50 protein-coding genes (2 of these 50 cut by a window edge) are annotated in these 57,226 nt (G+C 63.7%); 19 read left to right on the forward strand and 31 right to left on the reverse strand.

The genetic code is table 11. From position 1 onward, the window contains the following. Window positions 1-1,597, forward strand: the 3' portion of a protein-coding gene (pnp, locus tag MST27_RS11035) for a polyribonucleotide nucleotidyltransferase (protein WP_243605987.1). The gene continues 509 nt to the left of window position 1, outside the view; 1,597 of the gene's 2,106 nt are visible here — the last part of the coding sequence; its start codon lies off the left edge, out of view; its stop codon occupies window positions 1,595-1,597. Between the two features lie 301 nt (window positions 1,598-1,898). After that, window positions 1,899-2,273 (forward strand): BON domain-containing protein, encoded by a 375-nt coding sequence (locus MST27_RS11040; protein ID WP_243605988.1) that lies wholly within the window; start codon window positions 1,899-1,901, stop codon window positions 2,271-2,273. A gap of 53 nt (window positions 2,274-2,326) precedes the next feature. Here MST27_RS11040 and MST27_RS11045 read toward each other — a convergent pair whose 3' ends face one another. The 15 genes from MST27_RS11045 to dksA form a co-directional block, all read right to left on the reverse strand. After that, window positions 2,327-2,635: a DUF2845 domain-containing protein gene (locus MST27_RS11045; protein WP_243605989.1), complete on the reverse strand. Its 309-nt coding sequence runs from the start codon at window positions 2,633-2,635 to the stop codon at window positions 2,327-2,329. An 11-nt stretch (window positions 2,636-2,646) separates the two neighbouring features. Beyond that, window positions 2,647-2,946, reverse strand: coding sequence for a DUF2845 domain-containing protein (locus tag MST27_RS11050; RefSeq protein WP_243605990.1), 300 nt, complete (start codon window positions 2,944-2,946; stop codon window positions 2,647-2,649). 1 nt (window position 2,947) lies between these two features. Further along, on the reverse strand, window positions 2,948-5,842 hold the full coding sequence (locus MST27_RS11055) for a DUF748 domain-containing protein (protein ID WP_243605991.1): 2,895 nt from the start codon (window positions 5,840-5,842) through the stop codon (window positions 2,948-2,950). 273 nt (window positions 5,843-6,115) lie between these two features. Beyond that, window positions 6,116-6,991, reverse strand: a complete 876-nt coding sequence (locus MST27_RS11060; protein ID WP_243605992.1) for an oxygenase MpaB family protein — start codon at window positions 6,989-6,991, stop codon at window positions 6,116-6,118. Window positions 6,992-7,123: 132 nt separating this feature from the next. Then, window positions 7,124-8,788, reverse strand: a complete 1,665-nt coding sequence (gene pgi, locus MST27_RS11065) for a glucose-6-phosphate isomerase (RefSeq protein WP_243605993.1) — start codon at window positions 8,786-8,788, stop codon at window positions 7,124-7,126. 327 nt (window positions 8,789-9,115) lie between these two features. After that, complete coding sequence (gene panD, locus MST27_RS11070) at window positions 9,116-9,496, reverse strand: aspartate 1-decarboxylase (RefSeq protein ID WP_243605994.1); 381 nt, start codon at window positions 9,494-9,496, stop codon at window positions 9,116-9,118. Window positions 9,497-9,596: 100 nt separating this feature from the next. Then, window positions 9,597-10,460, reverse strand: coding sequence for a pantoate--beta-alanine ligase (gene panC, locus MST27_RS11075; protein ID WP_243605995.1), 864 nt, complete (start codon window positions 10,458-10,460; stop codon window positions 9,597-9,599). Next, window positions 10,457-11,257, reverse strand: a complete 801-nt coding sequence (gene panB, locus MST27_RS11080; RefSeq protein WP_243605996.1) for a 3-methyl-2-oxobutanoate hydroxymethyltransferase — start codon at window positions 11,255-11,257, stop codon at window positions 10,457-10,459. Before panB ends, panC begins: the two co-directional genes overlap by 4 nt. A gap of 165 nt (window positions 11,258-11,422) precedes the next feature. Continuing rightward, a complete protein-coding gene (gene folK / locus MST27_RS11085; RefSeq protein ID WP_243605997.1) occupies window positions 11,423-11,917 on the reverse strand; it encodes a 2-amino-4-hydroxy-6-hydroxymethyldihydropteridine diphosphokinase in 495 nt (164 codons plus the stop codon). Window position 11,918: 1 nt separating this feature from the next. Then, window positions 11,919-13,310, reverse strand: coding sequence for a polynucleotide adenylyltransferase PcnB (locus tag MST27_RS11090; RefSeq protein WP_243605998.1), 1,392 nt, complete (start codon window positions 13,308-13,310; stop codon window positions 11,919-11,921). Between the two features lie 643 nt (window positions 13,311-13,953). Continuing rightward, window positions 13,954-15,372 (reverse strand): sigma-54-dependent transcriptional regulator, encoded by a 1,419-nt coding sequence (locus MST27_RS11095; RefSeq protein WP_243605999.1) that lies wholly within the window; start codon window positions 15,370-15,372, stop codon window positions 13,954-13,956. 172 nt (window positions 15,373-15,544) lie between these two features. Next, window positions 15,545-18,499: a sensor histidine kinase gene (locus MST27_RS11100; RefSeq protein WP_243606000.1), complete on the reverse strand. Its 2,955-nt coding sequence runs from the start codon at window positions 18,497-18,499 to the stop codon at window positions 15,545-15,547. After that, window positions 18,483-18,659: a hypothetical protein gene (locus tag MST27_RS11105; RefSeq protein WP_003095129.1), complete on the reverse strand. Its 177-nt coding sequence runs from the start codon at window positions 18,657-18,659 to the stop codon at window positions 18,483-18,485. The genes MST27_RS11100 and MST27_RS11105 overlap by 17 nt, the downstream gene beginning before the upstream one ends. A gap of 175 nt (window positions 18,660-18,834) precedes the next feature. Then, window positions 18,835-19,722, reverse strand: coding sequence for a tRNA glutamyl-Q(34) synthetase GluQRS (gene gluQRS / locus MST27_RS11110; protein ID WP_243606001.1), 888 nt, complete (start codon window positions 19,720-19,722; stop codon window positions 18,835-18,837). A 92-nt stretch (window positions 19,723-19,814) separates the two neighbouring features. Next, on the reverse strand, window positions 19,815-20,258 hold the full coding sequence (dksA, locus tag MST27_RS11115; protein WP_243606002.1) for an RNA polymerase-binding protein DksA: 444 nt from the start codon (window positions 20,256-20,258) through the stop codon (window positions 19,815-19,817). A gap of 192 nt (window positions 20,259-20,450) precedes the next feature. On the opposite strand from dksA, the gene MST27_RS11120 reads away from it, so the two are divergent. Together MST27_RS11120 and sfsA are read left to right on the forward strand one after the other, a co-directional pair. Continuing rightward, window positions 20,451-21,623 carry a pyridoxal phosphate-dependent aminotransferase gene (locus tag MST27_RS11120; RefSeq protein WP_243606003.1) on the forward strand — a complete coding sequence of 391 codons (1,173 nt, stop codon included), beginning with the start codon at window positions 20,451-20,453 and terminating at the stop codon, window positions 21,621-21,623. Beyond that, a complete protein-coding gene (gene sfsA, locus MST27_RS11125; RefSeq protein WP_243606004.1) occupies window positions 21,623-22,330 on the forward strand; it encodes a DNA/RNA nuclease SfsA in 708 nt (235 codons plus the stop codon). The genes MST27_RS11120 and sfsA overlap by 1 nt, the downstream gene beginning before the upstream one ends. Window positions 22,331-22,400: 70 nt before the next feature. Here sfsA and MST27_RS11130 read toward each other — a convergent pair whose 3' ends face one another. From MST27_RS11130 to MST27_RS11155, 6 genes are all read right to left on the reverse strand, one after another. Further along, the gene (locus MST27_RS11130; protein ID WP_243606005.1) at window positions 22,401-23,729 is read right to left on the reverse strand and encodes a PQQ-dependent sugar dehydrogenase; all 1,329 of its coding nucleotides are present in this window, start codon (window positions 23,727-23,729) and stop codon (window positions 22,401-22,403) included. Window positions 23,730-23,746: 17 nt separating this feature from the next. After that, window positions 23,747-24,259 carry an MgtC/SapB family protein gene (locus tag MST27_RS11135; protein ID WP_243606006.1) on the reverse strand — a complete coding sequence of 171 codons (513 nt, stop codon included), beginning with the start codon at window positions 24,257-24,259 and terminating at the stop codon, window positions 23,747-23,749. Between the two features lie 62 nt (window positions 24,260-24,321). Next, a complete protein-coding gene (locus MST27_RS11140) occupies window positions 24,322-25,344 on the reverse strand; it encodes a DUF5924 family protein (RefSeq protein WP_243606007.1) in 1,023 nt (340 codons plus the stop codon). 213 nt (window positions 25,345-25,557) lie between these two features. After that, window positions 25,558-26,037 carry an SgcJ/EcaC family oxidoreductase gene (locus MST27_RS11145; protein ID WP_243606008.1) on the reverse strand — a complete coding sequence of 160 codons (480 nt, stop codon included), beginning with the start codon at window positions 26,035-26,037 and terminating at the stop codon, window positions 25,558-25,560. A 93-nt stretch (window positions 26,038-26,130) separates the two neighbouring features. After that, window positions 26,131-26,643: a DUF2726 domain-containing protein gene (locus MST27_RS11150; RefSeq protein WP_243606009.1), complete on the reverse strand. Its 513-nt coding sequence runs from the start codon at window positions 26,641-26,643 to the stop codon at window positions 26,131-26,133. Between the two features lie 442 nt (window positions 26,644-27,085). Beyond that, a complete protein-coding gene (locus MST27_RS11155) occupies window positions 27,086-27,673 on the reverse strand; it encodes an LOG family protein (protein WP_243606010.1) in 588 nt (195 codons plus the stop codon). Between the two features lie 674 nt (window positions 27,674-28,347). Between MST27_RS11155 and MST27_RS11160 the strand changes: the two genes are divergently transcribed. Then, a complete protein-coding gene (locus MST27_RS11160) occupies window positions 28,348-29,259 on the forward strand; it encodes an SDR family oxidoreductase (protein ID WP_243606011.1) in 912 nt (303 codons plus the stop codon). Window positions 29,260-29,267: 8 nt separating this feature from the next. Here MST27_RS11160 and dauA read toward each other — a convergent pair whose 3' ends face one another. Continuing rightward, window positions 29,268-31,001, reverse strand: a complete 1,734-nt coding sequence (gene dauA / locus MST27_RS11165; RefSeq protein WP_243606012.1) for a C4-dicarboxylic acid transporter DauA — start codon at window positions 30,999-31,001, stop codon at window positions 29,268-29,270. 192 nt (window positions 31,002-31,193) lie between these two features. On the opposite strand from dauA, the gene MST27_RS11170 reads away from it, so the two are divergent. The 3 genes from MST27_RS11170 (at window position 31,194) to MST27_RS11185 (ending at window position 34,269) form a co-directional block, all read left to right on the forward strand. Beyond that, complete coding sequence (locus tag MST27_RS11170; protein ID WP_243606013.1) at window positions 31,194-31,481, forward strand: PA4642 family protein; 288 nt, start codon at window positions 31,194-31,196, stop codon at window positions 31,479-31,481. 300 nt (window positions 31,482-31,781) lie between these two features. Further along, window positions 31,782-33,293, forward strand: coding sequence for a malate dehydrogenase (quinone) (gene mqo / locus MST27_RS11175; RefSeq protein ID WP_476756132.1), 1,512 nt, complete (start codon window positions 31,782-31,784; stop codon window positions 33,291-33,293). 391 nt (window positions 33,294-33,684) lie between these two features. Then, window positions 33,685-34,269: a YajG family lipoprotein gene (locus MST27_RS11185; protein WP_243606016.1), complete on the forward strand. Its 585-nt coding sequence runs from the start codon at window positions 33,685-33,687 to the stop codon at window positions 34,267-34,269. A gap of 94 nt (window positions 34,270-34,363) precedes the next feature. Here the strand turns inward: MST27_RS11185 and MST27_RS11190 are convergent, their stop codons facing one another. Further along, window positions 34,364-35,740 carry a DUF1329 domain-containing protein gene (locus tag MST27_RS11190; RefSeq protein ID WP_243606017.1) on the reverse strand — a complete coding sequence of 459 codons (1,377 nt, stop codon included), beginning with the start codon at window positions 35,738-35,740 and terminating at the stop codon, window positions 34,364-34,366. Window positions 35,741-36,125: 385 nt separating this feature from the next. Between MST27_RS11190 and MST27_RS11195 the strand changes: the two genes are divergently transcribed. Further along, window positions 36,126-36,404 (forward strand): hypothetical protein, encoded by a 279-nt coding sequence (locus MST27_RS11195; RefSeq protein ID WP_243606018.1) that lies wholly within the window; start codon window positions 36,126-36,128, stop codon window positions 36,402-36,404. A 22-nt stretch (window positions 36,405-36,426) separates the two neighbouring features. On the opposite strand, the gene MST27_RS11200 is transcribed toward MST27_RS11195, so the two are convergent. Continuing rightward, window positions 36,427-37,593 (reverse strand): 1-acyl-sn-glycerol-3-phosphate acyltransferase, encoded by a 1,167-nt coding sequence (locus MST27_RS11200; RefSeq protein WP_243606019.1) that lies wholly within the window; start codon window positions 37,591-37,593, stop codon window positions 36,427-36,429. A gap of 85 nt (window positions 37,594-37,678) precedes the next feature. Between MST27_RS11200 and MST27_RS11205 the strand changes: the two genes are divergently transcribed. From MST27_RS11205 to MST27_RS11220, 4 genes are all read left to right on the forward strand, one after another. Then, window positions 37,679-37,861: a CPXCG motif-containing cysteine-rich protein gene (locus MST27_RS11205; protein ID WP_243606020.1), complete on the forward strand. Its 183-nt coding sequence runs from the start codon at window positions 37,679-37,681 to the stop codon at window positions 37,859-37,861. Continuing rightward, a complete protein-coding gene (locus MST27_RS11210; protein ID WP_243606021.1) occupies window positions 37,861-38,121 on the forward strand; it encodes a putative signal transducing protein in 261 nt (86 codons plus the stop codon). The genes MST27_RS11205 and MST27_RS11210 overlap by 1 nt, the downstream gene beginning before the upstream one ends. A 48-nt stretch (window positions 38,122-38,169) precedes the next feature. Beyond that, window positions 38,170-38,790, forward strand: coding sequence for an SOS response-associated peptidase (locus MST27_RS11215; RefSeq protein WP_243606022.1), 621 nt, complete (start codon window positions 38,170-38,172; stop codon window positions 38,788-38,790). A gap of 96 nt (window positions 38,791-38,886) precedes the next feature. Further along, window positions 38,887-39,699, forward strand: coding sequence for a M48 family metallopeptidase (locus MST27_RS11220; RefSeq protein ID WP_243606023.1), 813 nt, complete (start codon window positions 38,887-38,889; stop codon window positions 39,697-39,699). 18 nt (window positions 39,700-39,717) lie between these two features. Here MST27_RS11220 and MST27_RS11225 read toward each other — a convergent pair whose 3' ends face one another. From MST27_RS11225 to MST27_RS11240, 4 genes are all read right to left on the reverse strand, one after another. Continuing rightward, complete coding sequence (locus MST27_RS11225) at window positions 39,718-40,161, reverse strand: ester cyclase (RefSeq protein ID WP_243606024.1); 444 nt, start codon at window positions 40,159-40,161, stop codon at window positions 39,718-39,720. 83 nt (window positions 40,162-40,244) lie between these two features. Beyond that, entirely contained in the window at window positions 40,245-40,832 is a 588-nt protein-coding gene (locus MST27_RS11230) for a TMEM165/GDT1 family protein (RefSeq protein ID WP_243606025.1), read from the reverse strand. Between the two features lie 258 nt (window positions 40,833-41,090). Beyond that, the gene (locus MST27_RS11235) at window positions 41,091-42,092 is read right to left on the reverse strand and encodes a class I SAM-dependent methyltransferase (protein ID WP_243606026.1); all 1,002 of its coding nucleotides are present in this window, start codon (window positions 42,090-42,092) and stop codon (window positions 41,091-41,093) included. Between the two features lie 60 nt (window positions 42,093-42,152). Then, complete coding sequence (locus tag MST27_RS11240) at window positions 42,153-43,115, reverse strand: 2-hydroxyacid dehydrogenase (protein WP_243606027.1); 963 nt, start codon at window positions 43,113-43,115, stop codon at window positions 42,153-42,155. 62 nt (window positions 43,116-43,177) lie between these two features. Between MST27_RS11240 and MST27_RS11245 the strand changes: the two genes are divergently transcribed. The 5 genes from MST27_RS11245 (at window position 43,178) to MST27_RS11265 (ending at window position 52,535) form a co-directional block, all read left to right on the forward strand. Then, window positions 43,178-43,810: a LysE family translocator gene (locus MST27_RS11245; protein ID WP_243606028.1), complete on the forward strand. Its 633-nt coding sequence runs from the start codon at window positions 43,178-43,180 to the stop codon at window positions 43,808-43,810. A 131-nt stretch (window positions 43,811-43,941) separates the two neighbouring features. Further along, window positions 43,942-45,624: a fatty acid--CoA ligase gene (locus tag MST27_RS11250; protein ID WP_243606029.1), complete on the forward strand. Its 1,683-nt coding sequence runs from the start codon at window positions 43,942-43,944 to the stop codon at window positions 45,622-45,624. Window positions 45,625-45,813: 189 nt separating this feature from the next. After that, window positions 45,814-46,470: a YiaD family glycine zipper/OmpA-like lipoprotein gene (locus MST27_RS11255; protein ID WP_243606030.1), complete on the forward strand. Its 657-nt coding sequence runs from the start codon at window positions 45,814-45,816 to the stop codon at window positions 46,468-46,470. 155 nt (window positions 46,471-46,625) lie between these two features. Beyond that, entirely contained in the window at window positions 46,626-50,300 is a 3,675-nt protein-coding gene (locus tag MST27_RS11260; RefSeq protein ID WP_243606031.1) for a CHASE domain-containing protein, read from the forward strand. A gap of 96 nt (window positions 50,301-50,396) precedes the next feature. Next, window positions 50,397-52,535 carry a putative bifunctional diguanylate cyclase/phosphodiesterase gene (locus MST27_RS11265; RefSeq protein ID WP_243606032.1) on the forward strand — a complete coding sequence of 713 codons (2,139 nt, stop codon included), beginning with the start codon at window positions 50,397-50,399 and terminating at the stop codon, window positions 52,533-52,535. 5 nt (window positions 52,536-52,540) lie between these two features. Here MST27_RS11265 and MST27_RS11270 read toward each other — a convergent pair whose 3' ends face one another. From MST27_RS11270 to MST27_RS11280, 3 genes are all read right to left on the reverse strand, one after another. Then, window positions 52,541-53,446: an acyltransferase gene (locus tag MST27_RS11270; RefSeq protein WP_243606033.1), complete on the reverse strand. Its 906-nt coding sequence runs from the start codon at window positions 53,444-53,446 to the stop codon at window positions 52,541-52,543. A 126-nt stretch (window positions 53,447-53,572) separates the two neighbouring features. After that, window positions 53,573-55,669 carry a phosphate acetyltransferase gene (pta, locus tag MST27_RS11275; RefSeq protein WP_243606034.1) on the reverse strand — a complete coding sequence of 699 codons (2,097 nt, stop codon included), beginning with the start codon at window positions 55,667-55,669 and terminating at the stop codon, window positions 53,573-53,575. A gap of 97 nt (window positions 55,670-55,766) precedes the next feature. Beyond that, window positions 55,767-56,954, reverse strand: coding sequence for an acetate kinase (locus MST27_RS11280; RefSeq protein WP_243606035.1), 1,188 nt, complete (start codon window positions 56,952-56,954; stop codon window positions 55,767-55,769). Between the two features lie 243 nt (window positions 56,955-57,197). Between MST27_RS11280 and MST27_RS11285 the strand changes: the two genes are divergently transcribed. Continuing rightward, window positions 57,198-57,226, forward strand: the 5' end (the start) of a protein-coding gene (locus MST27_RS11285) for an FKBP-type peptidyl-prolyl cis-trans isomerase (RefSeq protein ID WP_243606036.1). 457 nt of this gene lie beyond the right edge of the window; only the first 29 of its 486 coding nucleotides appear in the window; it begins with the start codon at window positions 57,198-57,200; its stop codon lies off the right edge, out of view.

A 57,226-nucleotide genomic window follows, 5' to 3' on the forward strand; every position in this document is an offset into this window, starting at 1 on the left:
GCTCAAGGCCTCCAGCCTGGACATGGTTGTTGCCGGTACCAAGGACGCCGTCCTGATGGTCGAGTCCGAAGCCAAAGAGCTGACCGAAGACCAGATGCTTGGCGCCGTACTCTTTGCCCACGACGAATTCCAGGCGGTCATCCAGGCTGTCAACGAACTGGCCGCCGAAGCGGCGAAGCCGACCTGGGAGTGGGCGCCGAAGGCCGAGAATACCGAGCTGCTCACTGCCATCCGCAACGAGTTCGGCGAAGCCATTTCCCAGGCCTATACCATCATCGTCAAGCAGGATCGTTATGCCCGTCTCGGCGAGCTGCGCGATCAGGTCGTTGCCCGCTTTGCACGTGAAGAAGGCGAGCCCAGCGCCGGCCAAGTCAAGGACGCCTTTGGCGAGATCGAATACCGCACCGTTCGCGAAAACATCGTCAACGGCAAGCCGCGCATCGACGGCCGCGACAACCGCACCGTCCGTCCGCTGAACATCGAAGTTGGCGTACTGCCGAAGACCCACGGTTCGGCATTGTTCACCCGCGGTGAAACCCAGGCACTGGTCGTGGCGACCCTGGGTACTGCGCGCGACGCTCAGCTGCTCGACACCCTTGAAGGCGAGAAGAAGGATGCCTTCATGCTGCATTACAACTTCCCGCCCTATTCGGTCGGTGAGTGCGGGCGCATGGGCGCGACCGGCCGTCGCGAAATCGGCCATGGCCGTTTGGCGCGCCGTGGCGTTGCGGCGATGCTGCCGAATGCGGACGAATTCCCCTACACCATTCGCGTCGTGTCCGAGATTACCGAGTCCAACGGCTCGAGCTCCATGGCCTCGGTGTGCGGTGCATCGCTTGCCCTGATGGACGCGGGCGTGCCGATGAAGGCGCCGGTCGCGGGCATCGCCATGGGACTGGTAAAGGAGGGTGACAAGTTTGCCGTCCTGACCGACATCCTGGGTGACGAGGACCACCTCGGCGACATGGACTTCAAGGTCGCCGGTACCGCCAAGGGCGTCACGGCGCTGCAGATGGACATCAAGATCCAGGGCATCACCGAAGAGATCATGGAGATCGCGCTGGGCCAGGCCCTCGAAGCGCGCCAGAACATTCTCGGCCAGATGAATCAGGTCATCGCCCAGTCCCGTAGCGAGCTGTCGGCGAACGCGCCGACGATGATCGCGATGAAGATCGACCAGGACAAGATTCGCGACGTTATCGGCAAGGGTGGCGCCACCATCCGTAGCATCTGCGAGGAAACCAACGCGTCGATCGATATCGAGGACGATGGCTCGATCAAGATCTTCGGTGAGACCAAAGAAGCGGCCGAAGCAGCCAAGCAGCGCGTGTTGGGCATCACGGCCGAGGCAGAGGTTGGCAAGATCTACGTGGGCAGGGTCGAGCGTATCGTTGACTTCGGTGCCTTCGTGAACATCCTGCCGGGCAAGGACGGCCTTGTGCATATTTCCATGCTGAGCGATCAGCGTGTCGAAAAGGTCACCGATGTGCTCAAGGAAGGCCAGGAAGTGAAAGTACTGGTGCTGGACGTGGATAACCGCGGCCGCATCAAACTCTCCATCAAGGATGTGGCCGCCGCTGAAGCATCGGGTGCCTAAAGCTTCATATACGCTCCGCCGGTAGCGTTGGCGGAGAGAGGCGCTGAGAAAAGCCCGTGCCGTAAGGTGCGGGCTTTTTTTGCCCAGCCAACCACGCAGATATGACCGAGCCTTGCATTCTGCATGCTCAATTCGGGCAGAACATGCATGATGCTAGTGGCGAGGAGCTACTGCTGCTTGTTAACTGATTGAAAATAAAAGGCTTTATTAAGAGCGAAACGTGGCACGAGGGTTGCGATAGTGAGTGTGCATCTGCGGTCGGAGTGAAGCCGCAGCCCATACGAAAAACAGGAGTGCCACTATGAAAACGATCCAGAACCCGCTTACCGCTGCTGCTGTCGCTGCTGTCCTTAGCCTGCCGGTTGCCGGCGCTGCTTTTGCGGACGCTACCCCGGCGTGGGACACCTCTGACAACGTCATGCTGGCCGCTAACGACACCATGGATAAAGCCGCGGACGCCACTTCCGATACCTGGATCACTACCAAGGTGAAGTCGTCCCTGCTGGCCGAGGATGCCACCCCAGGCATGGACATCGAAGTTGAGACGAAGGATGGTGTCGTCTCGCTGTCTGGCACCGTTGCCACCGAAGCTGAGCGCGAGGCGGCCATCGGCAAGGCCAAAGCCATCGAGGGCGTGCGTGAAGTCGCTGCTGATGGCTTGAAAGCGGCCGACTAAGCACCGGCGCGCTGTCGATGAACCCCACCTAGCGTGGGGTTCTTCGTTTTAGCTCAGCGGCCGCGCTGGCTTTCGATGTCGCTCAAGCGATTCCCTTCGAATCGCAAATGGTGGTACATCCCGTTGGTCGGGCCGTAGGTCCATTCTTCGACCTGAACTTCCTGGCGGAAGCCGCGATCGTCGACTGTTTCCTTGAGTCCGGTGATGGCTGCATCGGCTGGCTCACCGCATTTGCTCCGCACCTCGCTGGTGGAGGCCCCCACGCTCACGAGTGAGCTGTTGCAGCGGTAGGTCGATGAGGCCTGGGCGTGCCCAATGAGAAGAAGCAGGCCCGATAGGGCTACTAGGTAGGCAGGTTTCATGTCGTTTCCTTTCAACGCGCTCGGCGCGATTCGATATCTGTCAGGCGATTGCCTTCGAACGTCAGGATCTTGAGTGCCCCGTTACGTGGCCCGTATACCCATTCTTCGATGATCAGCTCTTGCCTACCATAGTCGCCCAAGGTGTAGCCAAGCACATCACGCTGATCAGGCGGGCCACATTTGCGCTCCACCTCGAAAGCGCGGTCGCCGGTATTGACCAGCTGGCTACCGCATCGCAACGTCTCGGCCGAGGCCAGGGGCAGTGCGAGTATGAAGAACCCTGGCAAGGTGTAGCGAGCAGTCCATCTCATTTCATTCGGCTCCCAGATGCAATGCGGTGGGGACCTGCCCGTCTTCTCCGGGCTCGGTGATACCGGTGTCTAGCAGGTAAAGGCGTGCGTCGGCAAGCCCGCCCTGGTCGACCAGATAATCCTTGATCGCACTGGCACGCTCGCGGCTCAAGCGACGCAGCAGCGCCGGGCTGTCCGCGCGACTGGCCAGGATTGCGTCGCGCATACGCTCACTGCGAGCCTGTTCGTCGAGCTCGGCCCACTGTGCCGGAGGCTGCTGTTTCAGGCGGCTGCGATAGATTCCTTCAAGGAGAATCGGCTCGTCGTCTTCGCTCACAGTGAGTTCCGACGGATCGGCCGGAACGGTCTCGCCGCTCCGCTGCCGCATGTTGTATAGCGTTTGCTGATATTCGCGTCGCAGCCACTGTTCGGCCAGATGCGGCCCATCCGCTTGAGGCGAGCCTTGGCCCTCGATTTCCAGGCGCAACACGGGACGTTCCCTCAACGCCTGGGCCAGCGTGTCCAGATTCGCACGGGCCGCCTGGGTCAGCTCGCTACTGCCAGGGGCGAAGGGCACCTTGTCCAGGTCGGCCTGGCGACCTCCTACCAGGCCGCCGAGGAACCTGAAGGGTGCTTTGGCTGCCCGGGTGACCAGGTTCCGTAGTGTTTGCCAGACGATGGGCATGACGTCGAATTCGGGGTTGTTGAGGTTGCCCTGCACCGGCAATTCCAGGGAAATGACGCCTTTGCTGTCTTTCAACAAAGCCACCGCCAGCCGGATCGGCAGGTCTACCGCCTGAGGGCTGTCAACCTTCTCGCCGAGCTGGAGCTGCTGGAGCACAACCTTGTTCTGTGCGTTCAGCTGGCCCTGATTGATCCTGTAGTGCAAATCCAGATCCATGCGGCCTTTACGAATCCGGTAGCCGGCGAACTTGCCGGAATAGGGTGACAACGTGGTCAGCTCGACCTGCCGGAATCGGGTGGCCAGGTCGAGGCTTTGCAACGGGTCGAAGGGGGTCAGGCTGCCTTCGATACTGACCGGCGCATAACGGTCGACCTTGCCGGCCACATTGACTGTGGCCGGTTGCTGCGCACGGTTGTCCAGCGCGCCAATCGAGCCATTGAGCTCTTGCACGGCCGTAATGAACGGCGGTCGCAGGCTCAGGTCGGAAAAGTTGGCGGAGCCGTCGTCGATAGCGATGCCGCCGATACGGATTGCCATCGCCTCTTCGGGCTGGCCAGCGCCCTGTGCGGGCGAGGTTTCGGATGCGCTGCCTGACTTGTCGACCAGAAGGTCGTTGATGTTCGTGGTGAGGTCGGGGTTGATGATGAATCGCGCGTACGGCTGGGTCAGCTCCACTGCGCCGATATCCAGCAGCTTTGGATGCTCGTAGGTCAGCTTGTCGAGGTGCAGTCGCTGCCATTTGAGCAGGTCACGGTTGTTGATGGTGTCGAGCGTGTGCAGTTGGGTAACGTCAACGGCGCCATCGGCACGGAAGGTGAGCGGGTCAATGTCGGCAAGGGTCAGTTCCATCTGGCTCGACAGCAAGCCGCTGCGTAACTCCAGGTGAAGGAAGGGACTGAGGTAGGCCTGAGCGATTCTGAGATCGATGTCCTTGGTCTCGATGGTCAGCTGACCGCTGGCGGGTGACAGGTGCAGTTGTCCTACGGCGCTCAGTGACCCCCGGTTGCCGACGCCGGTGTCCAGGCGGAGATCGAAGGGCTCGTTGCCCTGGCTGTCGAAGTTGGCGACGTCGAGGTCCAGCGGCCCCAGCTCAAGGGTCACCGGTTGCGCCGGCACCTGATCCGTCAGGTGCGCCCGGTAACCACGCAGCTGCGCCGTGCCGACCATGACCTGCCATGGCTGCTCGGGCGCTCCGTCACTCGCAGGTTCGCTGGGCGAGGCATCCTCGCCGGTCTGCTTGGCGAACATCGCGAGCCAGTCGATCTCTCCGTTCTCATGCCGACTGGCCCAGGCTTCCAGCTTGCGGCTGCGCAGGGTGCCGATGGTGACCTTTCGTTCGGCCAGGCTCAGGGTGCTGTCATCGATTTCGAGTGTTTCGAGCCGGATCAGCGGGGCGTCATCCAGCGTGTCGAGTTCGAGAGGGGCCAGTCGCGCCTCCAGTCCGTTCAGTTGCAGCTCGGTCCCCTGCGCCAGGTCGAGCTGGTAATCGGTCGCGGCGCTTAGCCGCCCTTGCTTGAGCTTCAGCGGAACGGCATCCTGCGCATAAGCCCAGACGTCTCTCAACGCCAAATCGCTGATCGACAGGTGCCCGGACGAGCTGATCGGTGCTGAACTGAAACGGCCTTTCCACTCGAGACGTGCCCCGCTGGGGCCGGCGGCGACCAGTGTGGCGTCAGCAGCGGCGTCACTGCGTGTGGCAAAGTTCAGCAGTTCGAAGTCCAGCGAGTCGAGCCGGATGTCCACCTGTTCGTCCGGCCGGGCATCGGCGAAGTGGACGCGGCCTTCCTTGAGGCGAAGCCGGTCGATCACCAGGGCAAAGGGCTCGTCGTCCTCGTCGGTTGGGCTGTCGGACGGTGGGATGTCGAACAGCTGGCTGAGGTTCAGCGTACCGTTCTTGTCGAAGGTCACTTCGGTCTGCAGGCCGCTCAATTCCATATCGGCGATCTGCAGCGTACGGCGCCAGAGGCTGTTCCACATGAGGTCCAGGTAGAGCTGCTCGAAGCCGATCTGCTCCTCGCCCTGGTCGCCAATGCGCAGGTCGAACAGCCGCACTTCGAGGCTAAAGGGGTTGAACTCGATGCGTTGCAGGCGCGCAGGGACCGTCGCGTACTGCACCAGTTGCTGGTTGACGAGGCGCTGCGCAGCGCCTGGCAGAATGAGAAAGCCGAGCAGGCAATAGCAGACTAGTGCTGTCATCGCGCCGACGAGGGCGCGCTTCAGTCCTTTGGGCATGAAGCGGATTTCCAGGCAGTTGACTGGCCTTGGAGTATGTCACGACTGCCGGGTTCCTCCCGCATCGCAGCCCGCAAATACCGAACGCCGACTTGCTGTCCGAGCCGATATAGAAGCGTCACGAAGCGAATCAGTAGGTGCGACAGCGGCCGGATGCGGCTGCTCGAGTCAATCAGGTCGAACGGGCGACGTCCCGTATGCCATGCCGAATGGCGGTGATGCCGTGTGCAGTCGGCCATTTCGGCGCTGGACTGCTGAACCCTGTCGGGCAGGCTAGCGGATAGGCAGACCCATTCGCCGTCTGGCTCGGTGGGCCGAGCCGCTTCGTACGGCCCAACGCAGGACCGGTGCCGTGCGCCTGACACCAAGGCGGATCAGTTGGCGAGTCGCGGCTGACTGGCGCAGGTTCAACATCTCGCTGGCCCAGTCCGGCAGCAGGTCGACACCGGCGCGCAACATGAGCGCTCCAAATGGGCGCATCCACGCGCTAGGTGCGGGCGCGGTGAACAGGACATGCACGATCTCTCGTGAGCGCTCGTCACTGGTCAGCTGCGGGCGGATGTCCTGAAGATAGTCGGCGACGGCCTGGCGTGAGCCGGGTACGTCGCGTGCGCCCAGCGCTTCGGCGATCCGCGCCACCTCGGCGTAGTAGCGATCCTGTTCGGTACCCGGCAGATCCGGGTCGAGATAGCGCAGGTGCGCTTCGAGGAAGCGGCTGACCTCGGCGACATGGACCCAGGTCAGCAGGTCGGGATCATAGGCGGCATATGGGCGGCCATCCTTTGCCTGACCCGTGACCTTCAGATGAATGCTGCGGACGCGCTCGATCAGCCGCTGCGCGTCGGCCTGGCTGCCGAAGGTCGTGCCCGAGATGAACTGCCCGGTCCGACGCAGGCGGCCAAGCAGATCCTCGCGAAAGTTCGAATGATCCCAAACGCCAGCCAGCGCCAGCGGATGGAGTGCCTGCAGCAACAACGCAGAGATGCCACCGACCATCATCGAGGTGAAATCGCCATGCACCCGCCAGCAGACCGCCTCCGGGCCGAACAGGCCGGGGTCGCCCGGCGGGTGCTCGTAATCGACCCCGCCGATGGCCAGGCCCGTCAGGCTCAACACCTGAGACTCGATGTGGCGGCGCAGTGATTCCATGAGCCTGGCTTTGTTGAAAAAAACCGATGGTAACCGATGCGCGGCAGAAGCCGGCACCGACCGGGGCCGGTGCTCGACCTGATAGATGCAGGAAGGGAAGCCGGAGCGCAAGGGCGCATCCGGCCTGTAGGGTCAGCCGCGGTGGCGACCGCGGAAGAAGTCGATCAGGCCCTGGGTCGAGGCGTCTTCGGCCGGCGCCGCATCGAAGCGGGTCATCTGATTGTAGACGGCCTTGCCCAGCTCCTTGCCCAGCTCTACCCCCCACTGGTCGAAGGAGTTGATGCCCCATATCACGCCCTGTACGAACACCTTGTGCTCGTACAGAGCAATCAGCGCACCGAGACGGCCGGGGCTGATGGTCTCCATGACCACGGTATTGCTTGGTCGATTGCCTGGAATCACCTTGTGCGGTGCCAGGCGCTGGACTTCGGCTTCGCTCACGCCTTTTGCGCGCAGCTCGGCCTCGGCTTCCTCACGCGTCTTGCCGAGCATCAGTGCCTGGCTCTGCGACAGGCAATTGGCATAGAGCCATTCATGGTGGTCGGCTACTGGATTGTGGCTGACCACCGGCACGATGAAGTCGGCCGGAATCAGTGGCGTACCCTGGTGCAGCAACTGATGGTAGGCATGCTGGCCGTTGGCACCGACACCGCCCCAGATCACCGGTCCGGTGCTGCAGGACACCGGTGTGCCGTCCTGACGCACGCTCTTGCCGTTGGACTCCATGTCCATCTGCTGCAGGTGCTTGACGAAGTTGCGCAGGTAATGGTCGTACGGCAGGAAGGCGTAGCTCTGTGCGCCCCAGAAGTTGTGGTACCAGATGCCGAGCATCGCCAGCAGCACCGGCATGTTGCTTTCGAACGGCTCGCTGAGGAAGTGCTGGTCCATGCTGTAGGCGCCGGAGAGCAGATCCTTGAAGTTGGACATGCCGATGGCCAGGGCGATGGGCAGGCCGATCGCCGACCACAGCGAGTAGCGCCCGCCGACCCAGTCCCACATGGGAAAGATGTTCTTCTCGCGGATGCCGAAGTCGACGGCCGCCTGCTTGTTGCTGGTCACGGCGATGAAGTGGCGGTAGAGCTTCTCTTCGGTGCCGCCCTTGCCCAGGTACCAGTTGCGGGCCGCCTGGGCGTTCTTCAGCGTCTCGAGGGTGCCGAAGGTCTTGCTGGAGATAATGAATAGCGTGGTTTCGACATTCAGCTTGGCCGTCACCTCGCGGAACTCGCTGCCGTCGATATTGGCGAGGTAGTGCGTGCGCACGCCATGCTGGGTGAAGGGCAGTAGCGCCTCGGAGACCAGTTGTGGGCCAAGGAAGGAGCCGCCGATACCAATGTTCACGACGTCGGTGATGGTCTTGTCGCTGAAGCCGCGCCACAGATTGTTGTGGATGCGGGTGACGATGTCGGTCATCTGGGCCAGGGCCGCATGCACGTCGCGCATCACGTTCTGGCCGTCGACGACCACTGAATCGCCCATGGGCCGGCGTAGCGCGGTATGCAATACCGGACGGTTCTCCGACGCATTGATGCGCTCGCCTTCGAACATTGCGCGTGCCGCCTGCTCGACACCCGCCTCGCGAGCCAGATTGACGAGCAGAGTGCGCGTTTCCGGTGTGATCAGATTCTTGGAGTAGTCGAGAAACAGGCCGCAGCAGGACACCGACAGGTCATCGAAGCGTGTCGGATCGGCCTTGAAGGCTTCGCGCATGCTGAAGTTCTGCATGTTCAGGCGATGTTCTTCCAGGGCTTTCCAGGACGGCAGGCCGGTAGCATCGAGAGGGGTCTGGTAGTAACTCATGGTAGTGCGGCTTCCTTTGCTTGGCGGACTGACTATGGCGCGCATGCGCACAGGCGGCATGGCAACTGGATGCAGTCACCGACAATCGATCGATCTTGCTGGACGCTGGGCGCGTTTTCAGGCAGCAGGCACAAGCCCGCGCGACCAACCGGAACGGCAGTGATGCCACCGAGACTGGTCAGACTGGAAAAACGGCACGGTGTTCCACGGCAGCAGCGTCTGCAGGCACAACGTAGGACCATTGCAGATTTGCCCGGGCGCGGGAAGCCCGTGGGCATAAAAAAGCCCACGATGATTGCATCGTGGGCTTCGTCTTCAACGTGGGGATCAGGCCACCTGCACCGGAATGGCGTTGCTGGTGTGGCTGAGGCTGCCATCAGCGCCCATGTACAGAACATGGGGCTTGAAGTTGGCCAGTTCCGCTTCGCTGTAATGGGCATAGGCACAGATGATCAGGCGATGCCCGACGCCAGCCTTGTGGGCCGCCGCGCCGTTGACGGAAATGATCCTGGAGCCCTCTTCGCCGCGAATAGCGTAAGTGGTGAAGCGCTCGCCGTTGTCAACGTTGTAGATCTGGATCTGCTCGTACTCGCGAATGCCGGCGAGGTCGAGCCAATCACCGTCGATGGCGCAGGAGCCTTCGTAATCCAGCACCGAGTGGGTCACCTGGGCGCGGTGCAGTTTGGCCTTGAGCATGATGGCGTGCATGGCGGGGTCCTCCGGGTGCGCAAGCGGCGCAGAGTGTGCCCGAACCCCGGGGTGCGATCAATACCGGGGCGGGCAGTTGGGTGCCGACAGCTGGCGTGTGTCACCTGGCGCTTGCGGGCAGGTCGACCAGCAGGTTGTCGATCAGTCGGGTCTTGCCGAGAAAGGCGGCCGCCAGGATCACCAGCTCGTGGTGATCGTCACGGGCTGGTTGAAGATCTTGCGCATTGCGGATTTCCAGATAATCCGGGCGCATGCCAGCCGCCATCAGGGCCTCCCTGCCAGCGGCGAGCAGCGCCGGATAGTCGCGTTCGCCCTGGCGAATGGCGTCGGCCAGCTTCACCAACGTGCGGTGCAGGGTCGGGGCGATGGCGCGTTCCTCACTGCTGAGGTAGCCATTGCGTGAAGAGAGCGCCAGGCCATCCTCAGCTCGTACGATCGGTTCGCCGATGATCTGGATCGGCATGTTCAGGTCCCGCACCATGGTGCGGATCACCGCCAGCTGCTGGAAGTCCTTTTCGCCGAACACCGCCAGGTCAGGCAGCACCATGTTGAGCAGCTTCGTGACGACCGTGGATACCCCATCGAAATGCCCCGGCCGGCTCCCGCCGCACAGCCCTTCGGACACACCCGGTACGCGCACGATGGTCTGCAGGTCCTGCCCGTGGGGGTACATCTCCTCGACGCTCGGTGCGAAAAGGAGGTGGCAACCGGCCTCGAAGAGCTTCTCCTGATCGGCGGCCAGGGTGCGTGGGTAGCTGTCCAGGTCCTCGTTGGGGCCGAACTGCAGTGGATTGACGAAGATGCTCGCGACCACGTAGTCGGCGCGCTGGCCAGCCTTCTTCACCAGCGCGACGTGGCCGGCGTGCAGGTTGCCCATGGTGGGTACGAAGCCGATGCGCTTGCCTTCACTACGAGCGCGAGACACGGCAGCGCGTAGATCGGCGACCGTTCTGACCAGGTTCATGCGGAAAATCCATGTTCGGTTGCGGGGAATTCGACGGCCTTTACTGCCTTGACGTAAGCCGCGATGGCCGAGGGGATGTCGCCATGCTCGCGCATGAAGTTCTTCACGAACTTGGGTGCGCGGCCGGTGAGCGAGAGGCCGAGCATGTCATGCAGGACAAGCACTTGTCCGTCGGTGTCGCTGCCGGCACCGATGCCGATCACCGGTACGTTCACAGCTCTTGTAAGCCGTGCAGCCAGTTCGCTGGGCACGCACTCGAGCAACAACATCGCGGCGCCGGCGGCCTCCAGCGCCTTCGCATCCTCGATCATCCGCTGCGCCTCCGCCTCCTGGCGGCCTTGCACCTTGTAGCCGCCGAACAGATTTACCGCCTGCGGAGTGAGGCCCATGTGCGCGCACACCGGAATGCCGCGTTCAGTCAGCAACCGGATCGATTCCGCCAGCCAGGCCGCGCCTTCGACTTTGATCATGTGCGCGCCGGCCTTCATCAGGCGCGCCGAGTTGTCGAGCGTCTGCTCGACCGTGGCGTTGGCCATGAATGGCAGGTCTGCAACGATCATCGCACCGCGGTTGCCGCGTTTGACGCAGGCGGTGTGGTACGCCATGTCCTCGACGGAAACCGGAAGGGTACTGTCGTGCCCCTGCAGCACCATGCCGAGGGAATCACCAATCAGCAGCATTTCGACGCCGGCCTCGCTGGCGGTCTTGGCGAAGGTGGCGTCATAGCAGGTCAGCATGACGATCTTCTCGCCCTTGTGCTTGAGGCCTTGCAGGGTTGTCAGGGTTACGTCTGGCATCAATGCCGTCCTCCTAAAGCCTCTCGGGATCACGGTACAGGCGGTGCAACGGTGAGGCAGGTTGCCCCATTTCGATGCGTGCCGGCAGCGGGCGCTATAGTCCCGGTGGCGACAGGCTAAGTCAATCGGCAGTGTTACCCGCAGGTTACACCTGTTACCAGGCGGTTACAGCGGTGCGTCGAGGCGCTCGAGCCCTGCGAAGGGGCAGCGGGCAAGCAGGTCTGAGAGACGCCGGCCATCGGGGAGGTGCAGGTCGCGCGGTGCGACCTCTGCCAGCGGATAAAGGACGAAGGCCCTGGCGTGCAGATGGTAGTGCGGCACCTTCAGGCGGGGCTCGTCGATCAGCCGATCGCCAAAGAGGAGGATGTCCAGATCCAGGGTGCGCGGGCCCCAGCGCTCGGCCTTGCGCTGGCGGCCCTGGGCGAGCTCTATGGCTTGCAGTGCGTCGAGAAGGGCGAGCGGTGTCAGCGAAGTGTCCAGCGCTGCGACCGCATTGTTGTAACGGGGCTGGTCCTGCGGCCCCATGGGGTCGCTCAGGTAAAGCGATGAAACGCCGACGATGCGGGAGTCGGGCAGTCCGTCAATGGCGTCAAGCGCGCTTCGCAGCTGTTGACGCGGTTCGGCCAGATTACTGCCCAACCCTATATAGACGCGCTCCATCTCAATCCGAGGCCGGTGCGCTGTCGTTCGAGCCGGACTTGCGCCTATTGCTGCGGCGGCGCTTGCGTGGTGCATTGCCGCCGTCCTTGCTGCTCAGGCTGCGGATCATGGCGCGCCGCTCGCTCTCGTTGGCTTCCTGATAATCGGTCCACCAGGCGCCCAGGCCATCGGTTTGTTCGCCTGCGCTCTCGCGCAGCAGCAGGAAATCGTAGCCGGCGCGGAACCGTGGGTTGTCCAGCAGTTGGTCGGCGCGGCGCCCCTGGCGACGCGGCAGGCGCTCCTGCATATCCCAGATTTCACGCATCGGCATGCTGAAGCGCTTGGGGATCGCGGTGCGCTGGCATTGTTCCCAGATGATGTCGTGGGCCGCCTCCTGCATGGCGGGGATAGGCGGCAAGCCGCGGGCCTGGATCTCGGCAGTGCGTGCCGGAAGGGCGGGCCACAGCAGCGCGGCGAAGAGAAAGGCCGGTGTGACCGGCTTGCCCTGGGCGATGCGCTGGTCGGTGTTGGCCAGTGCGTTGCGAATCAGCGTCCCGGCGTAGTCGGGGTCGTCTTCCAGCGCCGCCGCGCTGGCGGGGAAGAGTGGGGCGAAGAGGTCGAACTCCTGCAGGAGGTCGAAGGTGCGTTCGGCCTTGCCGGACAGGAACAGCTTGATGACTTCGTCGAACAGCCTGGCGGCAGGGACGTCTTCGAGCAGGTCCGCCAGGTCAGTGATTGGCTCGGCGCTGTGTCGCTCGATTTCGAAGTCGAGCTTGGCCGCGAAACGCACAGCTCTCAGCATCCGCACCGGATCCTCGAGGTAGCGCTGCTCGGGATCGCCGATTAGGCGTATCAGGCGGTTGCGGATGTCATGCACACCGTGAGTGTGGTCGAGGATGCGCTCGGTCGATGGATCGTAATACAGCGCATTGATGGTGAAGTCGCGACGCTGGGCGTCGTCTTCGAGCGTGCCATAAACGTTGTCGCGCAGGATGCGTCCGCTTTCGTTACGTGCGGCCAGAGGACTGGCCTCATCATCTTCGCTTTCCGGATGGTTGGCCCGGAAGGTCGCGACTTCGATGATCTCTCGGCCGAAATGCACATGGACCAGCTTGAAGCGGCGGCCGATCACCCGCGCGTTGCGAAACTCGGCTCGGACCTGTTCGGGCGTCGCGCTGGTCGCGACATCGTAATCCTTGGGTTCAAGGTCCAGCAGCAGATCGCGAACGCAGCCACCCACGACATAAGCCTGGTAGCCGGCCTGCTGCAGCCGCTCGACGACGCTGACGGCGTGCCGGCTGAGATCGTTGCGATGCAGCGAGTGCTGCCGGCTGGACAGTATTTCGGGTGTGCGGCGAGGATGCGGGATACGGCGCAGGGGCAAACGAAAAGACTGGAACAGCTTTTTCAGCATGAGAGGCACTGTGTGGCAAAAGGTGGGGTGATGCAGCGAAAAGCCACGAAACGAGCGTGGATTCTAGCACTGGGTGCCGGGATGGTGAACGAAGCGCGGGGAGGTGTCAAAACGACAGGGCCAGATAGCACTAGGGGGAGCCGAAGCTCCCCCTTTAAATGATGTCGCGTGCTTTGTTGTTATTAGTATTTCGGGCGTGTTGTTCTTGTTTGATCACCCGTTCCCGTCGGCCATCGCCTTGGGGAATCGCTCCTACGTTGGGAGCAAAGAGCAAACGGATTTCTTTGGTCGCTGATCTGCCACATTCCAACCAGTTCAGGCACTGCTCTGGCAGCTTTTGTTGTTCTCGGCCTGGTGGTGGGGCCAAAACCCCGTGGGCACATCCTCTCCAAAAGAATCAGTTAGCTACGCCTCCGCCTTCTTGTCGTTGTTCTGCTGGAGCCGGTACGTCTTGTTCTTATTGTGGGTCTGCTTGTTATTGTTGTTGTGCCAAATAGAAAGCACTTGCCGTGCCAGGTTTTGAAAGTCGTTTATTTTCAGTAACTTATATTTTTTAGGTGTTTGTGACGCCCACAAAAAACCGGGTTCCCGTTACCGATGAACCCGGTTTCTGTTACGGCCAGGTAGTGAAGGTAACAACTTACTACCCAGCGGCACTCGACTTGCGCCGAGGAATGCCAAGGCGCTGGCGGCGCTCCCAGAGGCACTTGCGGCTGATACCAAGTTTGCGGGCCAGCTCGGTCTCGGTCATGTGGTCCTGGTGCTCCAGCACGAAGTGCTGGAAATAGTCTTCCAGAGACAGGTCTTCGGTGGGCTCATTGCTGCTCGACGCGGCGCCCAACGGCGCACAGGCGCCTTCGAAATCGTCTTCCAGCTCGTCGAGCTCCACATCGATACCCAATAGGTCAGCGCTGATCTCCGGGCTTTCGCTGAGAATCGCGGCGCGCTCGATGGCGTTCTCCAGCTCGCGTACATTGCCCGGCCACGCATACAGGCGCACCGCCTGCTCGGCCTCTCGGGAAAAGTGCAGGGGTTCGCCGCCAATTCGCTCGCACTGGCGTGCAAGGAACGCGCGAGCAATCTCCAGGACATCGCTACCGCGCTCACGCAAGGGCGGCAATTTCAGCGCAATCACGTGCAGGCGGTAATAGAGGTCCTCGCGGAACTGGCCTGTCTTGGCCAGCGTCTTCAAATCCCGGTGGGTCGCGGCGATGAGTCGTACATCGACCTTCTGTGACTGCGTCGACCCCACCCGGCGAATTTCCCCTTCCTGCAGCACGCGGAGCAGGCGGGCCTGAGCTTCGAGTGGCAATTCGCCGATCTCGTCAAGGAACAGCGTGCCGCCGTCCGCCGCCTCGACGAGGCCGGCGCGTCCGGCGCTCGCGCCGGTGAAGGCACCCTTCTCGTGGCCAAACAGTTCGGATTCGATCAGGGTTTCCGGGATCGCCGCGCAGTTGACCGAAATCATCGGCGCCTTGGCGCGGCGCGACAGGTTGTGCAGGGCACGGGCGACCAGCTCTTTACCAGTGCCCGACTCGCCCTGGATGAGCACGTTGGAGTCGGTGGGCGCGACCTTGCGAATTTTGCCGAACAGCTCCTGCATGGGCCCGCAGTGGCCGATGATGCCGATCGCCGTATCACCGTTACCTGCCGGCGCGGCGGCTGTGTTACCGGCGGAGCGAGGGGCGGCAGCGTGGCTGGTCGTCGCCTGCTCGTGGTCGCTGATGATGCGGGCGACCGTCTGCAGCATCTCATCATGGTCGAAGGGCTTGGCGATGTAGTCCACGGCGCCGAGCTTCATCGAATCCACGGCCGAACGCAGGCTGGCGTAGCTGGTCATGATCAGCACCGGCGTGCCTTCGGCCAGCTTGATCAGCTCGGTACCCGGTGCGCCGGGCAGGCGCAAATCGCTGACGATGAGGTCGAACCCCGGAATGCTGAAACGGTCCTGGGCTTCCTGCACCGATCCGGCCTCGCTGACCTGATACTGGTTTCGTTCGAGGAGCCGGCGCAGGGCGGAGCGGATGATGGTTTCGTCTTCGACGATCAGAATGTGTGGCATCTGTACTCTCTCGACGGTTTGAGGCGGCGGCTGGCGGAGCGGGCCTCGTCGGCCGGTGCTCCGGGTGGCTGCAGTCACGCATTGGCGATTCCCGGCTGGGCGCTACATCGGGACCCCGTGGCAGGTGGCCAAGGGGGCCGGCCCACGGCGGGGCGCGTGAAGGGACGCCTCTTCAATCAATCGCATCGTTAGCCTCGACATGCCTGGGCAGGGTGATGCGGAAACGGGTGCCGCGTTGGGTTTCCGGGTTGGCCGGGCTGTCGATATCGATCCGGCCATAATGCTCTTCCACGATCGAATAGACCAGCGCAAGGCCGAGGCCTGTGCCTTCGCCAGGGTCCTTGGTGGTAAAGAAAGGCTCGAACAGCCGGTCCTGAATGGACTGCGGTATGCCACTGCCCTCGTCCTCGACGATGAGGTAGACGGTCTGTTCCGAGACTTCGCTGCGCACCCGGATGGGGTCGCCGGGCTGCGAGGCGTCACGCGCGTTGGTCAGCAGATTGATCAGCACCTGCGCGAGGCGCTGCGGATCGCCTTCAGCCAGATGCGCAGGGTCGCACAGGTTGAAGAAGCGCACCTCTGTGCCCTGGCGATTGAGCGAGAGCAGGGCGATCGCATCCTGCGTAACCTCGGCCAGGCTCACCGGGTACAGATCCTGCTGCCGCCCGCCAGCGTGGGCGAAGCTCATCAGTGACTGCACGATGCGCGAGACCCGTTTGGTCTGCTCGACAATCTGGTTGCTGATCTCGATGATTTCCGGGTCGGCTTCGCGCTCCTCGCGCAGATTCTGCGCCAGGCAGGCAATGCCGGTAATGGGGTTGCCGATCTCGTGGGCGACGCCGGCGGCCAGTCGGCCGATGCTCGCCAGGCGCTCGGAATGGACCAGGCGGTCCTCGAGTTGCTGGGTCTCGGTCAGGTCTTCGATCAGCAGCACCAGGCCGCTATTGGCCGGGGCCAGCGGCTCGGCGATCGCGGCCTTGTGCAGGTTGAGGCAGCGGCTGTGGCCGTCCAGTTGCAGTCGCTGTTTGTGTAAGTGCTCGTCGTTCTGCTCGATGAAGCCGGTGAGCAGGCTCCGCCACGGCTCGGCGATGGTCGACAGGCGCGAACCCACGACGTGCAATGCCGGGATTTCGGTCAGTTCCTCGAGCGCCCGGTTCCACATGAGGATTTCCTGATCCTTGGCCAGCGAACACACACCCATCGGCAACTCCTGCAGGGTCTGGCGATGGTAACGGCGCAGCGCGTCCAGCTCGGCGGCGAGCCCCGTCAGGCGCGAGTGGTACTCCTCCAGTCGGCTTTCGATGAAATGGATGTCCTCGGTGACATAACCATCGGCGCCGTTCTTGTAGGACAGGAAGTTCTCGACGATGTCCTGGGCGACGCTGGGGCCCATCAAGCCCGACAGGTTCGCCTCGATGCGGTCACGCAGGCGCCGCAAGGCGTAGGGGCGATGCTCGTCAAAAGGCAACTGCAGGTCGCGCAGGGCCTGTTCGACCTCCCGCTGCGCCGTCTTCGCCCCGAGCGGTTTGGCCAGCTGGGTGGCGAACTCCTGCGGGGAGGCGGCGACCAGTTCGCGGCGCTGCGGGCGACGTACGTTCTCCACTGCACAGGCTTCGGCTGCGGCCTGTTCCTCTGGGCTGGTCTCTGTGAACAGCGAGAACAGCGAAAAGGCCAGCACATTGACCGCCAGCGAGGCGATAGCGGCCAGGTGCCAACTGGTGTCGTCCAGCACGTACACCACGTTCAGCAGCGGGATGTAAAAGCCGTCCAGATTGCCGACTAGTGGCAGCAGCATAGTGACCACCCATACAGCGATCCCCGCCAGCAGGCCGACGATGTAACCGCGGCGGTTGGCCGTCGGCCAGTAGAGCACCGAGAGCACGCCAGGCAGGAACTGGAGGGTTGCGACGAAGGCGACGATGCCGAGGTTGGACAGGTCCTGTTCCGCGCCGAGCAGCAGGTAGAAACCGTAGCCGGCCATGATGATGGCGAGGATCAGGCTGCGACGTGTCCATTTCAGCCAGCGATAGATGTTGCCTTCGGTCGGGGGCTGATACAGCGGCAGGACTAGGTGATTCAGAGCCATGCCGGACAGTGCCAGGGTGCTGACGATGATCAGGCCGCTGGAGGCCGACAGACCACCGACGAACGCCAACAGGGTCAGGACCGTGCTGTCGGCGGTAATGCCCAGGCCGAGGGTGAAGTACTCGGGGTTGGTGCTGACGCCCAGCTTCAGGCCGGCCCAGAGGATCAGCGGTACGGCCAGGCTCATCAGCAGCAGATACAGCGGCAGCCCCCAGCTGGCACTGACCAGGGCGCGCGGGTTGAGGTTTTCGGTGAAGGTCATGTGATACATGTGCGGCATCACGATGGCCGAGGCGAAGAACACCAGCAGCAAGGTTCGCCAGGGGCCCTCCTGCAGGGGGGTGTGCAGGGCCTGCAGCGCCGACTGGTTCTGCAGCAGCCAGATTTCCAGCTGGTGCGGCCCGCCGAACACGACGTACAGGGCATACAGCCCGATGGCAGCGAACATCACGAGTTTGACCACCGATTCGAAGGCAATGGCAAAGACCAGGCCTTCATGCTTCTCGCGGGTGGCGATATGGCGTGCCCCGAAGAGGATGGTGAACAGCATGATCATCACGCAGTAACCCAGCGCGACGCGTTCCTGCAGCGGTTCGAGGGTGAGGATGCCAATGGCATCGGCCACTGCCTGAATCTGCAGAGCCAGCAATGGCAGCATGCCGATCAGCATCACCACGGTGGTGAGCGCACCGCTCCAGGTGCTGCGGAAGCGAAAGGCGAACAGGTCGGCCAGCGACGCCAGCTGGTAGGTACGGGTGATGCGCAGGATGGGATACAGCAGCACGGGCGCCAGCAGGAAGGCGCCGCAGACGCCCAGGTAGGTCGCGAGAAAGCCATAGCCGTACTGGTAGGCCAGTCCGACGGTGCCGTAGAACGCCCAGGCGCTGGCATAGACGCCGAGCGAGAGGGTATAGGTCAGCGGATGACGGATCAGCCAGCGCGGTATCAGGCCCCGCTCGCTGACCCAGGCGACGCCGAACAGCACCAGCAGGTACGCGACACTGATCAGAATCAGGTGGCTGAGGCTAAAGCTCGTCGGCATCGCGCTGGCTCTGAAGAATGAAGGTCACCACGATGAGGATCAGCCACAACAGATAGGGCCGGTACCAGGCGCCGTTGGGGTCGATCCACCAGTCCATGATCGCGGGGGAAAACAGATAGATCCCCACGACCAGGAGCAGCACCAGTCGGTAGATGTACATGCCGGAACTCGTATCGAATGTGCGGGGATGGTAAAGGATGGCGGGAGAAGCTTGAAGCGCGAAGGTAGCACCGGTCGAAGCCAGAGGCCCGGTGTGCGCCCCGCCCGGGCCCCGCGCCGAATCCGCCGCCCGACTCGTGCCGCCTCCAGCGGCCGCGCCGCTTGCAGCTGTTGCGTCACCTCAACTGCGCCTCGGCAAGGGTACAGCAGCGCGGGATGCGGTCGGCATCCCAGTGCCTGATCGCCCATTCGAGCACTTCACGAGGCAAGGCGTCGGCGAGGGGCTTGGGTGTTGGCTGACCGAGCGCACGCAATGCGCGCAACAGCATCGGCGTGGCCTCGGCGGGTTCGAGCGGCGGCGACCGGTAGCGCTTGCCAAGCTTGTGCCCGTCCGGCTGGATGATCAGCGGAACGTGCAAATAGTGCGGCCGGGGCAGGCCGAGCAGTTCCTGCAGGTAAAGCTGGCGAGGCGTTGAATCCAGCAGGTCGGCGCCGCGCACCACGTGGGTCACCCCTTGCCAGGCGTCGTCCAGCACCACGGCCAGCTGATAGGCGATCAGCCCATCGCGGCGGCGAATGACGAAATCGCCGACCTCGCGCCCCAGCGGCTGGCTGAACTCACCCTGAACCCGATCGGTGAACGCATACACCCGATCAGGAACGCGAAGGCGGATGGCTGCGTCGTGCACATCCCGACCAGCCTCTCGGCAAAAGCCCGGGTACAGCCCGGCGAAGGGTTCGAGCTGCTTGCGAGAGCAGGTGCAAGCATAGACATGCCCGTCCGCCCAGAGCTTGTCGATCGCGGCGTTATAGGTATCCAGGCGTTCACTCTGGCGCGCCATCTGGCCGTCCCACTCGAAGCCGTAGGCTTCCAGTGCACGAACGATCGCCTCCTGGGCACCAGGCATTTCGCGAGGTGGGTCGAGGTCCTCCATGCGCAGCAACCAGCGGCCGCCCGCGGCGCGTGCGTCGAGATAGGACGCGAGGGCGGCCATCAGCGAACCGAAGTGCAGGTAGCCGCTGGGCGTGGGGGCGAAGCGACCGACGTAGGCGGAGACAGACATGAGGCCGGCTCGGAAGGGCAATCAGCGAGGCGGTGGCAGCGTGGTGGGCAGTATCGGAAATGAAGCGGGGCGCCGTAGCGCCCCGTTCGGGATCAGGAACCGATCTGCTTTTCCTTGATTTCTGCCAGGGTCTTACAGTCGATGCAGAGGGTGGCGGTGGGGCGTGCTTCCAGACGGCGAATGCCGATCTCAACGCCGCAGGAGTCACACCAGCCGTATTCGTTGTCTTCGATCAGTTGCAGCGTCTCGTCGATCTTCTTGATCAGCTTGCGCTCGCGGTCACGGGCACGCAGTTCCAGGCTGAACTCTTCTTCCTGGCTGGCACGGTCAGCCGGATCGGGGAAGTTGGCGGCTTCGTCCTGCATGTGGTGCACGGTACGATCGACCTCTTCCATCAACTCCTGCTTCCACTTGTTGAGGATGGCAGTGAAATGAGCGCGCATGTTCTCGCTCATGTACTCCTCACCCTTGGACTCCTTGTAGGGCACGAAGGCGCGAATCAGTTGGTTGCTGGGTGTCGTTTTGGTAATGGGCATGGATGAACGCCTCTCGCTATGTCCATTGCGCAGGATAATGAGTCCCTCTGCCGGCCCGTGCCGGCCCTGCGGCTGCAAGCGGGCGAACTTACCAGATCGAATCGGGGTGCGCTACTCCCGAATTTCACGATGGCTGCGGTGTCAGGGGGACCTTCGGTAGAATTCACGTTTTGTTCTCGTCAGGAAGGTCAGATGACCTCTTCTTATAGCGCGCGTAGCCGTGCAATCGAACCCTTTCATGTCATGGCGCTGCTGGCGCGGGCCAACGAACTGCAGGCGCTTGGGCATGATGTTGTCCACTTGGAAATCGGTGAGCCGGACTTCACCACACCCGCGCCCATTGTCGCGGCTGGGCAGGCTGCCCTGGCCGCCGGGCATACCCGCTATACCGCCGCTCGCGGGCTGCCGCAGCTGCGCGAGGCCATTGCCGGTTTCTACGCCGAGCGTTATCAGCTGTCTATTGACCCCGAACGGGTGCTGATTACTCCCGGCGGATCCGGTGCGCTGTTGCTCGCCAGCAGCCTGCTAGTCGATCCGGGGAAGCACTGGCTGCTGGCCGACCCCGGCTATCCGTGCAATCGGCACTTCCTGCGGCTTGTCGAGGGCGCGGCGCAGCTGGTGCCGGTGGGGCCTGAGGTGCGCTACCAGCTGACTCCCGAGCTGGTCGAACGCCATTGGGACCGGGACAGCGTCGGCGCGCTGGTCGCCTCGCCGTCCAACCCGACCGGTACCTTGCTTGACCGCGACGAACTGGCCGGCTTGTCGAAGGTCCTGAAGGCGCGTGGCGGGCATCTGGTGGTCGACGAGATCTACCATGGCCTGACCTACGGCGTGGACGCCCCCAGTGTGTTGGCGGTCGACGACGACGCCTTTGTCCTGAACAGCTTTTCAAAGTATTTCGGCATGACCGGATGGCGCCTGGGTTGGCTGGTGGCGCCGCCGGACGCGGTACCCGAGCTGGAAAAGCTGGCGCAGAACCTCTACATCGCCGCGCCGACGATGGCTCAACACGCCGCGCTGGCGTGTTTCGAACCGGCCACGATCGAGCTGCTCGAAGCACGCCGTGCGGAATTCGCCCGGCGCCGTGACTTCCTCTTGCCTGCCCTGCGTGAGTTGGGGTTCGGCATTGCGGTCGAGCCGCAGGGTGCGTTCTACCTCTATGCGGACATCTCGGCCTTCGGCGGCGATGCCTATGGGTTCTGCCAGCACATGCTGGAAACCCAGTTCGTGGCGATCACCCCGGGCCTGGATTTCGGTCGATACCAGGCGGGCCACCATGTGCGCTTCGCCTATACCCAGGACCTGCCGCGCCTGGAGCTGGCGGTCGAGCGTATCGCCCTGGGCCTGCAGAGCTGGGCCGGCTGATGCGCTACGCAACGGCCCTCGAGCAGGGGCGGCTGGTGCGCCGGTACAAACGCTTCTTTGCCGACATCCTGACGATGTCCGGTGAGCCGCTGTGCATCCACTGCCCCAATACCGGTTCGATGCTCAACTGCATGAGCGAAGGCGCGCGGGTCTGGTTTCAGCGCAACGAGGATCCAAAGCGCAAGCTGCGCGGTACCTGGGAGCTGGTAGAGACGCCACAGGGGCGACTGGCCTGTGTGAACACCGCGCGGGCCAATCGTCTGGTCGAGGAAGCCTTGCTGGAGGGCCTGATCGAACCGCTGGCCGGTTTCACCGCGCTCAAACGCGAGGTGCCCTATGGAACCGAAAACAGCCGCGTGGATTTTCGGCTGGACTACGAGACCGGGCCGGCCTTCGTCGAAGTGAAAAGCGTGACCCTCGGCTTTGGCGAAAGCGCGGTGGCCGCCTTCCCGGATGCGGTCACCACACGCGGGGCGCGTCACCTGCGCGAGCTGGCCGCCCTGGCGCGTGCCGGGGTGCGCGCCGTGCAGCTGTACTGTGTCAACCTGACGGATATCGAGGCGGTTCGGCCCGCCGAGGAAATCGATCCGCTGTATGCCGCGGCGTTGCGCGATGCGGTCGAGGCTGGCGTCGAAGTGCTGGCATACGGCGTGACTATTTCACCGGAGCAGATCCGCCTCAGTCATCGGCTGCCGGTGAAGCTCTAGCGGCGCTCGACGGAGATCCAGGCTGCGTTCGGCCATATGCCGAAGCTGCTTGGGTGCGATGTATGCGGTCCTAACGACTGCTGTCGCGGCGTGGCGTCACGCGCCAGATGACGTCGCCGACATCGTCGGCCACCAGCAGCGCACCCTGGGCATCGACCGCCACGCCCACTGGCCGACCCATGGCTTCGCCATCGGCGTTGACGAAGCCGGTAAGGATGTCCTCTGGCGGCCCGGCGGGTTCACCCTGATCGAATGGCACGAAGATGACCTTATAGCCGCTGCGCGGTTTGCGGTTCCAGGAGCCGTGCTGCCCGACGAAGGCGCCGTGGCGGTAGCGGGCCGGCAGCAAGGTGCCTTCGTAAAAGGCCAGCCCCAGCGAGGCGGTGTGAGCGCCGAGGGCATAGTCAGGGACCAGCGCCTTGGCGACCAGGTCAGGGCGCTGTGGCTCGACTCGTGTGTCCAGATGCTGCCCGTAGTAGCTGTAGGGCCAGCCATAGAATCCGCCGCGCTGTACGGACGTCATGTAATCCGGCACCAGATCGCTGCCGATCTCGTCGCGCTCGTTCACGGTGGTCCATAGCTCGCCGCTGTCCGGCTGCCAGGCCAGGCCGTTGGGGTTGCGCAGGCCGGAGGCGAACAGCCGCAGGCTCCCGGCCTCGGGGTCGACTTCGAGGATAGCCGCGCGGTTTTCCTCGGCCGCCATGCCGTTTTCCGCCACGTTGCTGTTGGAGCCGCTGGTGACATAGAGGCGTGATCCATCCGGGCTGGCGATGACGTTCTTGGTCCAGTGGTGGTTGATCGGCCCGGCGGGCAGGTCGACGACCTTTTCTCCCCCGGGATGGAGACGCGTGGCCCCTTCGCGGTAGGGGAAACGAAGCAGGGCGTCGGTATTGGCTACATAGAAGGTGTTCCCCACCAGCGCCATGCCGAAGGGCGAGTTCAGGCCTTCGAGAAAAACGCTGCGCTCATCCGGTTTGCCATCGCCATCGCGGTCGCGCAGCCGCGTGATGCGGTTGGCGCTGGGGCCGCCGGAGCCGGCGCGCGCCATGATCTTCTTCGCAATCCAGTCGCGCAGACCGGCATTGCCCTCGGGCTTCGCCGGCGCCGCACTTTCGGCCACCAGGACGTCACCGTTGGGCAGCACGTGGAGCCAGCGAGGATGGTCGAGACCGCGGGCGTACACCTGCACTTCGAACCCGTCGGCCGCCTTGGGCATCGCGCCTTCCGGCCATCCGGTCGCTTTCGCGATGTTCACAGTGGGCAACCACGACGAGACTGGCGCGGGCAGGGTCGGGTTCGGGCCATAGCCGGCATCGACCGGGACGGTTGCGCGCTCGCCGCAGCCGATCAGGGTGGTGGCCAGGCCCAGGGAGAAGATCAGGGCGAATGCGGGGCGCATGGTGACTCCTGTTCGATTCAATCGTCGTCGTGCGGGCGCTGCCGGGGCGATGTGCGGGCCACGTGTCGCTCGAGTCGGGGCATCAGTCTGAGGATAGCCAGCGCCAGCACGGTCGTCAGTACGGCGGTCGATTCATGCCCCAGGCCGGCCGCGACGCCGATAGCGGCAGTCAGCCAGATTCCGGCTGCGGTTGTCAGGCCCTTGACGTCCTGCAATGAATCACCTTTGAGGATGGTCCCGGCCCCGAGAAAGCCGACACCGGTAATGATGCCCTGCATGACGCGTGACAGGTCCTCGACCTTCATGCCGGCTTCCAGCGGCACCAGCACGAAAAGCGCGGCGCCCAGCGACACCAGCATGTGGGTGCGCAGGCCCGCGGCCTTTCCCTTGTACTCGCGCTCGTACCCCAGTGCGCCACCCAGGATGGCCGCGACCAGCAAGCGCACCGAGACCCGAACCGCGTGTTCCAGGTCGGGCAGGTCGGAAAACTCCGAGCCGACGGTGCGACCCAGCATTTCCCACCATTGCATAGTCCCTCCCGCATAACCGGTTGCCACTCATAACGGTTTGGAGTCAGCGTCCGGCGGCGCGTTCAGTCGCGGACCTCGAAGCGCAGCATGCCGATCATCTGTCCGGCCTCGGTCACCACCCGCACTCGCCAACGGCCCGCGGCTGCCTCAGGGAAGTTGCGCTTGTGGGTCCAGGCGCGATAGCCGGCGTCGCGGCCGCCGCTGATGTCCAGCGGGATGCGGTCGACCTGCCGGCCGTTGTGGGTCCACTCGTGATAGATGCGCTCTTTCAGGCCGCGCGGTGCATTGATCGCGGTGAAGGCATACAGACCATTGGCGTGAAGCTGCGCCAGGCTGAGCGAACGCAGGCGGTCGCCAGGTTTGCGTGAGCGGTCGTCGAGCGAGGTGGTGATGGCCACGTCGGTCAGCCACAAGGTCGCTGGGGGTACCCAGGTGCGGCCCATCCAGCCGGCAAAGGCGACCACGCCTGCCAGCGTCAGTACGCCAAGCACGCTTTTCCAGTTCCAGCAGGCAAACAGGCCGCCCAGGCTTGGCAGCGCCAGCAGGACCGCGATCGCCAGTGACCAGGCGTAGCTCTGCGGTGTGGACAGGTGAAACATGATCGGCAGCGCGGTGAGCAGGACGGCAAACAGCGTCAGAGCATGAAACCCCAGGTAGATCCAGCGGCGAGGCGCGAGCCATTTGTAATAGAGCGGATCGACCAGCGAAACCAGCGCGGCAAGGCCGAGCACGATGGTGAAGACTGCCTGACCGCTGTTCCAGGTCGTGGTGATGAAGAAGAACGGGATGATGAAGAACAGGCTTTCCTGATGGACCATCTGGGTCACATAGCGCAGCAGCGGCGCGGGCACCTTCCAGCCGAACCAGCGCTCCAGGCTGCGACGCAGGTTGCGCTCGAGCATCAGCCAGAGCCAGCTGAGCATCATCACGGCCGCCACGACCTTGGCCAGCCCGGCCTGGCGCTCGACCAGCACGAAGCTGGCGACGCCCGAGCAGAAGCCGAACAACGCGACCAGTCCGGGGTACCGTCGTATCAGCTGGGATGCGAGCTCGACGAGTGTGGTGATCCTCGATTTCAACGACATGGATGTACTGACCGGGAGGGGAAAGGGCGGATCGCTGCCGCACCGCGGGATTACGGCCGCAGAGGGTAACGATCGGGGCGGGGCATGGCCAGGCCGGGAAGCGGCCGGTCGATGGCCGGCCGGTTACGGGGCTGGGCGTCGTACATATTGGGTTGGCGCCCGAAGCAGACGTGGTGATACGCCTTGGGATTGGGCGCCGAACCCGCCGATCGGCTAGTCGAGCACCGGTATGACTTCCGGCATTGCCGAGGAATGATGGCTGCTGATCAGCCACTGATCCGCTTGCGGGTCCCACTTGTAAGTGAAGGTATAGCGAGCCTTGACCTCACTGCCATCGGCGAAAGAGAAGGTATAGATGCCGGCGTCGACCGCCGTGGTGCAGTCGATCTGAATCATCCGCTCGTCAACCGCGCCGCTTGGTTTCTTTTCCAGAAAGTGCACGAAGTAGTCCTGCTTCTCTTCGGGCGTGCGCCTTGGCCGGTTTGACAGGGTGGGCAGCAGCAATGACGACTCGGCGTAGTTCTCGACGACCTTTTTCGGGTCGCCGGTGGCCAGGTCATCATTCCAGCGCTCGAAGAGCGCCGCGACCTGGGCCTCGTCGGTGGCCTGACAGCGTTGTGAGGACTCGGCTGCCTGCAGCGAATACGAAACCGTGCTGACGCCTGCCAGCACTAGGGCGAGTGGGTAATTCATGGCTGTCCCCTTGTTCGTTGGAAAACACGCACGCGGCGCGGTCGGCGGTGGGCTTTTGCCGCCGATGCAGGTTCGACCCTGTGAACGAGGGGGCTATCCCGCGGGCTGGACGGGTGGTTTGCTGCTTTGCGCGGCGACGGCCTCATCCACCGCTGCCCTCGCTGCGTCGTAGGTGCGTGCGGATTCGGGGTCGAGGCGTACCAGGGGCAGGCCGATGGTCTGGCACAGTTCGTCGAGAAATGCATTGGCCTGGGACGCAGGCTCCATTTCGATCGCGCAGACGGCATCGAGCGTCATGAGATCGCACAGCAGGAAGTCGAAGCGCGACGCCGATATGCGGTTATGCGCCTGATACCAGGGGGCACGTCGGGGAATGGCGGTCACGTCCACCACGTCGGCAAGCCTGACTTTCGCCAGGATGCGGTATCGCTCCCCGAGCCCCTGCTCCAGGAGACCCAGCAGCTCCCGTTCTGACGGCTCGAATAACGGCTTGCGCAACTGGTAGGGCATACGCAAAGCCGGATGGTTGTACTGACGCTGCTTGATGAAAAACACCAGCGCAAAGCAAATGAATGCCGCCAGTACGAGCCCGAGGAAGGCCGTCATGGTGCCCACTCTCGCCAAGGCAAGGCGATAACGTTCGAGACGATCCGATCCCGCATGTCGCATGCTCCTTCAAAGCCGTGTTGTACCGGGTTGGAGCCGGGCCCGGTGGCAGAGTTCGGTGCAAGGCAGGCATCACCAGCCGAGACTTATCCCAGATTGCTGTGCGTGAAGTTGTGGATAAGCCTTGGGTTGAGGCTGGAAAGCCTCATGGGACTAGGCATAGCCAGCGTTGCACAACTTTTGATCAAGCATCGGCTGAGAACGGGGGCAAGGGTGCCTAGCAGCCGAACCAGCCAACAAATGCGCAGATTCGAGGTAGCTTGTCGAAGTTATCCCCGTCCTCTGTGGGCGGTGTTGTGGATAAGCGCTGTAGAAACGAGCGGAGCCCTGACGCCCTGCGGGCTGCGGTGCTCTGCTCGTTTTATGATCAATTCCCCGACGCTCAGCTGATGGTGCGCTCCTGCCAGCGCGGGTCGGCGCTTGGTTGCCATTGCTCGAGCATCTGCACCAGGGCGTCCGGGGAATCGCTGCGCTGCAGCATCGTGCGGTGCGGCGCCTTGACGAAGCCCTCCGCGACAAGATGGTCGAGAAAATGGCTCAGCTTGTCGTAGAACCGGTTGACGTCCAGCAAACCCAGGGGCTTGCGGTGATAGCCGAGCTGGCCCCACGTCCAGACCTCGAATAGCTCCTCCAGCGTGCCGAGGCCGCCAGGCAGTGCAATGAAGGCATCCGACAGCTCGGCCATGCGGGCCTTGCGCGCGTGCATCCCGCTCACGACTTCCAGGCGAGTCAGGCCGGCATGGCCGACCTCGGCGTCCTTCAAACTCTGCGGGATGATCCCGACGACCTCACCGCCCGCGGCAAGGGCAGCGTCGGCGACGACGCCCATCAGGCCGACGGCGCCGCCGCCGTAGACCAGGGTGATGTCATGGGTAGCCAACGTCCGCCCCAAGGCAATGGCGGCCTCTCGGTACGCTGGGTCATGGCCTGTGCTGGCGCCGCAGAATACGCAAATCGAACGCAGGGACATCGTTCTACTCCGTCAGTTTGAAGGCCGGCAGAGTACTCCCGGTGCAGCGCTTGACCAAGCGTCAACGCTCGTCGAGGCAGCCTCCGCTGCTGCCCGAGGCATAATTGGCGAACAGCGCCTGGATGAATTCGAAGCTGGGCATGGTGTGCTCCTCCATGTGGACACAGCGAAAGCCTAGACCCGTGTCCTACGTTGCGCTCGTAGCTTTTATCGATGAAGCCTATAGGCGGATTGGCGGCTCCAAACTTATCCCCTTTAACTGTGAAGAATGCTGTGGATAACCTTTTCATGCATCGGTCCGAGCTGCGCCGGCGGCGGTCTGCGCGGGTCTGCTCAAAAATTGGCCAGCGGTTGTCGCTGTGGTCATAAAGGTCTGTATAACCTGGATATTCGCTGCTGTGATGACCTCGTTCAGATCGTCCGCGAAGGGCGGGGAAAGTTATCTAGTCAGGCTGTGGGGCGATCTGTTGATAAGTTGGGGCGTCAAGCGCCAGGCCGCTACGCACGAGGCTTGGCGAGGCGTGGCGAAAGATTGACCAGTTCAGTCGCAGGATCATCCCCGGCCCTTATGTAGGTTCATTCATTCCTGGGGGTTTGATTGTCGCGCCGGGCCGCCTCGCCGACACTCGTCGCCGCCTTGATGTCTAGATCCCACGCTTGCAGGAGGAAACACGATGAACGAACCCATTCGCTTCGAAGATAAGGTGGTCATCGTGACCGGTGCCGGTGGTGGCCTCGGTCGGGCGCATGCTTTGCTGTTCGCACGTCATGGGGCGCGGGTGGTGGTCAATGATCTGGGCGGTAGCGCCCAGGGCGAGGGCGCCAACGCATCGGCGGCCGATCGTGTGGTCGAGGAGATCCGCCAGGCTGGAGGGACCGCGGTCGCCAACCATGACTCGGTCACCGACGGTAGCCGAATCGTCGAGCAGGCCTTGGATTGCTACGGACGCGTCGACGTCGTGGTGAACAATGCCGGCATTCTGCGCGACAAGACCTTCCACAAAATGGAAGACGCCGACTGGGACCTGGTCTACCGCGTCCACGTCGAGGGCGCGTACAAGGTCACTCGCGCCGCTTGGCCGCATTTGCGGGAGCAGGGCTATGGCAGGGTCATCTTTACCGCCAGCACGTCCGGCATCTATGGGAATTTCGGCCAATCCAACTACGGCATGGCCAAGCTGGGCCTGTACGGCCTGACCCGTACCCTGGCGCTCGAGGGACGCAAGAACAACGTGTTGGTCAACGCCATTGCGCCCACCGGAGGCACTCGGATGACAGAAGGCCTCATCCCGCCGCAGGTATTCGAGCAACTCAAGCCCGAGCTCGTGAGCCCATTGGTGGTGTTTCTCGGCAGCGATCGCTGCCTGGACACGGGTGGCCTGTTCGAGGTTGGTGGCGGGTGGATGGGCAAGGTGCGCTGGGAGCGCAGCCTGGGGCTCGGCTTCGACCCACGCGCCGGCTTCGATGCCGAGGATGTGGCGGCGCATTGGCAGCAGATCTGCGACTTCGAGGGCGCCGCACATCCGGCCGACAACCTCGAGGCGCTGAAGGAAATGATGGCCAACCTGCAAAAATACGCCGGCTGAACCGCCACTCACCCGGCGGGTTCACCAGCAGTTGTCTCGGACACCAAGTGGAGTGCCCGATTACGAGCCTGACCCCGGTCACGCACATAGTGAAGCCGGCCGGGCAGGCGGTGGATACCAGCCCGGCGAAGCTTGAGGCGCACGGAGGCGCTGGTGCCGCAGAGGATCAATGCGATGCCTTGCCGGCGGTATTCGTGCAGCAGATCCTCGAGCGCGGCCAGCGCCGTCATGTCGAGCAGCGGAACCTCGCTGATATCGACGATCACCACGCGGATCTCGGGGTTGAATCGGCGCAGCGCGCCAAGCGCCTTTTCCACGGCACCGAAGAACAGCGGGCCGCGAATGGCGTAGGCCGCGACATGAGCGGGCAGATCCGGGAAACCGTCGGTCCGCCCATGACGCAGGCTGGTCGTGCCGGTCAGTTCGCCCATCCGCTTGATGAACAGGCCCGCCGCCAGAAGCAGGCCAACCCCCACGGCCAGAACCATGTCGAACAGCACGGTCAGTACCAGACAGGTCACCAGCACCAACACATCGCCACGCGGCGCGATTCGCAGCGTCCTGAGCACATGAGGGGCTTCGCTCATGTTCCAGGCGACCATCAGCAGCAGCGCCGCGAGCGCAGCCATCGGCAGGTAGCTGAACAGGGGCGCCAACCAGAGGATCGCCACCAGCACCACGCCAGCATGCGTGATCGCCGCCAGCGGCGAGAAAGCGCCGGCGCGTACGTTGGCAGCGGTGCGGGCAATGGCGGCGGTAGCGGTAATGCCGCCGAACAGCGGGGCGACCAGATTACCGATGCCCTGACCGATCAGTTCGGCATTCGGGTCGTGCGTGCTGCCAGTCATCCCATCGGCAACCACGGCGCACAGCAGCGATTCGATCGCGCCGAGCATGGCAATGGCGAAAGCCGGGGCGAGCAGCTGACGCAGCAGCTCGAAGCTCAGCACCAGCGGTTGTCCGTCCGGCCCGGGAAGCAGCCAGGGCCAGGTAAAGCTCGGCAGCATCGGCGGAAGCCCCGGGTGGGAAATCCCGTCCAGGCTGTAGCTGAAGCGTTCACCCAGTGTGGCGACGGACAGGCCCAGCGCTTCCAGCACCAAGCCGGCCAGCGCCCCGGCGGTGAGCGCAACGAGGTGCCCGGGGACCTTTGGTACCAGGCGCGGCCAGGCGATCAGCACGGCGAGACATACGCCGGCAACCAGCGCGTCGCCCGCCTGTGCGCTTGGCAACGCAAGGGCCAGCAGGCGCAGCTGATCGACATAGTGCTGCGGGCTGGCCTCGAGTGTCAGGCCGAGCAAGTCCTTGAGTTGCAGCGTCGCGATGACGATGCCGATGCCCGCGGTGAATCCGAGCGTCACCGGGTACGGCACGTAGGCGATGAGACGACCGGCCCGCAGCAGGCCGAAGGTGATCAGGATAAGCCCGGCAAGCAGGGTACAGAGCAGCAAGCCGCCGAGCCCGAACGACTGGGTGATCGGCAGGAGGATAACCACGAAGGCTGCAGTGGGGCCGGACACGTTGAAGCGCGAGCCGCCGGTCAGGGCGATGAGCGGGGCGGCGATCAGCACCGTATAGAGGCCGTGCTGTGGTGCGACGCCTACGGCAATCGCCAGCGCCATGGCCAGCGGGATGGCGATGATCCCGACCGTCAGCCCTGCGGCGATGTCGCCGCGCAGCGCGCGACCGTCATAGCCCGACTGCCTGGCCAGGCGCCAGGCGGCGAACAGGGGCAAACGTGTCATGCCGGGCACTCCTTTGCGCAAAACGCGAGTATAGGTTCAGGGCGCTCGCCCCGTGCGGGTTCGCTCCGAACATTGCCGGCATATCCGCCATTCTCATGTACGACCTTGGTCGCAAGCGGCGCTGGCGCGTTGAGTGCAGGGTTATCGCGGAGTAAACTGCCGCCCCCGTAAGACGCGTCGACTGGAGTAGACATGCGCAAAGACAAGAAGCAGGTGATCGGTGAAGAGATCTCCGACGAGTCGATCAAGCTGTTTCTCGAGCCCGAGCCAGCCGACGACACGCCAGCTTCGCTGCACAAGCTGATCAAGGCTTATCGGGGATTGCGCGTCGACGATTTCGAGCGCTTTCTGGTGTTTTTCGTCGAGGCGGGCTACGACCTGAACGCGAAGAATGCAAAGGGCCAGGATTTCGTGGCATTGATTGCTGACCAGCGCCAGGCCGAGCCGTACATCGAGCTGATCCAGGCCGCCCGCGGCTGACCACCGGCGTCCGCTGCCCGCAGCCGATGCCTCGCGACACGCAGACGTTTGGCTGAGCGGTTGGCGGCCACTTATCGATACTCTCGCTGCGAGTGTCCCGTTGAGCCTGGCCGTTGCCGCTCCGGGAGGTTTCTCAGCGAAAGGGGGAAGGCCAAAAGCCTGGCCCCCGACAGCGGACAGGCACCTCGGGGCCTGTCTCCGGGCACAAGCCCGGGCAGCGATCTGGTGGGCCCTCCGCTTCCAGTCGCCTGGCTGGTGGTTCTACATGATCGCGTACTGCGGTCATGACAGTTTAATGCTGTGATTCTGGAGAACGCGTTGATGACGCAACACGATAGCGAAGCCGTGGATATGGTGCTGGTGGGAGCCGGCATCATGAGTGCGACACTGGCGGTCCTGCTCAAGGAGCTCGATCCCGACATCAAGCTGGAAATCGTCGAGTTGCAGGAGTCCGGAGCCGTCGAAAGCTCCAATCCCTGGAACAATGCCGGTACCGGCCACGCCGGGCTCTGTGAGCTGAACTACACACCGGACAGCAAAGACGGCACCATCGACATCAAGAAAGCCGTCACCATCAACACCCAATTCGAAGTGTCGAAGCAGTTCTGGGCCTATCTCGCGGGCCGTGAAGGCTTCGGCAAGCCGCGCGATTATCTCAATCCCGTACCGCACCTGAGCTTCGTGCGGGGCACCAAGAATATCGACTACCTCAAGCGCCGCTTCGACGCGCTGAAGACTCATCACGCCTTCGAGAACATGGTCTACACCGAAGATCGGGCGACGATGGAAGAGTGGATGCCGCTGATGATGCCGGGGCGTCCGCTGGACGAGCCGATCGCGGCGACCCGCGCGATGAACGGCACGGACGTCAATTTCGGTGAATTGACCCGGCAGATGCTCGCCTATCTGGCGACCAAGCCGGGCGTGACGATGTCCTACTTCCAGAAGGTCACCGGGCTTGCCCGCGACGGCAAGGGCTGGCGCGTCGAAATCAAGAACACCCGTGACGGTAGTCATCGCAAGATCAAGTCGGGCTTTGTCTTCCTCGGCGCAGGTGGTGCGGCCTTGCCGTTGCTGCAGATGTCCGACATCGAGGAAGGCAAGGGCTACGGCGGCTTCCCGGTGAGTGGCCAGTGGCTGCGGTGTGACAACCCGGAGATCGTCAAGCAGCACCAGGCCAAGGTCTACAGCCTGGCAGCCGTTGGCGCCCCGCCGATGTCGGTTCCCCACCTCGACACGCGCGTGGTCGATGGCAAGAAGTCGCTGCTGTTCGGCCCCTATGCCGGCTTCACCACCAAGTTCCTCAAGCACGGCTCGCCGCTCGACCTGCCGATGTCCATCCGTCCCGGTAATCTGAAGCCGATGCTGGCGGTTGCGCGCGACAACATGGACCTGACCCGCTACCTGATCAAGGAAGTGCGCCAGTCCATGGAAGATCGTCTGGAAACCCTGCGTGGATTCTACCCCGAGGCCAAGGCCGAGGACTGGCGCCTGGAGATTGCCGGGCAGCGCGTGCAGATCATCAAGAAGGATCCGAAGAAGGGCGGCATCCTGCAGTTCGGCACCGAGCTGGTAGCGGCGAAGGACGGCTCCATCGCTGCACTGTTGGGGGCATCCCCGGGCGCTTCGGTCACCGTGTCGATCATGCTCGACCTGATCGAGCGCTGCTTCCCCGACAAGGCCCGCAGCGAGGCCTGGAGCAGCAAGCTGGGCGAGATGTTCCCGGCCCGTGAGACGGTGCTGCAGTCCGATGCGGCGGCGTACCGAGAAGTGGTCGCGATGGTCGACAAGCAATTGGGGCTGGTCGAGTAACCCGGACCGGTGCCTACCGAGCCGCCGCCTCCCTGGGAGCCGGCGGCTTTTTCATGGCTGTGTGTTGGCGCCTGGTAGCGTGCGGCCTATCAGTGCCAGTCGAGGCTCGGCGATTTCAACCCACCGCGCGCCCACTGGTGGCTCCGTCGCGGTCAGCAGCATGCAGCAGCGGCTTGCATTATCGAGCAGTGCGAAATGGCGATGCCGTGGGCGATGGAACAGGCGTGGCAGTCTGAACATGGCGGCTCCTGTGATGCCGCTGGGTTATCGCAGAGTCGGATGACAGTTCGATGAAGGCCCTCCGCTGGCGGGCGCGGCGGTCACTGTTGGCCTGCGGCGACGCTGGGTATACTGCGCGCCATCGACCACCCTAACCTGGAGAAAAGACAGCATGCTGCCACGCCTGTTGTTCAGTCTGTTCGTCGTGTCCGCTGTGGCGCTCACGGGCTGCGCTCATAGCCCGCAACAGCTCGACCCCAACCCCAAGATCACCGAGAGCATCAGCCCGGTCGGGCAGGGGCAGCCGGTCGTGGTCCGTGTCGTCGACGGTCGCTCATCGGCCACCCTGGGTACCCGTGGCGGGTTGTATCCAGAGACCAGCGCCGTGATCGTGCCCAAGGAGCGGGTGGTGCCCAAGCTGCAGGCCCAGGCTGAAGCCGCCGTGCGACTGCTCGGCTTCACGCCGTCCGCCAATGCATACAACGCCCCGCAGCTGACCCTGACACTGGCCGAGCTCAAGTACCAGTCGCCGAAAGAGGGGCTGTACGTTACTGAGGCGAAGATCGGCGCGACCTTCCGCGTCGAGGTGCAGAACGGTGGCCGTCGTTACACGGGGCGGTACGGCGCATCGTTGGACCAGCGCTTCGGCATGGCGCCGAATGAGCAGACCAACACCAAGTTGGTCACCGAGGTATTGAGCGATGCCCTGACGCGTGTCTTCCGCGATCAGAACATCGGCCAGGTGCTGGCGCAGTAAGCAGGCGGCACCAGCCCCGTTCGCACGGGCCCCGCGCCGAAACGAAAACGCCCCGACCGGGAGGTCGGGGCGTTTGTTTTTGCGGACTGGCCTGTCAGCGAACGCCGGAATTGCGCAGCGCCGCCGGGGTGTACTGGTTCGAGTTGGCCTTGTAGTTGTAGGTGTAGGGGTTCTTCTCCTCGTTCTTCATGCCCATCACCAGATAGCGTCCGGACACCAAGTCGTAGAGGGTTTCCATCGCGTACAGCGGGACCTGGGCGTTATAGATGTATTCGGCATGCGCCTCGGCGACGCGCCAGAGCGTGTCGCGGCCGTCGTAGTGGTCGATCACCGCGGCCTGCCAGGTGTCTTCGTCGATGAAGAAATGACGCTTGGCATAGATGTGTCGCTCGCCGGGCTTGAGGGTGGCCTCGACTTCCCACACACGATGCAGTTCGTAGCGCGTCAGGTCCTGGTTGATGTGGCCGGGCTGGATGATGTCGCTGTACTTGAGCTGCGGTGAATCCAGACGGTAGGCGTTGTAGGGGATGTACATTTCCTTCTTGCCGACGAGTTTCCACTCGTAGCGATCCGGCGCGCCGTTGAACATGTCCAGATTGTCGGAAGTGCGCAGCCCGTCGGAGGCCGTGCCCGGACCGTCATAGGCCACCTGTGGCGCGCGCCGGACGCGACGCTGGCCGGCGTTGTAGATCCAGGCCATGCGCGGTTCCTTGACCTGGTCGAGCGTCTCGTGGACGAGCAGTACGTTGCCCGCCAGGCGCGAGGGCTCGGTCACCTGCTGCTTGAAATAGAACAGCACGTTGCCGTGTTTTTCCGGGTTGTAGTCGGTAAGCGTGTCGGTGTAGACGACTTCGTCGACGAACTTCACCAGGCTGTAGCTGCCGTTTACCTGCGGCGTCGCCTGGGCGACGGTGCGGCGCGCCGAGCCGCCGCGATAGCGGGTGATATGGTTCCAGACCACCTCGAGCCCATCCTGCGGGATGGGGAAGGCCACCGCGGTGTCGAAACGCTCCAGGCCGTTGCCACCACGCACCAGCTGGGTATTGGTCGCATTCTTCCCGGCCGCGTCGTAGATCCGCTGTGGCATCGCGGCGCTGCGGCGGGTTTCGTACACGGGCAGGCGATAGGTGTCGGGGTAGCGCTTGAGCATGGCGATCTGGCCGGGGCTCAGGTTGTCCTTGTACTGCTCGTAGTTCTGCGCGGTGATGGTGAACTTGGGTTTGTCGTCCGGATAAGGATCGCTGACGAAGCCGTCCGCGGTGACCGGCGCAGCATCGGTGGGCAGGCCGCCTGTCCAGGCCGGTATGGTGCCAGCGGCATTGCCGGCCAGCTCTGCGCCCACTGGCGTCAGGCTGTCGCCGAGCTTGGCCGCATCGGCTTGCGAAACGGCCGCCATGGCCGTCGACACCAGCAGGGCGCCGGCCAGCAGGGAGAGTGAGAGAGCCCCCGTCTTCACGATGTTCTTGTTCATTGTTCTGTCCTGTTAATGCTAGGCCGCTCATGCGGGGATGCATGGCTGCGGCGTGCGGAGCTGGCAGTCTTTTTTCGGTGTTACCGCCATCGGTCGGGAGGGCGGGTCCGAACCCGATCCGCGGCAGTCCCGCCTGGCGACCGACCAGGCGCATGCTCTATTTCGGTTATTCCGGGCGTATCGAGGGTGGAGCCGGAGCCGAATATAAGTCAATCGCCCCAGACGGACCTATAGGCATAAACGGCGTAAATACCCGGCAAATTGCCAGCTCGGTCATTGGCTCGTTGGTCGGGAAATGCGCGGTCTGTTTGCGGGCTTCGGTAGACTTGCGCGCCGCCCCGTATCACGGGGCCTGATTACCCAGTTCTATGTAGTGGAGGTTCGGTTGTCACTGCAGATCGATATGTCGGGGTTGGCGAGCGTAGCCTGGCTGCTGAACTCGATGGCCCTGCTCATTGCCCTGGCCGGGAGCTGGTTACTCCTGGCGACCCGCTGGCGACGGCAACTGGCGGCTGATCGGCCGCGCATGGCGGCGGGTCCTGGCCCGGCCGCCGTGGAAGATGAACGAGAGGCGACGCGTCGCCTGGATCGCTTCTTCTACGGCTTCGGGCTCGGCAGCCTTGGCCTGGCCTGGTTGCTGTCGACCTTGACTCGAATGGTCTGACCCTGTCGGCGGGGCCGGCCGCTTACAGCGGCAAGCCCGCCTTGATGCGGTGCTGATTGCGCACCGGTGTGGCATATTGCTGGATCAGGTACGGCTGCTGGACACTCGGGCAAGCGGCCAGCCGCTTGCCCCACTCGGCCTGCGCCCGAGCGATTTCCGCTTCGCTGAACAATTCCTCCAGCGTCGGGACCGGCAGGTTCGGATCGCGATCGTCCCAGATGCTGTATGCCAGGTAGTTGACCGGGAACAGGCGGTAATCGCAGAGGATCTGTCGGTCGATCTCGGCAGCCAGGAGCTTGGGATCGTCCGGCACCTGCGTGATCGGCGTGCCGAAGCTAACGTGCACTCGGCCTTTGTAGCCGGTGATGCCCAGGGCGATGCTGGTGTCGTCCTCGCCGGGGGCCTTGGAATAACCGCCGGTGGTCGCCCGAATGTACAGCTCGCGGGCCTTGGCCTGGTCGCAGGGATCGTATTCGTAACTGATCGAAACCGGGGTCGGCCGCAGTGCCGACAGCGCCTGGGAGAACGGCTCGTCCTTGCAACTCATGTGCAGCATCTTGAGGATCGCCGAGTCGGTGCGATCATCGCCATCCTTGGCGCGACCCTCGGCCTGGGCGATCCAGATCGACTCGCCATCGTTGCGAATCGAGTGATTGATGTAGGCCGAGAGCACCTGATACGCGGCCAGCTTTTCCCGGCGGCCCGTGATCGAGCGGCGCACGATGAAGCTCTTGTTCAGGCGCATCAGGTCGCTGACGAAGGGGCGCTGCAGCAGATTGTCGCCAATGGCGATACGCGGTGTGCGCATCCTTGCTTGGAAGACGGCATAGTTGACGAAGGCCGGGTCCATGACGATGTCACGGTGGTTGGCCAGAAACAGGTAGGCGCAGCCGGGCTGCAGGCCTTCCACGCCGGAGTAGGTCACGCCATCGGTGGCACGCTCGATGGTGCGGTCCAGATACATCTCGATGCGAGCCTGCAAGGTATCGACCGAGTCGATGCCGGCGAATTCGCGGCGTAGCCGTTGCGCTATAAGGGGTTTGAGTGCCCATCCCATGGGCCCTGCCAAACGCGGAAAGCGAAAGTGGGCCAGAATGTCGAGAAATTCCGGATTGGCGAACAGTCGCGCCATCACGGCAGGGACTTCGGCGTCGGCATAGGGTCGGATGGCTTCGAATTCGTCCATCATGCTCTCTGAAAGGAAACGACTGAATAACCTCAAGCGGCTTGAGGCAGGACGGCGATTATAGCGGCAAGTCACCCAGGAGACGCTGATGCTCGAGACACAGAACTATCAATGCCCCTACTGTGGCGAAGAGGGCGAGGCGGTGCTCGATCTGAGCGGGGGCGATCAGCGTTACATCGAAGACTGCGCGGTGTGTTGCCGGCCTATCGTCTTCGACCTGCGAACCGATGGCACTGACTGGCAGCTCGAGGTGTTTCGGGAGGATGAGTGATGCAGCGCATCTACGAACCGCGGGATCTGCTTGAGGCGGAAATGCTCAGCGGGATGCTGGCCGCCGAAGGCATCGAGGTGTTTCTGGTCGGCCGCCACCTGATCGGGGCCATGGGCGAATTGCCCGCGGCCGGCCTGCTGGCGCTGATGGCGCCGGATGCCCAGGCCGAGCGGGCGCGGCATCTGATCGCCGAGTACAATGGCGCCGAACCGCTGCCCGGCGACGAGCCCGAAAGCTATCCGGGCGAGCTTATCTGCTAGTCGTCGGCGTACGGTTGCCCTGCCCGATCCCACCACGAGTCTCGTTTCATGTGCGGCCGTTTTGCCCTGTTTCGTTGGAGTTCGGCCTTTGCCGCCTTGCCCGGGTTTCCGGCCGACCAGTCGCCGCATTGGAGTCTGGCCCCAGGTGCCGCCGTTCTTCTGCTGAGGCAGGAGGCTGGCGATCTGACGCTTAGCCGGGTGCGCTGGGGGCTTACGCCGGCCTGGCTGACCGATCTTTCGCGTACTCCGGCGCAAGCCCGCGCCGAAACGCTTGCCGAACAACCGATGTTTCGCGAGGCCTTCCGGCTCCGGCGCGGTGCGTTGCCCGCCAACGGCTTCTACGAGTGGCGCGGGTCTGTGCGCAAGCGGCCTTACTGGATGACGACGGAAGGCTCGCTGATGTACTTCGCGGCGATCTGGGAAGCCTATCCAGTGCAGGGCCATACCTACCTCAGTGCCGCGGTTGTAACGCTACCGGCCGCCAGTCAGCGAAGGCCGCTGATGCTGGACGAAGCCGGCTTGGCCGCCTGGCTCGACCCCGAAACACCGCTCGAGGCGCTGCAACGGTTGTTCGAAGCGCCCCAGCCTGCCCTGCGCGAGCGGCCGCTGGCGACGCTGGTCAACGATCCGAAGCTGGACGCGCCGGAGTGCCTGACGCCGGCCAACTGAGCCGGGTACGCGTCATGGGCCGTAGCGCGGACCCTGTGGTTGCCCGGCGCTCGGCGTCGCTCTAGCATACGGCGCAGATTTCCTCGGAGACGCGACATGTTCAGGTTGCATTCAGCCCCTGTAGTTTTCGCAGCGGCGCTTCTGGCCGGCTGCCAGGCCGTCAACACCACCAGTGGCGGCGCCGTTGGCGTCGACCGCAAGCAGTACATGTTCAGCATGCTGTCGACCGAGCAGGTCAACCAGATGTATGCGCAGTCCTACCAGCAAACGCTGAGCGAAGCGTCGCAGAAGGGCGTGCTGGAGAAGAACACGGCGATCAGCAAGCGAGTCAACGCCATCGCGCAGCGCCTGATCGCGGAAGTGCCAGCATTCCGACCCGACGCCGCGCAGTGGAATTGGGAGGTCAATGTCATCGACAGTCCCGAGCTCAACGCCAACTGCGGTCCGGGCGGGAAGATCATCTTCTACACCGGGTTGATCGAAAAGTTGAAGCTGACCGACGACGAAATCGCGGCGGTCATGGGGCACGAGATCGCGCATGCGCTGCGTGAGCACGGCCGCGAGGCGATGTCCAAGGCCTACGGTGTGCAGATGGCGACGCAGATCGGCTCGGCGATGGGCGTCGGCGATGGCAGCCTGCAGCTGGCCAATATGGGCGTGCAATACCTGATGACCTTGCCCAATAGCCGCAGCAACGAGAACGAAGCCGACCTGATCGGTCTGGAGCTGGCAGCCCGGGCCGGCTACGACCCCAACGCCGCGATCAGCCTGTGGCAGAAGATGGGCGCGGCGGGCGGTTCCGCACCGCCGGAGTTTCTCAGCACGCACCCTTCGTCCAGCAGCCGGACGCAATCGCTGCAGTCGACGATCCCGAAGGTGATGCCGCTTTACCAACAGAAGAAGCGGTAAGGGCGCCGCTGACCGCGATCAGGTCAGCGGAAGCTGGAAGGGGAGCGGGGTATCCAGGCCCAGCTGGGTACGAGCCCCTTCCAGGTCGAACAACGTGTTCAGTTCGTCGATATCGCCGTTCGGGTTCAGTGTCCAGAAGGACATGGCGGCCACGGTGAGGATCTTGCCGTCGGGTGCGCAGCCGAACACCGGTTTGGCCAGGGTGCCGAACAGGGTGCTGGAAGTGACGACCCGATTGCCTTCGCTCAGGCACTCGTCGACCACCACTTCCAGATCCGGTATCGCCAGACGGACTTCGCGAACGATCAGGGCGAAACCGGCATTGTTGACCGGCTGTGTAATGAATGAGCTCTTGTAGGTGAAGTAGCGACTCTGCAGCTGCTCGGCCAACGCCAGGCGACCCTTGCTCCAACTGAGATCGATGTGTTGCCGAACCCGCCGTTTTCGTTCCTCTGGTGACATGTCGCCCGAACTCCCCATGTGCCGCCAGGCGCGGCGAACGCGCACTCTAGCAGCAGTGGGGCGGCGGCGATTTGCGCTGCGTATCAGACTGGAAGCGTGCCGCTCAGCGTCAGGGCTTCGTACCCGGCGTAGAGGGCCAGCGCGGCGAAGCCGATGGCGGCAATCCGTCGTATGAGTGCCAGCGGCATGCGGTCGGCCGCGAAATTGCCGGCCAGTACCACCGGTACGTTGGCGATCAGCATGCCGAGGGTGGTACCGATGATGACCAGCCAGAAGTCGGGATACTGCGCGGCCAGCATGACGGTCGCCACCTGGGTCTTGTCACCCATTTCAGCGAGAAAAAACGCGATAAGCGTGGCTACGAAAGGGCCGAATCGGACGCCGCGCGAAGCTTCGTCCTCTTCCAGTTTGTCCGGCACCAGCGTCCACAGTGCAACCGCAGCGAAGGATGCCGTGAGGATCCAGCTCAGGGTTACAGGAGACAGCGCAGACGACACCCAGCTGCCGACACCGCCCGCGACGGCGTGGTTGACCAGCGTCGCGACCGTGATGCCCCAGATGATCGGCCATGGCCGCCGGTAGCGGGCAGCCAGCAGGAGCGCGAGCAACTGCGTCTTGTCGCCGATTTCGGCGAGCGCAACGATCAGCGTGGGGATATAGAACGATTCCAACGAGACTTCCTTGCAGGGGCGGGTCGACTAGAAAGCACCATGACACGCACGACCTGCCCACCCCGGGTCAGGTATACGTGTCATGGGTCTTGTCAAACCGGGCGCGGGCTGGCGCACCGCGCAGGGTCACATGCGCCATGGTCTGCGGACCAAGTGTGTTGACGCATGCCAGGCGAGCGGAGAGCTCGCAGGAGACTACTCCCCCAAGGACGGGCGCGAGTTTGCCCAAGGGCAGCCGGATACGCAAGTGCGATGCGGCTAGCGCTCGCGGCGGGCGCTGTAGATTCGGAAGCCGTCGGCCTCCTGCAAGGTGTCGCAGCGGCCGAGGCTCGCCTCGATCAGCGGCGGATACCGAAGAAAGGCATTGGCGACCAGGCGCAGTTCGCCGCCAGGGCTGAGGTGGCTGGCGGCCCGCTGTAGCAGCGATTCGCTCGCCTCATAGTGGGTATGCACGCCCTGGTGGAACGGCGGATTGCTGACGATCGCGCTGCAGTCGCGGGGCGCGGCGTCGATACCGTCGCCGGCGATCACGCTGGCATCCAGTCCGTTAGCGGCCAGTGTCAGCCGGCTGCTTTCGACGGCGAAGGCATCGACGTCGAGCAGGATCAGTTCGCTCTCGGGGTAGCGACGCTTCAGACAGCTGCCGACGATACCGGCACCGCAGCCGAAGTCGAGCATGCGGCCGCCCGGCAAATCGTCCAGATGCTCGAGCAACAAGGCCGTACCGCGATCCAACCGACCATGGCTGAACACGCCAGGCAAGCTCACGACCTGCAGCGGGCCGCCGATCAGCGGCAGGCTGAAACGCTGGGCCAGGCGCTCGAGATCGGGCGGCGCAGGGCTGTGGGCCACCTTGACCTGCCAGAGCTGGCAATGCCGTGCGCTGTCTAGTTTGCGCGCCTGGCCGAAGGGCGCGAGCTGCTTCGCTGCGCGTTCGATGCCGGCGCGCTTTTCGCCGACCAGATAGAGCAACCGGCCGGCCAGTTTGCAGGCCAGGGCTTCGAGCAGGTAATCGGTCAGTTCACGTGACTTGGGCAGGAAGAGGACGGCCGCTTCGAAGGGCGCCGAAGGGGGTTCGACTCCGAAGGCACAACGATCGCCAAAGCGCGCCTGCAACTGCTGGTGGTCGCCGGCATGCCAGGACCATCCCCGCGCGTTGGGCAGCTGGCCAAGCAGATCGTCGGCTGGAAGTCCGGCCAAGAGCAGCTCGCCGCTGAACAAATCGGCCTGGCGCAGGAGCACCTCGCTTCTCGGATCCATGGATGCCTCCGGGCAAAGCGCGCGAGCTTAGCAGTCTGCCTGCACCTACAGAAGCGCCTGTCAGCCGACCTGGCGCATTGGTGAGCCGGAGAAGAAGGCCCGTGCATTCTCGCTCAGCTGTCCAACGATCCGCTGGCGTGCCTCGCGGCTGCCCCAAGCGCTGTGCGGTGTCACGATCAGGCGTGGGACATCCGCGGCCAGCAGCGGGTTGTCGTTGCTGGGCGGCTCGCTGGTGAGTACGTCGGTGGCGGCGCCGCCGAGGTGGCCATGGCGCAGCGTGTCGGCAAGCGCCTGTTCGTCGATCAGTCCGCCCCGCGCCGTGTTGATGATGAACGCCGTGGGCTTCATGGCTTGCAGCTGGCGCGCGCCGATGAGGTTGCGGGTGTGTTCGGTCAAGGGGCAGTGCAGCGTCAGCGCGTCGACCTGAGGCAGGAGTTCGTCGAGCGAGAGGCGATCCGCGCGCGGTGGACGGCCGGGCAGGTTGCCGACCAGTACACGCATACCCAGCGCTTCGGCCAGGCGTGCAACGGCGCTGCCCAGTTCGCCATGGCCGAGCACGCCGAGTGTCTTGCCGTCTAGCTCGACGATGGGGAAGTCGAGCAGGCAGAATTGCCCGCTTTCCTGCCAGCGGCCCCGTGCCACGGCGGCCTGGTAATCCGGTAGGCGGGTCGCCAGGGCCAGCAGCAGGGTCAGGGTGTGCTGGGCCACCGTCGCCGTGCCGTACGCCTGGCAATTGCAGACGGTCACGCCATGCTGTCGGGCGGCTTCCAGATCGATATTGTTGACCCCCGTGGCCGCCACGAGAACCAGCTTCAGATCGGGGCAGGCGGCGAATACCGCCGGGCCCAGATTGACCTTGTTGACGATCGCAACCTCTGCGCCCTGCAGGCGTTCGATGATGTCTGTGTCCGCGGTCTGTTCATGACAGACCAGCTCATCGAAGGCCGCTCGCAGCGGGGACAGGTCAAGGTCGCTCTGATCGAGCGGGGAGAGGTCGAGAAAAACGGCGCGGAGGTTGCTCATGAACTTTACTCGTATGGAATCAGCGGGCTGACGTCCCGCCCCGAAGTTGACGGAGTTGATCGATGTACTGGACCGAGTTTCTCACAGTTGCCCTGGTGCACTTGCTGGCGGTGGCCAGCCCCGGACCGGACTTTGCAGTGGTGGTGCGCGAAAGCGTGACCCGTGGGCAGCGCAGCGGCACCTGGATGGCCATGGGTGTGGGCAGTGGCATCCTGGTGCACGTCGGATATTCGTTGCTTGGAATCGGCCTGATCGTCTCGCAGTCCATCGTGCTGTTCAACCTGTTCAAGTGGCTGGCGGCCGGCTACCTGTTCTGGCTGGGGTTCCAGGCCTTGCGGGCCAAGCCCATGCCGGCGGCCGCTTCGGTCGTCGATGGCGAGGCCATGGAGCCGCGCTCGGCGCGGCGCGCCTTTACCGTCGGCTTCATCACCAACGGACTCAATCCCAAGGCGACCCTGTTTTTTCTATCCCTATTCACGGTGGTTATCGACCCCCATACCCCGCTCGCGGTTCAGGCCGGCTATGGGGTATATCTGGCGTTCGCCACCGCGCTGTGGTTCAGCGTGGTGGCCTGGTTGTTCAGCCGCGCGCGCGTCCGTGCCGGTTTCGCCCGAATGGGGCATTGGTTCGACAGGGTGACCGGTGTGGTGCTGGTCGGGTTGGGTATCCGCCTGGCCGCCAGTGAGCTGACCTGACACCGACGAGCCTGCGACTAGGCGGGCAAGCTGGCGGGCGGGTGGCTGTCGAAACGGATGCAGGCAATGCGCGCCCGCGCAGCCAGTGCTCCGAGTGTGCATCTCGATAACATCAATAACAGGAAGCCCTCATGCTGCAGACCCGAATCATCAAGCCCGCCGATAACGCCTACGCCTACCCGCTGCTGATCAAACGACTGCTGATGTCCGGGCAGCGCTACGAGCGCAGCCGCGAGATCGTCTACCGTGATCGGTTGCGCTTCGACTACCGCGAACTCAACCGGCGCGTCGCGCGCCTGGCGCATGTGCTGACCGCCGCCGGGGTGAAGGCCGGTGATACGGTCGCGGTCATGGACTGGGACAGCCACCGCTACCTCGAATGCATGTTCGCCATTCCCATGATCGGTGCAGTCGTACACACGATCAACGTACGCCTCTCGCCCGAGCAGATCCTTTACACCATGAACCACGCCGAGGACCGCTTTGTCCTCGTCAACAGTGATTTCGCGCCGCTTTATCAGGCCATCGCCGGTCAGTTGACCACGGTCGAGAAGACGTTGCTGCTCACGGATGATGACGGGGCGAACTGCGAGCTGCCCGACTGCGTCGGCGAGTACGAACGCTTGCTCGCGGCGGCCCCGTCCGAGTACGACTTCCCCGACTTCGACGAAGACTCGGTTGCCACAACCTTCTACACCACCGGCACCACCGGCGATCCCAAGGGCGTCTACTTCACCCATCGGCAGCTGGTGCTGCACACCCTGGCCGCAGCCGTCACTGTGGGTTGTCGCGAAAATCCGACGCTGATGAGCAGCGGCGACGTGTACATGCCGATCACGCCGATGTTCCACGTCCATGCCTGGGGCTTGCCCTACGTCGCGACCATGATGGGCCTCAAGCAGGTCTATCCGGGGCGTTACGATCCTGAGCTGCTCATCGAGCTGTGGCGCCGCGAGCAGGTGACGTTCTCCCACTGTGTGCCGACGATCGTGCAGATGCTGCTCAATGCCAAGGCCGCGCAGGGCGTCGATTTCAAGGGCTGGAAGATCACCATCGGTGGCAGCGCCCTGACGCGTGGCCTTTATGAGGCGGCGCGCGGCTGCGGCATGCAGCTGATCGCAGCCTATGGCATGTCGGAAACCTGTCCACTGATCTCGGGCGCGCACCTCAACGACGAGCTGCTGCAAGCCAGCGATGACGAGCAGGTTACCTATCGACTCAAGGCCGGGGTTCCGGTCGTACTGGTCGACGCCGCGATTCAGGCGCCAGATGGCAGCTTTCTGCCGGCCGACGGCTCGTCCCAGGGTGAGCTGGTATTGCGTGCGCCCTGGTTGACCCAGGGCTATGCCGGCAACCCACAGAAGAGTGAAGAACTCTGGGCGGGCGGCTGGTTGCATACGGGCGACGTCGCCACACTGGACGAGATGGGCAACATCGACATTCGCGACCGTATCAAGGATGTGATCAAGACCGGCGGCGAGTGGATTTCCTCTCTCTCGCTGGAAGGCCTGATCAGCCGGCACGACGCCGTGCGTGACGTGGCGGTGGTCGGCGTGTCGGACGAGCGCTGGGGCGAGCGGCCGTTCGCATTGCTGGTGCTGTGCCCGGGGCAAGCGCTCGATGCGCGTGGTCTGCAGGCCTTCCTGGAACCTGCGGTGGAGCAGGGGCATATCAACAAATGGGCCATACCGCGGCAGATCGCCGTGGTCGAGGATATTCCCAAGACCAGCGTAGGCAAGTTGGACAAGAAGCGTATTCGGGTCGACATTGCCCGCTGGCTCGAAGAGGGGCATGACGCGATTTCTTCGGTCTAGCCTGGCGGGCCCTTTCTTCTTCACGGAGTCGCAAGGCGCTCTGGCTTGCCGTCCGGGCGGGGGAATCGCGGGATCGTCGGCCTGTTCCGGTTAATGCGTCAGAACGGGTGTTACCCTAGCCGCGCATTTCAGCCGGCCAGGGCCGTTCCCGTGCGCTGGCAGACGTTCCGGAGATGAAGGAAGTAACCCATGAAGAAGCTGATTAACCTGACCGCAACCGCCGCCGCGATCGCGCTGCTGGCTGGCTGCACCAACAATCCGTACACCGGCGAGCGGGAAGCGGGCAAGGCGGGCATTTATGGCGGCATCGGCGCGGTCAGCGGGGCTGTCATCGGGGCGGCGACCTCGAGCAAGAAGGACCGCGCCAAGGGTGCGCTGATCGGCGCGGCGGTCGGCGGCGCGGCTGGTGGTGGCTATGGCTACTACGTCGATACCCAGGAAGCCAAGCTGCGCCAGACGCTGCAAGGCACGGGCGTCCAGGTCCAGCGCAATGGCGACAACCTGACCCTGATCATGCCGGGCAACATTACCTTCGCCAGCAATTCGGCAGACATCTCCAGCAGCTTTTACCCGACGCTCAACTCGCTGGTGCAGGTCTTCAAGGAATTTAACAAGAACGGCGTGGATATCGTCGGGCATACCGACAGCACGGGCTCGCAGCAACTCAACCAGGACCTGTCCAACCGCCGCGCACGCAGCGTCGCAGCCTACCTCGAGGGCAACGGAGTAGCCGCCTCGCGCATCACGGCCTACGGCGCCGCTTCCAGCCAGCCCATTGCCAGCAATGACACAGCCGCCGGCCGCGCGCAGAACCGACGCGTCGAGATCAATCTGCGTCCCCTCTAAGCCTTGCAAATAAGGCGAGACCCGTACCCGGGCTCGCCTTGCCATTTTTGTGACGCCAGTTTTCTATCTGTTGTTTCGTCACACGGAACCTCTCGGCGATAAACGACTCTGAAGCTCGTGACAGCGAGCCATGTAGTGGCACCTGAGGAGGTCGAATGGAAGATCGTTCCGCTCTCCATTCTCGCAAGCCTTGGCTGCCATTGATGGTGACGTTGGCCTTGATGGCAGGGCTCGGAGGATGGGTCGGCTGGCAATGGCATGTTCAGGAAGCGCGCATTCGCAGCGAGCAGGTGCAGCGCTTCAACCTGGCGGTCAACGATATCGAAAGCACGCTACGTGAGCGCATGCGCGCCTACGAGATGGTCATGCGCGGCATGGCCGGATTGTTCATCGGTAGCGACGATGTCTCCCTCGACGACTGGAACCGAGCGTCCGACCAGCTCCAGTTACAGGACTTCTATCCCGGCATTCAGGCGCTAGGCCTGTCCCGTTACGCGCGCCCCGAAACGCTCGATGAGGTGCTGCGCCGCATCCGTGCGAACGGCCGCGAGAACTTCCGCATGTTTCCGGCCGGCCAGCGGGACGAATACCTCATCACCGATTACATCCACCCACTGGATTGGCGCAATCGCCGCGTGATCGGTTTCGACTTGATGAGCGAGGAAACGCGTCGCCAGGCGATCACGGCCGCACGCAATATCGGTACGCCCATGTTGACCGGGCCCATTCGGCTCAAGCAGGAGACCGAGGAGAACGCTCAGGTCGGCATGCTGCTGTTCCTGCCGCTCTATCGCGCCGGTGCCCCGGTCACCACCCTCGAAGAGCGCCAGGCGGCGTTCGCCGGCGCCCTGCACGGCGCCTTCCGTCTGACCGACCTGATGGAAGGTGTGGTGGGGTCGCGCAGCAAGCTGTTCCAGATGCAGTTGTTCGACGCCGCGGCGCCCGACGAACCGCTGCTGGTGGGGCGTGCGCCGGTGAGCCGCGATGCCGCGTTCCACCGGGTTCGCAACATCTATATGTATGGGCGCAGCTGGCAGCTGGAGGTGGCCAGCACGCCGGAGTACGAAGCGATCCTGCGCAGCTCGGGACGCGCCTTCAGTCTGGTGGCCGCCATGACGGCCGCCGCGCTGTTCTCGTTTCTGATCGGCGGTTACCTGTTCCTCCGTGAACGCGCGTTGCGCAGCAGCCAGAAGCTGGGCGAGCAGCTGCAGGAGCGTGAAGCGCGGTTCCGTCAGCTGATCGAGCAGCTACCGGTGGCGACCTTGCTGTGCAACGCCAACGGCCGCATCGAGCTGGCCAACCAGAGTGCCGCGACGCTGCTGGGCAGCAGCGCGGGGCTGTTGGCCGGTGAGCGGCTCAATCGCTATGTGCCCGGTGCGTTGGACCCGGATAGCTTGCTCGATACGGGGCAGCACGAAAGCCAGGCATTGCGCGAAGACGGTACGACGGTGCCGGTGTCCCTGAGCCTGACGCGCTTCAAGCGGGATGACGGCGTTCACCATCTGCTGAATCTGGTCGATCTGCAGCAACGCAAGCGCGACGAGGAACGCTTTCGCAACGTGGTCGAGGCCTCGCCCAATGCCTTCCTGCTGTTCGACCACGATGGCCGGATCGTGATGGTCAATCGCCAGACCGAGCTCCTCTTCGGTTACGAGCGTCAGCAGCTACTGGGCCAGCCTGTCGAGCTGCTCATCCCCGAGTCGATGCGCAAGACCTATTTCGAGATTCGCCACCGGTTGGTCCAGGAACACGAGGCTCGGCTGGGCGATAACCGCGAACTCTTCGGTCGCCATCGCGATGGCCGGCTGCTGCCTGTCGAGGTGGGGTTATCGCCGCTGCGCAGCGGTGAGGAACACCTGATCCAGGCCGTGGTGATCGACATCAGTCATCGCAAGGCCGCCGAACGGCGTCTGCGCGACCAGGCCAACGAGCTGATGGTCGCCAATCGCTACAAGTCCGAATTTCTCGCCAACATGTCGCACGAGCTGCGCACTCCGCTCAATAGCATCCTCATTCTTAGCGACCAGCTGCGACAGAACGCGTCGAGCAACCTCACCGAAAAGCAGGTTCGCCACGCCGACATCATCCACCGCGCCGGGCATGACCTGCTGCAGCTGATCAATGACGTGCTGGACCTGGCCAAGATCGAGGCCGGGCACATGCAGATCAAGGCTGAGCCGCTGAACCTGGCCGAGCTGCTGGTGGAGCTGACATCGGGAGTCGAAGCCCTGGCCGAGCAGAAAGGGCTGGCGTTGAACACAGCCATCGAGCCAGACGTGCCGGCGACCATCATCAGTGATCGGGCACGGCTGGATCAGATCCTGCGCAACCTGCTCACCAATGCCCTGAAGTTCACCGAACAGGGCCGCGTCGACATCCGCGTCGAACGCCAGCCAGGCGAGGGCGAGGCGGGTGACCGGCTGCTGTTTCGAGTCATCGACACCGGGATCGGCATCGCGGCCGAAGAGCACGAACGGATCTTCCTGGCGTTCCAGCAGATCGACGGCTCGATCAGCAGGCAATACGGCGGCACGGGCCTGGGGCTGTCCATCGCCAAACAACTGGCTGAAGTGCTGGGCGGAGGCATCAGCCTGCAGAGCGAGCCTGGCAAAGGTTCCTGTTTCACCGTCGAGCTGCCGCTGGTCTCGGCTGCCGCGCCCCAGGCCAGGCCGACGCCGCTCGCGGCCCGCCGTGGCCAGGGGCCGGGGTTGCTGATCGTCGAGGACGATGCCGATTTTGCCTCGGTGGTCGCCGAGGTCGGGCAGGCGCACGGTTTCTCCAGTGTCATCTGCGGCACCGGCCAGGACGGGCTCGAAGCCCTGGAACGGGAGCGCTTTGCCGGTGTGATCCTGGACATCCTGCTGCCGGATATCAGCGGCTGGCAGGTCTATCGTACGCTGCGTGCCGATACCCGCCATCAGGGCATGCCGGTGTACATCATCTCCTGCGTGCCTCAGCCGCACGGCTGGAACGACGAGGATGCGCGCTACCTGATCAAGCCGGTGGCACAGGCCGAGCTGGAGCGCCTGTTCATCGAGCTGGCCATGCAGGAGGCCAATCCGACTCGGCTGCTGCTGGTCGAGACCGACCCTGAGCGCCGCCGTCAGTTGCGCGAGCACTTCGACGCGCTTGGCTATCGGGTAACGGCCTGCGAGCGCAGCGAGGATGCTCGCCTGGCCTATGCCCAACAGACGTTTGCCGTGCTGGTCGTCGATTTCGACTTGCCGGATGAAGATGGCCTGGATCTTCTCGAAGCGCTCGATCGGCTGCGCTCGCTGAAGGATGTCCGGGTCGTGCTGAACAGCCGGAACCCATTATCCGAGCGAAATCTCGGAAGACTCCGACGTTATTCGTCGGTCGCCTTGTCAAAAAAAGAAGGATTGGAGCATATGGACGATGCGTTGAAGCCTCCCAAGGACTCGGCCTCGTTGGCCATCAACGAAATGGAACACCCTTTGCTGGGGCAGCGGGTGTTGTTGGTAGATCCCGACGTACGGTCGATCTATGCCCTGAGCGGCATGCTCGACGAACAGGGCCTGCAGGCGGTGCCAGCCACGGCGGGTGTCGAGGCCCTGGAACGCTTCGAGGAAGACGCCTTCGACCTGGTCATCGTCGACCTGGCGCTGCCCGAGGAGGGTGGGGCGGCGATGATCGAACAGCTGAGAAACGACTATGGTTGTCAGGTGCCTATCGTGGCCCTGGTCGAGGATGAAGACCGTATTCCCGCCGGGGCTGACGAACACCTGACCAAACCGGTCGATCGCGCCGAGCTGGTGGCGCTGCTGCGGCGCTGCCTTGGGGGTGCAGGCGCCCCGTACGAGAAATCATGAGGAGACGCGTGTGACGCATCGTTCACGCCGGGCCGGGGGCTTCGTTGTGCCGGCCGAAGTCGGAGATAAACGCATGCCCAGCAGGGGAGACGAGTGATGCCTCGCGTTCAAACCAAATCAGAGCCGCGTACCCGCACGCTTCTGGTGGTCGATGATCGCGAAGCCAACCTGGTCGCGATGGAAGCATTGCTGGGTGATGGGGACTGGCAGGTGCACACGGTCAACTCCGGAGAGGCCGCCCTGCAGGCCCTGCTGGATCTGGACGTGGAGCTGGTGCTGCTCGACGTGCAGATGCCGGGGATGGATGGCTTTGAGGTCGCGCGGCTGATGCGCAGCAACCCGCATACGCGCTATACGCCGATTATTTTCGTCTCGGCGATTGCCCATACCCGCGAGTCGGTATTGCGCGGTTACGCCACCGGAGCGGTGGACTTCATCCTCAAGCCCTTCGACCCGCAGGTGCTCAAGCACAAGATCAATACGCTGCTCAGCCATGAGCACAACCGGCGCGACCTGCAGCTACTCAGCCAGCAACTCGACAGCGCCCGTGCCTTCAATGCCTCGGTTCTGAACAACGCTGCTGAAGGCATTCTCGTGGTGGGAGAGGATGGCTACATCAGTTTCGCCAACCCGGCCATCGCGCAGATGTTGCACTCGAACGTGGACGATCTGCAGGGCACGGCACTGGTCGATCACCTGGCCTCGCCGGAAATGCCCGAGGTCTGGCGCGATACCGAGTTCTACAAACACTGGCGCAGCGGCAATACCTATCGCCTGCATGAAGCGCAATTGCACACCGCCCGCGGGACCCGCTTGCCGGTGGCGCTATCGTCCTCGCCTTTGCCGCGCCAGCAACGATCGATGGTCGTGATCGCGCTGGACATGTCGGTGGTGCGCAACCTGCACATGCAGCTCGAGACCCAGGCCGTTACCGATTCGCTGACCGGTCTGCTCAACCGCCGCGGCTTCCACCAGGCGCTCGACTCGGCGCTGGCGCGGATCGACCGCAACGGCAAGCGCATGGCGATCCTCTATATCGACTTGGATGGTTTCAAGCGCATCAACGACTCGCTCGGGCACGATGCCGGTGACGAGATTCTCTGCCGTGTCGCCCGGTTGCTGGAAACCTGCATGCGACCCTACGACATCATCGCGCGGATGGGCGGCGACGAATTCACCGCCTTGCTCGATTCGCTCGACCATCCGGAGGATGCGGCCAAGGTGGCGGAAAAGCTCATCGAGCTGATTTCGGTACGTCACAGCGTCGACGGTACCGAGGTCACTCTGGGCGCCAGTATCGGCATTGCGCATTTCCCCGATTGCGGCCGCAGCGTCGAAGAGCTGCTGCGCTCGGCGGACATGGCAATGTACGAGGCCAAACGGGCCGGACGTCAGCAGTACCGCTTCTTCTCGCGGGAGATGAACGGCCGGGCCCACGCCAGGCTGATGATGGAAGAGAACCTGCGCAGCACCATCGAGCGCAACGGTTTCGCCCTGGCCTATCAGCCCCAGGTGGTGCTGGAGAGCGGTGAACTGCGAGGCTTCGAAGCACTGCTGCGTTGGAATTTCGCTGGCCGCGGCGCGGTCGAGCCGAACGTCTTCATTCCTCTGTTGGAAGAGACGCGGCTGATCGACCGTGTCGGTGAATGGGCACTGCGCGAAGGGCTGGCGCAATGCCGGGACTGGCGCGAGCGCTTCGGTGACAAGCTGATCCTGAGTTTCAACGTCAGTCCGGTGCAGTTCGGCCGGGCGGGCCTGCTCGACGAGCTGCGGCGCCTGCTCGACGAATATCAGCTCGACCCGGGCCAGCTGGAACTGGAGGTCACCGAGGGTGCCCTGATGCAGGACCTGGAACAGAGCTGCGACAAGCTGCGGCAGTTACGCGAGCTGGGCGTTCGCGTCGCGGTGGACGACTTCGGCACCGGCTATTCCTCGCTGGCGTACTTGCGGCACTTCGAGCTGGATACGCTCAAGATCGACCGGCTGTTCATCGCCAACATGCTCGACTCCCCGCGTGACGCGGCGGTGGTCAGCACCATCATCGATCTGGGGCGCAACCTGGGGCTGGAGGTGATCGCCGAGGGGGTCGAGACGCTGGCCCAGCGGGACTGGCTGGTCGAGCACGATTGCCAAGTCATGCAGGGTTTCCTGGTAGCGCCAGGGCTGACGGTCGAGGACGCGTTGTCCTTCCCGCATTCGGTCGATTGGCGGGAGCTGGAGCAGACCCCCGACTGAGCGGGTCAGCGGGGCGGAAACTCCCGATGAAGGGCGTCGAGCAGATCGTCCTTCTCGCTCCAAAGCTCGTTGACCCATTCCTGAAAGCTCAGGCGGTAGCTTTCGTCCTGGTCGTAGCTGCGGCCGAGGAATTCCGGAGGGATGGGTTGTGAGTCGATGCGCATCACCACCCGGCCGATTCGGCCGCAGAGCAGGTCCCAGAAATCCGGCCTGCCGTCAGGGTAGTGGATGGTCACGTTGATCAACGAGACCAGCTGTTCACCCATGGCATCGATGACGAAGGCGATACCGCCGGCTCGCGGCTTGAGCAGATGGCGATAGGGCGTACCCTGTTCGATGTGCTTGTCGTCGGTGAAACGAGTCCCTTCGAGGAAGTTGAACACCGACACCGGATTGGTCCGATAGCGCTCGCAGGCCCGGCGGGTCGTGGCCAGGTCCTCGCCGCGCTTCTCGGGATGCTTGGCCAGGTATTCCTTGCTGAAGCGCTTCATGAACGGAAACTCCAGCGCCCACCAGCACAGACCGATCACCGGGACCCAGATCAGCTCCTGCTTGAGAAAAAACTTGAGAATCGGCATGCGGCGGTTGAGCTGGTATTGCAGCATCAGAATGTCGGCCCAGCTCTGGTGGTTGCTGGTCACCAGATAGGAGTGGTGCATGTCCACTTTCTCCAGCCCCCCCACATCCCACTCGGTACGCCTGACCAGGTCCATCCAGAAGCTGTTGACCGCCATCCAGGACTCGGCGATCCAGTGCATGCCGAAGCGCAGGGCGCGCTGGATGCGCGGGATGGGGAGCAGCAGTTTAAGCAGCGACAGCGCGAACAGCGGCCAGCACCAGAACAGGGTATTCAACGCCAGGAACAGGCCGGCTAGGACGCCCCGGATCGGGGCGGGCAGGAAACTCAGCATCTAGGGTCTCGTTCGTACTACAAATCTGGCGCAAAGAGTAACGATTGCGCACCGAACTGCAAGCAAACGATGGCCTTGGCGTGGTGGGTCCATCCCGGCCGATGACGCCGGGATGGACGGCGGCCGTCAGGCCTTCTGGCTGTCGGCCTGCAGGGCGGTGAGGGCGATAGTGAAGACGATGTCGTCGACCAGGGCGCCGCGAGACAGGTCGTTGACCGGCTTGCGCAGGCCCTGGAGCATCGGCCCCACGCTGATCACGTTGGCACTGCGCTGCACAGCCTTGTACGTCGTGTTGCCGGTGTTCAGATCCGGGAAGATGAACACCGTCGCCTGGCCGGCCACAAGGCTGTTCGGCGCCTTCTGCTTGCCCACACTGGCGACCGAGGCGGCGTCGTACTGCAGCGGGCCGTCGATCGGCAGGTTCGGTGCGCGCTCCTGGGCAATGCGCGTCGCTTCGGCGACTTTTTCCACCTCGGCCCCGCTGCCGGAGGTGCCGGTCGAATAGCTGATCATGGCCACTCGCGGCGTGACGCCGAGGGCCACCGCGGATTCGGCGCTCTGCAAGGCGATTTCCGCCAGCTCGGCGGCGCTCGGGTTGGGGTTGACGGCGCAGTCGCCGTAGACCAGCACCTGGTCCGGCAGCAGCATGAAGAATACCGATGACACCAGGCTGTAGCCCGGCGCTGTCTTGATCAGCTGAAGAGCCGGGCGAATGGTGTTGGCCGTCGTATGTACCGCGCCGGAAACCAGGCCGTCGACCTCGTCGAGCGCCAGCATCATGGTGCCGAGTACGACGGTGTCCTTGAGCTGCTCGCGTGCATCGTCCGGGGTCAGCCCCTTGGCCTTGCGCATTTCGCACATGGGCTCGACGTAATGGTTGACGATCAGTTCGGGATCGAGAATCTCCAGGCTCGCGGGCAGGCTGATGCCCTGTTCGCGCGCGACCGCTGCGACTTCCTCCGGCTTGGCCAGCAACACGCAGCGGGCAATGCCGCGCTCCTGGCAGATGGCCGCGGCGCGGATGGTGCGCGGCTCGTTGCCTTCCGGCAGCACGATGCGCTTGTTGGCCTGTTGCGCACGCTTGACCAGTTGGTAGCGGAAGGCCGGCGGCGACAGGCGCAACTCCGTGCGTGGCACGCTCAGGCGCGTGTGCAGCAGGTCGGGCTGCAGGTGCGTCGCGATGAAGTCGGTGACCTGGGTGGCGCGCTCGATGTCGTCCGCCGGGGTTTCCTTGTTCAGCCCGAACAGGTTGGTCGCGGTGTCGTAGGAGCCGGTCTGTACCGTCATCACCGGCAGGCCACCGTCGAGCGCCGCCTTGCACAGCTCGAGGATGCGCGGGTCGGGTTCGAAGTCGCTGCATAGCAGCAGACCGGCGAGCCTGACGCCATTGAGGGACGCGAGGCTGGCGGCGAGGATGATGTCGTCGCGATCACCGGGCGTCACCACCAGCACGCCGGGCTGCAGCAGTTGGACGGTGTTGGGTACGGCGCGGGCGCAGAGCACGATCTTGCCGACGCGGCGTTGCTCGGCTTCACCGGCGTGTAGCACCTTGGCGCCGAGCAGCTCGGCGATGTCGCGGGTACGCAGTGCGTTCAGCTCCTCGGCGAAGGGGATCGCGCCAAGCAACTGGAAGTCCGGAGTGCCGAGCAGCGGCAGCTGCTCCTTGAGGCGATCGATGAACGCCGGCACGCCGTCGTCGCTCTTGATCTTGTTGAGGACCACGCCCAGCACCTTCGGGTCCTTGGCGCCGCCGAACAGCTGTGCCTGGATCTCGATGCGCTCGGCCATCCGCTTGAGCGTGTCGTTGCCTTGCGCCGAGATCAGGATGACTTCCGCATCGAGGCTTTTCGCCAGTTGCGTATTGATCCGCGAGGTGTGGTTGAACTCGCGCGTCGGCACCATGCCTTCGACGATCACCACGTCCTTGCCGGCGGCGACTTCCTGGAAGCGGCTGACCGCCTCCTCGAGCAGCAGGTCGAGCTCGCCGTTGGCCAGCTGGCGCTCCACCTGCTCGAGCGCGAGCGGCTCGGGCGAGGTGATGCCGAGCGTGCTTTCCACCAGCAGACGAGAACGTTCGCGACCCTGGTCGAGCGGGAAGGGTTGGGCGATCGGCTTGAAGAAACCGACCTTCAGGCCGGCGCGTTCGAGCGAACGGATCAGGCCGAGGCTGATGGAATTGAGTCCGCCGCCGAATCCGCAGGGGGCGAGAAAAAGTGTGTGCATGAAGATCTCCTGTCGAGCGGCATGGTCGAGCATGGCTGTGCGAGCAAGGCGATACCCGACGGTAGCCCGTCGGGTGGTGCGGCCGGGGCTGCGTGGGCTAGGCGTCCAGCAGTGCCAGCGTGTCCAGTGCGATCTGGCGTTCTTCGTTGGTCGGCACCACCAGCACGCGGGTGCTGCCTTCGGCCTGGATCTCGCCACCGACGCCGCGGGTGCAGCGCTCGTTGGCTTTTTCATCGAGCTTGAAGTTGAACAGTTTCAGGTGCTCCAGCGTCCGGCTGCGTACCGCGACCGAGTTTTCGCCGATACCGCCGGTGAAGATCAGGCCATCGAGTCGCGGCAGCGCACAGGCCATGGCCGCGAGCGACTTGGCCAGGCGATAGCAGAACACTTCCAGGGCCAGCTTCGCGCCGGCGTGCCCTGCGATCCTGGCCTCATGGAGCGTTCGCAGGTCGTTGGACAGGCCGGACAGGCCCTTCAGGCCGCTGTCATGGTTGAGCATCCGGTCGATCTGCTCGAGGCTCCAGCCCAGCGTGCGGTGCAGGTAGCTGTGCAGGTTGGGGTCGACGTCACCGCTGCGCGTGCCCATGACCAGGCCTTCCAGCGGTGTCAGGCCCATGCTGGTGTCACGGCTTTCACCGTTGACGATGGCGCAGGTCGAGCAGCCGTTGCCCAGGTGCGCGGCCAGCCAGCAGCTGTCCTCGACCGGCAGGTTGGTCATCTCCGCGGCGCGCTTGCTGACGTAGTTGTGGCTGGTGCCATGGAAGCCGTAGCGGCGAACGCTGTGTTCCTTGTAGAGAAACTCCGGCACCGCATAGCGGAACGCGTGTTCCGGCATGGTCTGGTGGAAGGCGGTGTCGAACACGCTGACCTGCGGCAGGCCCGGGAACAGCGTCATGGCCGCATCGATGCCCACCAGGTTGGCCGGGTTGTGCAGCGGTGCCAGTTGCGCACTGTCGCGAATCGCCTGGAGCACGTCCTCATTGATCAGACTGGAGCCGGTGAAATGCTCGCCCCCATGCACCACGCGATGGCCGATGCCGTCCAGCTGACCGCCCGCGGCCTCCTGAGCCAATGGCAGCAGTTGTTCGAGTGCGGCGCGATGATCGGCACCCGCGATGTTCAGGCTCTGCTTGGTGTCTCCCTGTTGCCAGTGAAGGACGGCTTCGGGACTGCCGAGACGTTCGGCCAGCCCCTGCAGCGGGAAGGTTGCCTGGGCTTCGTTGACCAGTGCGAACTTGATCGACGAACTGCCGCAGTTAATCACCAGGATGTTTCGAGCGGACATCGGTGCTCCTTTGGGTGCGAGAAATAATTGTTGAAATGGTCATCTACGCTTGCTGGCCCGGATTCTTGCATAACGCCGGCCCCCGGGATGCTCTCCAAAGGTTGTATGCGGCACCGTCGCTGGCAGGAGTTGATCTGGCTCAAGCGCGGCTGCCGGTAGTCCCCGAAATGCCGAGCCGGTTCGCAATCACCGCGGGTCGCGGTTAGACTTTGGCCTCACATTCCCCAGCAAAGGTTTCGAGTCATGCAGATTGCCGCTAACAAGGCTGTGTC

This window comes from Stutzerimonas marianensis (assembly GCF_022810315.1).
GTDB lineage: Bacteria > Pseudomonadota > Gammaproteobacteria > Pseudomonadales > Pseudomonadaceae > Stutzerimonas > Stutzerimonas marianensis.

Coding starts and splice junctions, on each gene's coding strand:
- MST27_RS11135 (WP_243606006.1), bottom strand. CDS start 24,259: ATGCAATGGTGGGAAATGCTGGGTCGCACCGTCGGCTCGGAGTTTTCC.
- MST27_RS11185 (WP_243606016.1), top strand. CDS start 33,685: ATGCTGCCACGCCTGTTGTTCAGTCTGTTCGTCGTGTCCGCTGTGGCG.
- MST27_RS11200 (WP_243606019.1), bottom strand. CDS start 37,593: ATGATGGACGAATTCGAAGCCATCCGACCCTATGCCGACGCCGAAGTC.
- sfsA (WP_243606004.1), top strand. CDS start 21,623: ATGCGCTACGCAACGGCCCTCGAGCAGGGGCGGCTGGTGCGCCGGTAC.
- MST27_RS11055 (WP_243605991.1), bottom strand. CDS start 5,842: ATGCCCAAAGGACTGAAGCGCGCCCTCGTCGGCGCGATGACAGCACTA.
- panD (WP_243605994.1), bottom strand. CDS start 9,496: ATGCACGCCATCATGCTCAAGGCCAAACTGCACCGCGCCCAGGTGACC.
- MST27_RS11120 (WP_243606003.1), top strand. CDS start 20,451: ATGACCTCTTCTTATAGCGCGCGTAGCCGTGCAATCGAACCCTTTCAT.
- MST27_RS11145 (WP_243606008.1), bottom strand. CDS start 26,037: ATGAATTACCCACTCGCCCTAGTGCTGGCAGGCGTCAGCACGGTTTCG.
- MST27_RS11240 (WP_243606027.1), bottom strand. CDS start 43,115: ATGAGCAACCTCCGCGCCGTTTTTCTCGACCTCTCCCCGCTCGATCAG.
- MST27_RS11100 (WP_243606000.1), bottom strand. CDS start 18,499: ATGCCGACGAGCTTTAGCCTCAGCCACCTGATTCTGATCAGTGTCGCG.
- MST27_RS11250 (WP_243606029.1), top strand. CDS start 43,942: ATGCTGCAGACCCGAATCATCAAGCCCGCCGATAACGCCTACGCCTAC.
- MST27_RS11215 (WP_243606022.1), top strand. CDS start 38,170: ATGTGCGGCCGTTTTGCCCTGTTTCGTTGGAGTTCGGCCTTTGCCGCC.
- MST27_RS11265 (WP_243606032.1), top strand. CDS start 50,397: ATGCCTCGCGTTCAAACCAAATCAGAGCCGCGTACCCGCACGCTTCTG.
- gluQRS (WP_243606001.1), bottom strand. CDS start 19,722: ATGTCTGTCTCCGCCTACGTCGGTCGCTTCGCCCCCACGCCCAGCGGC.
- MST27_RS11150 (WP_243606009.1), bottom strand. CDS start 26,643: ATGACGGCCTTCCTCGGGCTCGTACTGGCGGCATTCATTTGCTTTGCG.
- panB (WP_243605996.1), bottom strand. CDS start 11,257: ATGCCAGACGTAACCCTGACAACCCTGCAAGGCCTCAAGCACAAGGGC.
- pgi (WP_243605993.1), bottom strand. CDS start 8,788: ATGAGTTACTACCAGACCCCTCTCGATGCTACCGGCCTGCCGTCCTGG.
- MST27_RS11245 (WP_243606028.1), top strand. CDS start 43,178: ATGTACTGGACCGAGTTTCTCACAGTTGCCCTGGTGCACTTGCTGGCG.
- pta (WP_243606034.1), bottom strand. CDS start 55,669: ATGCACACACTTTTTCTCGCCCCCTGCGGATTCGGCGGCGGACTCAAT.
- MST27_RS11205 (WP_243606020.1), top strand. CDS start 37,679: ATGCTCGAGACACAGAACTATCAATGCCCCTACTGTGGCGAAGAGGGC.
- dksA (WP_243606002.1), bottom strand. CDS start 20,258: ATGCCCATTACCAAAACGACACCCAGCAACCAACTGATTCGCGCCTTC.
- MST27_RS11270 (WP_243606033.1), bottom strand. CDS start 53,446: ATGCTGAGTTTCCTGCCCGCCCCGATCCGGGGCGTCCTAGCCGGCCTG.
- dauA (WP_243606012.1), bottom strand. CDS start 31,001: ATGACACGTTTGCCCCTGTTCGCCGCCTGGCGCCTGGCCAGGCAGTCG.
- MST27_RS11235 (WP_243606026.1), bottom strand. CDS start 42,092: ATGGATCCGAGAAGCGAGGTGCTCCTGCGCCAGGCCGATTTGTTCAGC.
- MST27_RS11255 (WP_243606030.1), top strand. CDS start 45,814: ATGAAGAAGCTGATTAACCTGACCGCAACCGCCGCCGCGATCGCGCTG.
- MST27_RS11280 (WP_243606035.1), bottom strand. CDS start 56,954: ATGTCCGCTCGAAACATCCTGGTGATTAACTGCGGCAGTTCGTCGATC.
- panC (WP_243605995.1), bottom strand. CDS start 10,460: ATGAACCTGGTCAGAACGGTCGCCGATCTACGCGCTGCCGTGTCTCGC.
- MST27_RS11060 (WP_243605992.1), bottom strand. CDS start 6,991: ATGGAATCACTGCGCCGCCACATCGAGTCTCAGGTGTTGAGCCTGACG.
- MST27_RS11210 (WP_243606021.1), top strand. CDS start 37,861: ATGCAGCGCATCTACGAACCGCGGGATCTGCTTGAGGCGGAAATGCTC.
- MST27_RS11045 (WP_243605989.1), bottom strand. CDS start 2,635: ATGAAACCTGCCTACCTAGTAGCCCTATCGGGCCTGCTTCTTCTCATT.
- MST27_RS11130 (WP_243606005.1), bottom strand. CDS start 23,729: ATGCGCCCCGCATTCGCCCTGATCTTCTCCCTGGGCCTGGCCACCACC.
- MST27_RS11090 (WP_243605998.1), bottom strand. CDS start 13,310: ATGCTGAAAAAGCTGTTCCAGTCTTTTCGTTTGCCCCTGCGCCGTATC.
- MST27_RS11095 (WP_243605999.1), bottom strand. CDS start 15,372: ATGCCACACATTCTGATCGTCGAAGACGAAACCATCATCCGCTCCGCC.
- MST27_RS11190 (WP_243606017.1), bottom strand. CDS start 35,740: ATGAACAAGAACATCGTGAAGACGGGGGCTCTCTCACTCTCCCTGCTG.
- folK (WP_243605997.1), bottom strand. CDS start 11,917: ATGGAGCGCGTCTATATAGGGTTGGGCAGTAATCTGGCCGAACCGCGT.
- MST27_RS11050 (WP_243605990.1), bottom strand. CDS start 2,946: ATGAGATGGACTGCTCGCTACACCTTGCCAGGGTTCTTCATACTCGCA.
- MST27_RS11170 (WP_243606013.1), top strand. CDS start 31,194: ATGCGCAAAGACAAGAAGCAGGTGATCGGTGAAGAGATCTCCGACGAG.
- MST27_RS11260 (WP_243606031.1), top strand. CDS start 46,626: ATGGAAGATCGTTCCGCTCTCCATTCTCGCAAGCCTTGGCTGCCATTG.
- MST27_RS11160 (WP_243606011.1), top strand. CDS start 28,348: ATGAACGAACCCATTCGCTTCGAAGATAAGGTGGTCATCGTGACCGGT.
- MST27_RS11225 (WP_243606024.1), bottom strand. CDS start 40,161: ATGTCACCAGAGGAACGAAAACGGCGGGTTCGGCAACACATCGATCTC.
- MST27_RS11140 (WP_243606007.1), bottom strand. CDS start 25,344: ATGTCGTTGAAATCGAGGATCACCACACTCGTCGAGCTCGCATCCCAG.
- MST27_RS11155 (WP_243606010.1), bottom strand. CDS start 27,673: ATGTCCCTGCGTTCGATTTGCGTATTCTGCGGCGCCAGCACAGGCCAT.
- MST27_RS11040 (WP_243605988.1), top strand. CDS start 1,899: ATGAAAACGATCCAGAACCCGCTTACCGCTGCTGCTGTCGCTGCTGTC.
- MST27_RS11220 (WP_243606023.1), top strand. CDS start 38,887: ATGTTCAGGTTGCATTCAGCCCCTGTAGTTTTCGCAGCGGCGCTTCTG.
- MST27_RS11105 (WP_003095129.1), bottom strand. CDS start 18,659: ATGTACATCTACCGACTGGTGCTGCTCCTGGTCGTGGGGATCTATCTG.